The sequence below is a fragment of the Candidatus Krumholzibacteriia bacterium genome (assembly GCA_035649275.1).
In the GTDB taxonomy this organism is placed as follows: Bacteria; Krumholzibacteriota; Krumholzibacteriia.
Genome location: DASRJW010000036.1, coordinates 1 through 57,671 on the forward strand (window position 1 = coordinate 1; position 57,671 = coordinate 57,671).

45 protein-coding genes and 1 pseudogene (1 of these 46 running past the window's edge) are annotated in these 57,671 nt (G+C 67.8%); 14 read left to right on the forward strand and 32 right to left on the reverse strand.

The genetic code is table 11. The annotated features are described in order from the left end of the window. Positions 1-27: 27 nt before the first annotated feature. The 4 genes from VFE28_03555 to VFE28_03570 form a co-directional block, all read right to left on the reverse strand. Positions 28-717 carry a hypothetical protein gene (locus tag VFE28_03555; GenBank protein ID HZM15055.1) on the reverse strand — a complete coding sequence of 230 codons (690 nt, stop codon included), beginning with the start codon at positions 715-717 and terminating at the stop codon, positions 28-30. Between the two features lie 25 nt (positions 718-742). After that, the gene (locus VFE28_03560) at positions 743-3,175 is read right to left on the reverse strand and encodes a hypothetical protein (GenBank protein ID HZM15056.1); all 2,433 of its coding nucleotides are present in this window, start codon (positions 3,173-3,175) and stop codon (positions 743-745) included. Position 3,176: 1 nt separating this feature from the next. Continuing rightward, on the reverse strand, positions 3,177-4,040 hold the full coding sequence (gene rsmA, locus VFE28_03565; protein ID HZM15057.1) for a 16S rRNA (adenine(1518)-N(6)/adenine(1519)-N(6))-dimethyltransferase RsmA: 864 nt from the start codon (positions 4,038-4,040) through the stop codon (positions 3,177-3,179). Positions 4,041-4,175: 135 nt separating this feature from the next. Next, a complete protein-coding gene (locus VFE28_03570; protein ID HZM15058.1) occupies positions 4,176-4,955 on the reverse strand; it encodes a TatD family hydrolase in 780 nt (259 codons plus the stop codon). A gap of 252 nt (positions 4,956-5,207) precedes the next feature. Here VFE28_03570 and VFE28_03575 point away from each other — a divergent pair, with 252 nt between their 5' ends. Together VFE28_03575 and VFE28_03580 are read left to right on the forward strand one after the other, a co-directional pair. Further along, positions 5,208-6,818: a hypothetical protein gene (locus VFE28_03575; protein ID HZM15059.1), complete on the forward strand. Its 1,611-nt coding sequence runs from the start codon at positions 5,208-5,210 to the stop codon at positions 6,816-6,818. 52 nt (positions 6,819-6,870) lie between these two features. Then, positions 6,871-7,860: an NHL repeat-containing protein gene (locus VFE28_03580; GenBank protein ID HZM15060.1), complete on the forward strand. Its 990-nt coding sequence runs from the start codon at positions 6,871-6,873 to the stop codon at positions 7,858-7,860. 66 nt (positions 7,861-7,926) lie between these two features. Here VFE28_03580 and VFE28_03585 read toward each other — a convergent pair whose 3' ends face one another. The 4 genes from VFE28_03585 to VFE28_03600 form a co-directional block, all read right to left on the reverse strand. Next, the gene (locus VFE28_03585; GenBank protein HZM15061.1) at positions 7,927-8,118 is read right to left on the reverse strand and encodes a hypothetical protein; all 192 of its coding nucleotides are present in this window, start codon (positions 8,116-8,118) and stop codon (positions 7,927-7,929) included. A gap of 786 nt (positions 8,119-8,904) precedes the next feature. Continuing rightward, positions 8,905-9,108 carry a hypothetical protein gene (locus VFE28_03590; protein ID HZM15062.1) on the reverse strand — a complete coding sequence of 68 codons (204 nt, stop codon included), beginning with the start codon at positions 9,106-9,108 and terminating at the stop codon, positions 8,905-8,907. 215 nt (positions 9,109-9,323) lie between these two features. Next, positions 9,324-10,868, reverse strand: coding sequence for a methionine--tRNA ligase (gene metG / locus VFE28_03595; protein HZM15063.1), 1,545 nt, complete (start codon positions 10,866-10,868; stop codon positions 9,324-9,326). Positions 10,869-10,876: 8 nt separating this feature from the next. Then, positions 10,877-12,220 (reverse strand): hypothetical protein, encoded by a 1,344-nt coding sequence (locus tag VFE28_03600; protein ID HZM15064.1) that lies wholly within the window; start codon positions 12,218-12,220, stop codon positions 10,877-10,879. Positions 12,221-12,463: 243 nt separating this feature from the next. Here VFE28_03600 and VFE28_03605 point away from each other — a divergent pair, with 243 nt between their 5' ends. Continuing rightward, positions 12,464-14,251: a hypothetical protein gene (locus VFE28_03605; GenBank protein ID HZM15065.1), complete on the forward strand. Its 1,788-nt coding sequence runs from the start codon at positions 12,464-12,466 to the stop codon at positions 14,249-14,251. A 21-nt stretch (positions 14,252-14,272) separates the two neighbouring features. On the opposite strand, the gene VFE28_03610 is transcribed toward VFE28_03605, so the two are convergent. The 4 genes and pseudogenes from VFE28_03610 to ftsE all read right to left on the reverse strand — a co-directional run bounded on the left by VFE28_03610 (position 14,273) and on the right by ftsE (position 18,227). Beyond that, a complete protein-coding gene (locus VFE28_03610; GenBank protein HZM15066.1) occupies positions 14,273-15,175 on the reverse strand; it encodes a phosphotransferase in 903 nt (300 codons plus the stop codon). 34 nt (positions 15,176-15,209) lie between these two features. Continuing rightward, positions 15,210-16,496: a peptidoglycan DD-metalloendopeptidase family protein gene (locus tag VFE28_03615; protein ID HZM15067.1), complete on the reverse strand. Its 1,287-nt coding sequence runs from the start codon at positions 16,494-16,496 to the stop codon at positions 15,210-15,212. A 2-nt stretch (positions 16,497-16,498) separates the two neighbouring features. Continuing rightward, on the reverse strand, positions 16,499-17,371 hold the full coding sequence (locus VFE28_03620) for a permease-like cell division protein FtsX (protein ID HZM15068.1): 873 nt from the start codon (positions 17,369-17,371) through the stop codon (positions 16,499-16,501). A 148-nt stretch (positions 17,372-17,519) separates the two neighbouring features. Next, a pseudogene (ftsE, locus tag VFE28_03625) lies at positions 17,520-18,227 on the reverse strand (cell division ATP-binding protein FtsE). Positions 18,228-18,347: 120 nt separating this feature from the next. Here ftsE and VFE28_03630 point away from each other — a divergent pair. After that, complete coding sequence (locus VFE28_03630; GenBank protein HZM15069.1) at positions 18,348-18,992, forward strand: phenylalanine--tRNA ligase beta subunit-related protein; 645 nt, start codon at positions 18,348-18,350, stop codon at positions 18,990-18,992. A 67-nt stretch (positions 18,993-19,059) separates the two neighbouring features. Here the strand turns inward: VFE28_03630 and VFE28_03635 are convergent, their stop codons facing one another. The 4 genes from VFE28_03635 to VFE28_03650 all read right to left on the reverse strand — a co-directional run bounded on the left by VFE28_03635 (position 19,060) and on the right by VFE28_03650 (position 22,506). Then, positions 19,060-19,368, reverse strand: a complete 309-nt coding sequence (locus VFE28_03635; protein HZM15070.1) for a S4 domain-containing protein — start codon at positions 19,366-19,368, stop codon at positions 19,060-19,062. A gap of 40 nt (positions 19,369-19,408) precedes the next feature. Then, positions 19,409-20,569, reverse strand: coding sequence for a hypothetical protein (locus VFE28_03640; GenBank protein ID HZM15071.1), 1,161 nt, complete (start codon positions 20,567-20,569; stop codon positions 19,409-19,411). Positions 20,570-20,906: 337 nt separating this feature from the next. Then, positions 20,907-21,602 carry a haloacid dehalogenase type II gene (locus tag VFE28_03645; GenBank protein HZM15072.1) on the reverse strand — a complete coding sequence of 232 codons (696 nt, stop codon included), beginning with the start codon at positions 21,600-21,602 and terminating at the stop codon, positions 20,907-20,909. 4 nt (positions 21,603-21,606) lie between these two features. Beyond that, a complete protein-coding gene (locus VFE28_03650) occupies positions 21,607-22,506 on the reverse strand; it encodes a PhzF family phenazine biosynthesis protein (protein ID HZM15073.1) in 900 nt (299 codons plus the stop codon). A 145-nt stretch (positions 22,507-22,651) separates the two neighbouring features. Between VFE28_03650 and VFE28_03655 the strand changes: the two genes are divergently transcribed. Further along, positions 22,652-23,803, forward strand: coding sequence for an alanine racemase (locus tag VFE28_03655; GenBank protein ID HZM15074.1), 1,152 nt, complete (start codon positions 22,652-22,654; stop codon positions 23,801-23,803). A 281-nt stretch (positions 23,804-24,084) separates the two neighbouring features. Further along, entirely contained in the window at positions 24,085-24,285 is a 201-nt protein-coding gene (locus tag VFE28_03660; GenBank protein ID HZM15075.1) for a hypothetical protein, read from the forward strand. A gap of 235 nt (positions 24,286-24,520) precedes the next feature. Here VFE28_03660 and VFE28_03665 read toward each other — a convergent pair whose 3' ends face one another. Next, entirely contained in the window at positions 24,521-24,886 is a 366-nt protein-coding gene (locus VFE28_03665) for a hypothetical protein (GenBank protein HZM15076.1), read from the reverse strand. A gap of 84 nt (positions 24,887-24,970) precedes the next feature. On the opposite strand from VFE28_03665, the gene VFE28_03670 reads away from it, so the two are divergent. Then, complete coding sequence (locus tag VFE28_03670; GenBank protein ID HZM15077.1) at positions 24,971-27,388, forward strand: S8 family serine peptidase; 2,418 nt, start codon at positions 24,971-24,973, stop codon at positions 27,386-27,388. A 108-nt stretch (positions 27,389-27,496) separates the two neighbouring features. Here the strand turns inward: VFE28_03670 and VFE28_03675 are convergent, their stop codons facing one another. The 14 genes from VFE28_03675 to VFE28_03740 all read right to left on the reverse strand — a co-directional run bounded on the left by VFE28_03675 (position 27,497) and on the right by VFE28_03740 (position 46,522). Next, complete coding sequence (locus VFE28_03675; GenBank protein HZM15078.1) at positions 27,497-28,273, reverse strand: hypothetical protein; 777 nt, start codon at positions 28,271-28,273, stop codon at positions 27,497-27,499. Between the two features lie 132 nt (positions 28,274-28,405). Further along, positions 28,406-29,299, reverse strand: a complete 894-nt coding sequence (locus VFE28_03680) for a hypothetical protein (protein HZM15079.1) — start codon at positions 29,297-29,299, stop codon at positions 28,406-28,408. A gap of 273 nt (positions 29,300-29,572) precedes the next feature. Then, positions 29,573-32,269 carry a protein kinase gene (locus VFE28_03685; protein HZM15080.1) on the reverse strand — a complete coding sequence of 899 codons (2,697 nt, stop codon included), beginning with the start codon at positions 32,267-32,269 and terminating at the stop codon, positions 29,573-29,575. Next, on the reverse strand, positions 32,247-32,918 hold the full coding sequence (locus VFE28_03690; protein ID HZM15081.1) for a sigma-70 family RNA polymerase sigma factor: 672 nt from the start codon (positions 32,916-32,918) through the stop codon (positions 32,247-32,249). The genes VFE28_03685 and VFE28_03690 overlap by 23 nt, the downstream gene beginning before the upstream one ends. Before the next feature lie 218 nt (positions 32,919-33,136). Next, positions 33,137-34,009 (reverse strand): lysophospholipid acyltransferase family protein, encoded by an 873-nt coding sequence (locus VFE28_03695; GenBank protein HZM15082.1) that lies wholly within the window; start codon positions 34,007-34,009, stop codon positions 33,137-33,139. A gap of 97 nt (positions 34,010-34,106) precedes the next feature. Beyond that, the gene (locus VFE28_03700) at positions 34,107-35,024 is read right to left on the reverse strand and encodes a diacylglycerol kinase family protein (GenBank protein ID HZM15083.1); all 918 of its coding nucleotides are present in this window, start codon (positions 35,022-35,024) and stop codon (positions 34,107-34,109) included. Between the two features lie 59 nt (positions 35,025-35,083). Next, positions 35,084-36,835: an AMP-binding protein gene (locus VFE28_03705; protein HZM15084.1), complete on the reverse strand. Its 1,752-nt coding sequence runs from the start codon at positions 36,833-36,835 to the stop codon at positions 35,084-35,086. Between the two features lie 22 nt (positions 36,836-36,857). Next, a complete protein-coding gene (locus tag VFE28_03710; GenBank protein ID HZM15085.1) occupies positions 36,858-37,100 on the reverse strand; it encodes an acyl carrier protein in 243 nt (80 codons plus the stop codon). A 23-nt stretch (positions 37,101-37,123) separates the two neighbouring features. Next, positions 37,124-37,930, reverse strand: a complete 807-nt coding sequence (locus VFE28_03715; GenBank protein ID HZM15086.1) for an enoyl-CoA hydratase/isomerase family protein — start codon at positions 37,928-37,930, stop codon at positions 37,124-37,126. Beyond that, positions 37,927-39,675 carry an AMP-binding protein gene (locus VFE28_03720; protein ID HZM15087.1) on the reverse strand — a complete coding sequence of 583 codons (1,749 nt, stop codon included), beginning with the start codon at positions 39,673-39,675 and terminating at the stop codon, positions 37,927-37,929. The genes VFE28_03715 and VFE28_03720 overlap by 4 nt, the downstream gene beginning before the upstream one ends. A 6-nt stretch (positions 39,676-39,681) precedes the next feature. Beyond that, positions 39,682-41,088 (reverse strand): polysaccharide pyruvyl transferase family protein, encoded by a 1,407-nt coding sequence (locus VFE28_03725; protein ID HZM15088.1) that lies wholly within the window; start codon positions 41,086-41,088, stop codon positions 39,682-39,684. Continuing rightward, positions 41,085-42,296 (reverse strand): SDR family oxidoreductase, encoded by a 1,212-nt coding sequence (locus tag VFE28_03730; GenBank protein ID HZM15089.1) that lies wholly within the window; start codon positions 42,294-42,296, stop codon positions 41,085-41,087. Before VFE28_03730 ends, VFE28_03725 begins: the two co-directional genes overlap by 4 nt. Beyond that, positions 42,296-44,593, reverse strand: coding sequence for an SDR family oxidoreductase (locus VFE28_03735; protein HZM15090.1), 2,298 nt, complete (start codon positions 44,591-44,593; stop codon positions 42,296-42,298). Before VFE28_03735 ends, VFE28_03730 begins: the two co-directional genes overlap by 1 nt. 144 nt (positions 44,594-44,737) lie before the next feature. Next, a complete protein-coding gene (locus VFE28_03740) occupies positions 44,738-46,522 on the reverse strand; it encodes a right-handed parallel beta-helix repeat-containing protein (protein HZM15091.1) in 1,785 nt (594 codons plus the stop codon). Positions 46,523-46,824: 302 nt separating this feature from the next. Here VFE28_03740 and VFE28_03745 point away from each other — a divergent pair, with 302 nt between their 5' ends. Next, positions 46,825-48,054 carry a DUF362 domain-containing protein gene (locus VFE28_03745; GenBank protein HZM15092.1) on the forward strand — a complete coding sequence of 410 codons (1,230 nt, stop codon included), beginning with the start codon at positions 46,825-46,827 and terminating at the stop codon, positions 48,052-48,054. A 151-nt stretch (positions 48,055-48,205) separates the two neighbouring features. On the opposite strand, the gene VFE28_03750 is transcribed toward VFE28_03745, so the two are convergent. Then, positions 48,206-50,092 carry an ATP-binding protein gene (locus VFE28_03750; protein HZM15093.1) on the reverse strand — a complete coding sequence of 629 codons (1,887 nt, stop codon included), beginning with the start codon at positions 50,090-50,092 and terminating at the stop codon, positions 48,206-48,208. 487 nt (positions 50,093-50,579) lie between these two features. Here VFE28_03750 and VFE28_03755 point away from each other — a divergent pair, with 487 nt between their 5' ends. The 6 genes from VFE28_03755 to VFE28_03780 form a co-directional block, all read left to right on the forward strand. Further along, positions 50,580-51,179 carry a LuxR C-terminal-related transcriptional regulator gene (locus VFE28_03755; GenBank protein ID HZM15094.1) on the forward strand — a complete coding sequence of 200 codons (600 nt, stop codon included), beginning with the start codon at positions 50,580-50,582 and terminating at the stop codon, positions 51,177-51,179. A gap of 168 nt (positions 51,180-51,347) precedes the next feature. Continuing rightward, positions 51,348-51,689: a hypothetical protein gene (locus VFE28_03760; protein HZM15095.1), complete on the forward strand. Its 342-nt coding sequence runs from the start codon at positions 51,348-51,350 to the stop codon at positions 51,687-51,689. 101 nt (positions 51,690-51,790) lie between these two features. Beyond that, the gene (locus VFE28_03765; protein HZM15096.1) at positions 51,791-52,735 is read left to right on the forward strand and encodes a radical SAM protein; all 945 of its coding nucleotides are present in this window, start codon (positions 51,791-51,793) and stop codon (positions 52,733-52,735) included. Between the two features lie 162 nt (positions 52,736-52,897). Then, a complete protein-coding gene (locus tag VFE28_03770; protein ID HZM15097.1) occupies positions 52,898-53,512 on the forward strand; it encodes a sigma-70 family RNA polymerase sigma factor in 615 nt (204 codons plus the stop codon). Beyond that, on the forward strand, positions 53,499-55,217 hold the full coding sequence (locus VFE28_03775; GenBank protein ID HZM15098.1) for a serine/threonine-protein kinase: 1,719 nt from the start codon (positions 53,499-53,501) through the stop codon (positions 55,215-55,217). Before VFE28_03770 ends, VFE28_03775 begins: the two co-directional genes overlap by 14 nt. 217 nt (positions 55,218-55,434) lie before the next feature. Next, positions 55,435-57,671 carry the 5' portion of a CHAT domain-containing tetratricopeptide repeat protein gene (locus VFE28_03780; protein ID HZM15099.1) on the forward strand. 703 nt of this gene lie beyond the right edge of the window, so 2,237 of the gene's 2,940 nt are visible here — the first part of the coding sequence; it begins with the start codon at positions 55,435-55,437; its stop codon lies off the right edge, out of view.

A 57,671-nucleotide genomic window follows, 5' to 3' on the forward strand; every position in this document is an offset into this window, starting at 1 on the left:
CGCTCCCCAGGGCTGTAGCTGTTCGCTTCAGGGCCCCACGAATGCCCGGAGAGTTCCCATCGTGCCGATGATGGTGACTCCCGGCACCGCGAGGGGGCTTCGGTCTTCCCACCTCAAGAGTGTCCAAAAGTTCCTGGCACCGCCGGTGAGGTCCCATTTGGCCGTCCCGGCGTAGTGGTCGATCCGCTGCACCGGTGGATCTCCCCGCTCGTACGTGAGCGCGAGCTGGTAGTTCACGTCGTACCTCGTCAGGTCGGGCGTGGACGGAAAGCTGGGGTCCACCGTGAAGCGCGGGAAGTCCAGCTCCACCTTTTGGAGGCTGTCCCCCGACGCTTCCAGAAGGGTGAGCATAAACTGGACCTCCCGGCCTTTGTTCCAGCCCACGAAGAAACCAGGAGGCGCCTGGGCTTCCGCGCCTGGATCGGGAATATAGGTAAAGAGGCCCGGTTGGTCGGCGGGCTCCGGCGTCAGGCTCCTCTCGTAGTTCGGCTGCACCGTCCGCCCTTCCACGGCGGCCTCGATGTTGATCCGCACGACCTCCGGCGTCAGGGGCTCGAGGAACTCCGGCGGCGGCTTGCAGTTCGGATCGGTGTTCGGATTGCAGGGTGGCGGCGCCGTCCGCGGCGAGAAGCTGTCGCAGGCGCCGAGGCAAAGCAACACCACGGCAGCAAGGACCAAGAGCAGGAGCGATCCGCCGCGCTGCGCCACGTCTGGCAACCGGAGAAGCTCCTTTCGAAGCGTCTCAGAAGGTGTAGGAGAGGGTGGAGTTAACATTGTAATACACGGCTCGGTTCAGGCTGACGTTGAAGCTCTGGTTCCGCGTCAGCTCGGCATCGAGCTTGAGATCCCCCAGCTGGATGTTGGAGTTGAGACCCAGCGCCAGGTTGCCCCGGTCGGTGACCGAGGCGCCGATGGGCCGCCCGGCGAAGAAGTTGGTGCGGTGTTCCCGCGTGGAGACCTGCCTGGAAACGAAAGCGAGCTTGCCTCCCAGGATGAGATCGTAGTGCATGCCCAGCTCGATTTCATCCGTCTTGGTACGCGCCGAGGGGGCGAAGAAGCGCTCCGGCGAACGCGGCTGCTTGAGCAGGTAGTTGCCGTTGTCCTGCAGCCGGTAGTCGAAGCGGCCGTCGAGGGTGAGACGAGAGGTCATCTCGTACCGGAGCGACGTCTGCAGGAAGTGGTTGCGGTTCAAGGTGTCGCCAACCCGCGTGATTTCGTCGAAGACTTGGTCCACCACCTTGGAGGCGAGGCCGTAGAACTGCCGCACCGCGACGCGCGGCGTGATCTGGTAGTCGAAGGTCTGGCGGACGATGTACTCGGTCTCGTCCCGGCTGTCCCGTGAGCGCCGGGGGTCGATGAAGGCTTGGTCGAAGGTGCGCACATAGGCCTCCACCCACGCCTTGGCCTTGCTGCTGATCTGTCCGTCCAGTCGTGCCCCCAGCTGGGAGCGGAAGTCGTCGCGATCGCCGAGCCCCGCCGGGCCCGGGTGGGAGTAGAAGCCCTGTTGCAGCTCGATGTTGCCGTAGAGCCGCACTTTCATCGTGCCGGTGAGGCTCTGCAGGATCTCGGCGGTGAGCGTGCGCCCCTCGTCCTCCCGCGTCTGCGGGTTGAGGGGCTGCGTCGTGTTCTTGGGATCGTCCTTGTCGACATCGGCGCGCGTTCCCTCCAAGGTCAGACGCAGCTGGCCGTTCTTCCGGTAGCGCAAGGTCGTCCCCAGGTTCCAGCGCAGGCGCTGGGCGTCCTCGAACACGGTGGTGCGTAACAAGGCACTCACGGAATCGCGGGAGAGCTCGATACCATAGGTCGCCGACAGGAAGCGCCAGGGCTCGGCGCTACCATTCAGGCGGAGGGCGCGGGAAAAGCGCGTTTCCGTTTCGACGGCGAACTTGGTGGGGTCCTGGATGCTGCCCCCAGAGTTCCGCGACACGTCGGTGTAGGAGAACTCGGTGCGGCGCACCTGGAACTCCACGTTGAGCTGCGGGAAGCGCTTGCCGAGGGGCATGTCGACGCGGATGGCGAGAGTGTCGCCGGAGCTGGGCTGCGACGACTCCCCGCTCGAGCCCTGCGCCACGCTGAACACCTGGTCGTTCACCGCCCGCCCGTAACGGCCGCGCAGCTTGAGCCACGGTAGGCGGTCGAAGCCCATGCCGGCGCCCCAGGTGTTGCCCGTCGTCTGGGTGGAGCGGGCGCCCTGACCGGTGCTCTGGGTGTTCTGGATGGTCTGCTCGTCGCCGCTGTGGCTGCGGCCGTAGGAGGCGTTGACGCTGAGGCCGCGGAGGAGCGAGCGCGACAGGCCGGCGGAAAGCGCGGCGGTGCGGTTCTCGGTCAAGTCGGTGGCGCGTCCCGTGGTGGTGCGGGTCCCGAGGGAGGAACGGACCGTGCTGCCGGCGGAGAGGCCGAATTGGAGCCCCTGCCGCGGCAGCGGCACGGTGAGCGAGGTGCCGATGCTGTTCGTTTCGTTTTCCGAGTCCTGCGAGAGACGGAGCTCCTGGTCGCGCCCCAGGCTCGCCGACATGCTGATCCCGGAGCGATCGGCGAGCCCGGCCCCGAGGGAGGTGGTGAGACGCATGCGGTCGTTGGTGCTGTTCAGGCTCGATTGCAGCGTCGGCGAGAAGCCACGGTCCACGGCGACGACGGGCGTGCTCCCCGGTGCTCCCAGATTGCCGAACGGCGACGGAGTGGCGGTGGCGGTGGTGGAGTCCTGGGAAGTGCCGGCGGCCAGGCTGTCTTGACTCCCGGAACCGAAGCCCCCCAGGCCTGCACCAGCGCCGAGGGAATCGGCGGCAGCCGAGTCGGTCGCGGCCTGGGCGGGCGCCGGAGCCGACGGGGAAGCGGGAGCGGTACCCGGAGCTCCAGGCGCCGCCGTCCCGGGAGGAGACCCGGGCAAGCTTCCCGAGCGTGCCTGCTTGGCGAGGCGCGCCAGCAGCGACGGGTCGAAGACTCCGGACTCCGTGGCTTTTTTCAGCGCTTCCATGTCGGACGCGGCCTGAAGGCTGTCGCCGCTGGCGGGGCGCGTCTTCCAGGTGCTGAAGCGCTGCTCCCAGCGCTCGCCGCTCAAGCTGTCGCCACGGGTGCGGGCATAGCGATCGAGGGGCCACATGGCGACGGCGTGTCGCGGAACGCTGCAGAGGGCCAGCACCAGGAGGATTCCTGCTGTGCGGAAGGCAGCAGACACGTCAGACCTCCGCTCCAGAAGCCGCGCTCGCGGGCAACGCATGCAAGAGACGGACGAACTCGCCCACCTGCAGCGATTCCGGACGCCGCCCGAGGTCGAGAGCGGCGGCGTTGCCGCAGGCGGCCAGCGCGGCAGCATCGAGGCCGTAGAACTTTTTCAGCGTGTTGCGCAGCACCTTGCGGCGTTCGTTGAAGACGTGGCGCACGAGACGGACGTAGGCGGCGCGCTCGCCCCACGGCAAGGCGGGGCCGGCAGCGCGGGGCGTGAGGCGAAGAATGGCGGAATCCACGCGCGGCGGCGGCAAGAAGGCGCCCGGCTTCACCCGCGCCGCCAGGCGAACATCGTAGTACGCCTGCAGGATCGCGCTCGTGACCCCGTAGTCCTTCGTTCCTGGCGCGCTGCGAATCCGCTCCGCCACCTCGCGCTGCACCATGAGGACGGCTTGCTGCAAGCGGTCTTCCAACTCGAGGAGGCCGAACAGCACCGTGCTGGTCAGCTGATAGGGCAGGTTCCCGGCGACCGCGAGGCGTGGCGCGCCGAGACGCCGACGCAGCAACTCCAGATCGAGAGCGGCGAGATCCATGTGCAGGAGCTCGAAGCGCGGCCGCCCGCCCAGCTCGGCGCGGAGCAGTGCCGCCAGGCCGTCGTCCAGCTCCACCGCCACCACCTGCGCGCCGCCTTCGAGAAGCTGCTCGGTGAGCACTCCCGGGCCGGCGCCCAGATCGACGATCGCAGTCCCCGGCGCCGGAGCGATGGTCTGCACCAGCCGCTGCAGGACGCGCCGATCGACCAGGAAGTGCTGCCCCAGCTCCTTGCGGGGGCGCAAGCCATGGCGCTGCAAACGCTCCACGACCGGATGGGTCATGCGACCTCCGTCAGGCGCGAGAGCCGTGATGGCAGGGAGGCAGGCGCACCGGCCGGCCACTGCAACGGAGCTGGTCGGGGCGAGGGAAACCTCCGCAAGGCGGGCAATCGAGGCTAGCACCGGTTCCTCAGCGGGTCAAGACGACGGCCCGGCGGCGGGCCCGTCGAGGAAGCGGGCGAAGTTGCCGCTGGTGAGCGCCGCCACTTCGTCCAGGCCGAGCCCGAGCAGTTCTCCCAAGCGGCGGGCGATGATCTCGAGGTGCGCCGGCTCGTTGCGCTGGCCGCGGCGCGGGTGCGGGCTCAGATAGGGGGAGTCGGTTTCGAGCAGGAGCGACTGCCGCGGCAGCTCGAGGATGCGAGCTGCCAGCGGATGATTCTTGAAGGTGAGGAAACCGCCGATGCCGAAGAAGAATCCCTGTTGCTTCCCCAACGCCAGCAGCTCGGCGGAGCCGCCGAAGGCGTGCAGCACCAGGCGCAACCCCCCGGCCTCGGCGGCGAGGAGGCGAGCCATGTCGGCGTCGGATTCGCGGTTGTGCACCACCACCGGCAGGCCGTGACGCCGCGCCAGCTGCAAGTGCCGGCTCAAGGCCTGACGTTGCGTATCCCGCGGCGAGTGGTCGTAGTGATAGTCCAAGCCGGTTTCGCCCACCGCACCTGCCGCCTTGCTGGCGAGGAATGTCTCCAGCTCGGTTTCGACGCTGGGCTCGTAGGTGCTGGCGTCGTGCGGATGTACACCCACCGCGGCGACGACGTCGGGCTCCCTCAGCGCCAGGGCGACGGCGGCGCGGCTCGAGGCGAGATCGTAGCCGGGGCAAAGGAAGCGGCCTACGCCGACGGCCCGTGCGCGCATGAGGACCTGCTGCACGTCGGCGGTGAACTCGCTGCTGTTCAGATGGACGTGGCTGTCGACGAGCATCTTGGGAGCGGGGCTTGCGTGCCAGCGTGGCTTTCTGTCACGCTTTGAGCGATGCAGCACGGAGCCGCACGCTGGCGCGGAGGACACGCGCTTCCCTCGCTGGAGCCGCAGTATAGCCCACGGGGGCGCGCTGCGGCCCGGAGGCGTTCTCTTCCCGCCCCTCTCCGCCCCCGGGCGCTCCCTGCGGGCCTTCTTCTCTTCCTTCTTCTCTTCGCGGCCGGGGCGGGACACGCCGCCAACGGACCCGGCCAGGTGCTGCGCGATTACCTGCGCGCCCGCTTGCAGGGGGATCTCGCCGCCGCGGAGAAGCTCTGGGACCCCCGTGACTTGCGCCGCACCGGCGCCCTCGGCATCACCTTCCCGGATGTGGAAGCCAGCTACGACGACTCCTGGATGCTGAGCGCCGCGGCACGCAAGAGTCTGGCGGAGCGCGTGAAGCCGGTGCTGCGCGACAGCGTCGTCAGTGCGGTCGGGACGCGTTTCAGCGTGGTCCTGGAACCGCGCGGCAGCGGCGCCCGGGACACCTTGAGCTATCTGGTGCAGCAAGTGGATGGGGAGTGGCGGGTGACGCCTCCCTATCTGGAAGCGAGCCGCGAGTGGACGCGCCGGGAGAGCCGCTTCCTGCGCTTGCGCGCCAAGAAACTGGTGCAGGTGAGCCAGCATGCCCTGACCGCGGTGGACGACGACATCGCCGGGCTCTTGGCGCAGCTGGGGGCGCCGCCAGCTGCAGTGCTGCGCCTGGAGCGCATCAAGCTCGAGTACTACCTGGGGGAGAACGATGACGACCTGCGCGCTCTGGTGGGCGCCGTGGGTCACGCCGGTTATCGGCCTTCGGGCGGCCGCGTGGTGGCGCGAGAGATGCCGGACATGGCGGCGATCGCGCGCCTGGTCGTGCACCTGACCCTGCGCAACGCGCCGCTGCAGAACGAGCCGATGTTCGTCGACGGCCTGGCGGCGGCGCTCGGGGGCAACTCGGAGCTGAACGCCGCCGTGTACCTGCAGCGCGCCCGCGACCTGTGCCGCCGCGAGCCGGCGCGGCTCGAGACGCCTTTCGGCGCCGCGGTCACGCCGGCCGAGGCGCTGCCCACCGAAGCCGTGTGGGATCGCGTCTTGCTCGACGAGCTCGGTGGGGCCAAGTTCCAGGAGCTCCTGCGCGCCACCGCGGGGAAGGCCCCCGAGGCGGGGCCGCGCAACGCCGCAGCGCGCCGCGCCATCGAGAAAGCCTTGGGACAGAGTGGCCCAGCCCTGTTGCAGCGCCTGCAGCAGCGTCTGGCGACGTATCCGCCCACCATCCGGCCGGGGTGCGAAAAGTGGCCGACCGAGATCCCCGGCCTGCAACCGATCCTGCGCTGGCGTGGCAGCGGCGAAGACTGGGGGCTCCTGGCCTACGAGGTCGGCGCCGATTACATCTTCACCATGGCGCCCTACGATGCGGCGCTGCCGAAGTGGATGCGCCACATGGTGGATTCCCTCTCTACGGCCTACGCCGGCGAGAAGGCCACGGTGGAGGTCGCCGAGGTGAAGCGCCCCAGTGGCGACCCGGTACCCATCGCCATGCTCGTGCGGGCCAAGCTGGAGGAGGACCTGGAGCCGTACGAGAGCACGCTGTTCACGAAGCATTTCCTGAACCGGGACTACAAGAACGATCTCTTCGGCCTCTTCATCACCCCGGACGACGTGCGCCTCTACGACTACACGCGCAACAAGCTCATCGCGGAGTATGTGGTGAAAATGGCAGCGCCAGGGGGACCGGTCTACTACGATGAGAAACCGGGTCACATCTGTTTCAACCTGGACAAGAAGTTCGCGCCGCGCTCGCTCACGTCGTATTACGTCTTCATCAACCAGCACACGGGCGAGTAGCGAAGCGCCGCTCCTTTCTCCCGCCGTCCATGCCTGCAGCCGCTGCCACACCGTGCTGGCGCGCGGCCGGCGGCAGCGACGTCTCCGTCACGGCGGCGCCACCACCGCGCCCGTCGCTCTCGCCACCGTGCTCACCTTGTGGCTCGTCGCTCCCCTCGCGGCGCAACCCCACTTCGTCGCCATCTGGGGCGCACGCGGCACCGGTCTCGGGCAGTTCGTCGCTCCCACGGGTGTGGCCGTCAATGCCGGCGACACACTCTATGTCGCCGACGCCTTCCTCGACCGCATCACCCTCTTCGACGGCGACGGCACGGCGCTCGTGGCCTGGAACCTGAGAGGCAGCGCCCCCGGCCAGCTGCGCGGACCCAGGGGTCTGGCCGTGGACGCCGGCGGCGACGTGTACGTCGCCGACAGCGGCAACCAACGCATCCAGCGTTTTCGTCGCGACGGCACCTTCATCGAGGTGTTCGGCGACAGCGGTTCCGCACCGGGACGGTTCCGGGGGCCCTACGGTCTGACCCTGACGCGGGACCGCCAGCTCTACGTCGCCGATCAAGGCAATGCCCGGGTGCAGCACTTCGACTGGAGCGAGTCGCCGCCGCGATTCGTGGGCGTGATCGGCGGCGGGACTGCGTTTTTCGTCTCTCCCACCAGCGTGGCGGTGGACTCCCTGGGATTCTTGTACGTCGCGGACCTGGATGGCCGCGAAATCGTGCAGTTCGATCCTGCCGGTCAGGAAGTGCGCCGGTTCCACGGCGAGGGTTCTTTCCCGGAGCTGCCGACGCCGCTCGGCGTCATTGTGGATGGCGAAGTGCTGCAGGTGACCGACGTTCTCAACGGCATCGTCGAAGCCTTCGACCGCTCCGGGACGCGCCTGTACGGCTGGCCTCCCGAGGGCTTGCCCGGACCCGGCCTCATGGCGATCGGCCCGCGCCGGCGCTTGTTCGTGAGCAGCGGTCAGGATGCGGTGATCTACGTCTACCAGCTGGCGGTGCCGGTGCAGTCCCACAGCTTCGGGGCGGTCAAGAGCCTGTTCCGATGAGAAGGAAAGCAGCGGTACCCGTCTACCGGGCTGGTCGACGGCACGGCGCGCCCGCTGAGCGCTCCTTTACGAGGAACCCACCTGGTACCACCAGCGCCGGATCTCGTCGCGCAGCGTGGTGAGATCCGTGGAAACGATGGTCTCGCCTCGACCATGCGCCCAGTCGAGCGGCACGGCGATGTAGATCCCGTCGCGTTCACGGATGTGATAACCGAGATAGATCTCCTCGAACCGTCTCTCTCTTTCGGAAAGCGTCACGCTCTGATCCCCGGGGCGGGGATGCTTGGAGCCCGGAGGCGTGGGCAACATCGTCCCGCAAAGCACGGCTCGTACCAGTCCCGGTTCTTTCGTGCCCTTGTTGTAATGCCGTATCGGGTCGAAGGTTGGCGTGGTCGGCGAGAGTGCGTCGCGGCCGTCTTCGCTGGTGGGCAGCCTACGAGTGTCAGAGTGGGACTCGACACTGCCGAGACCGAGACAACTTGACGCTCGACCGAGGCTCGATCCGGACCTTGGTTCGACGGAGTGATGGAGAGGATGTTGGGGAGGGGAGAAAGAAAAAAGATGTGGCGTGGCGAACCGGAGCCCGAACTGCGCCCCCAGGGTCAGGCCTTGATAACCCGGTTCATTCCACGCCACATTTTCGCATCGCTCGGCGTCGGCCACAGCCTTGTGAGCCGTGCTGCGTCCAAGGGTCGGTAGGTCCGCGCCGCACTTCCGTGTCGCGCTCTCGGTTTCCCCTAAGGCAGGCCTCGTACCAAGCCGGATAGATTTCGGCTCGGGGCCCGATTTCGTTGCAGGTCAACGGGTTGCTTTTGTGCAGCGGAACAGGCGCGGGGGGCGCTGGGACTCGAGCTGACAGGATGGAGCGGCGCAGGGCTGCGTCGCTGACGATTTGTCCGAGATGGGCCCGCACCCGGGGGATGACCGCGACAGGTGGGCACGTCCAAGGCCTCGCCACCGTCGCCAGCGCTTCGCCGACAGTCCGCGCCTCGTCTCGACCGCCGGTGGGTGGGCGCACCCCGTCGTTTGGGCGGGCGCACCCTCTCAGGTCGTGATCTGGTACCACCAGCGCCAGATCTTCCTTCGCATCACGGGCAAGGTTTCGGCTTCGAGGATATCTCCACGCCAGCCCCGGGGCACCGCGAGGTACCAACCGGCGATCTCCTGGATCGTGTAACCTAGATACACTTCTACGGCTTTCGCCTCGTGCATCTTCTTGAGCAACTCGGTGGCCAACATCGCGATCACCTCCTCCTTGCTCGCCTCGACCGTCGAGGCCCACAACCCTGCCATCGCACAAGGCGTACCAGCGCGGCCGCTGCCGTTCCGCCGCCTGCAATCCTTTCAATGCACGCTGGTTAGCCAGGGTTCCTGCATCGACCCGGTGGTAGCCGACACGGTGCCAGCGTCTTATGCCGACACAGTCGGAGGTGCCGATTTGACATAGGACGGGAGGGGGCGGCTCAGCTCTCGAGGCGGGGGAAAAGGCTGGAGCCTGGCGCCACACGCAGCCAGGTGCGCGGCGGGCCCCGGAATTCCTCGGCATAGAGCAGTCGCCCCACATCGTCCGGCAGACCGAGCTGGCGCCGCATCTCCGCGGCCTTCGTCGGCATCGCCGGGACGATCATGACGCTGACATGGCGCAGCACTTCCAGGAGGTTGCGCAGCACCGCTCCCAAGCGTGTCGTCGCCTCGGGTTTTTTCGCCAGCTCCCAGGGCTTGGTTTCCTCGATGTAACGGTTGGCGGACTGGATGGTGCTCCAGGCGGAGCCGAGGGCGGCGTGGATGGTGAAGCTCTCCACGTGCGTCAGGTACTCCGTCGTGGCGCGCGCCAGGACGCCGAGGAGCGTGGCATCCCGCGGCTCCGCCGCCTCGGCCCCCTCGAAGGGCGGCACCTCACCGCCGCAGTAGCGCTGCACCATGGCGAGGGTGCGCGCCAGGAGGTTCCCCAGATCGTTGGCGAGATCGGCGTTGTAACGCTCGGTGTAGGTGGTCCAGGAGAAATCACCGTCGCGGTCGAACGGCACCTCGCGGAGGAAGAGGTAACGGCAGCCGTCGGCGCCGAAGCGCTGCACCACGTCTTGCGGCGCGATGACGTTGCCGAGCGTCTTGGACATGCGTTCGCCGTCCACCGAGACGAAGCCGTGACCCCAGACGGAGCGCGGCAAGGCGACGCCGGCGCTCATGAGCATGGCCGGCCAGATGATGCAGTGGAAGCGGGTGATGTCCTTGCCGATGACATGCAGGTCGCAGGGCCAGTAACGGTGCACCAGACCCTGGGCGTCGTCGGGAAAGCCCAGGGCCGAGATGTAGTTGATCAGGGCGTCGAACCAGACGTAGACCACGTGGCTCGGGTCGATGGGAAGCGGGATCCCCCACTCCACGCCGCTGCGGGAGACGGAGATGTCTTCCAGCCCACCGTCGATGACGGCGAGCACCTCGTTGCGCCGGATCTCGGGCAGCACGAACTCGGGATGCTCGCTGATGTGGCGGCGCAAGCGGTCACCGAAGCGCGAGAGGGCGAAGAAGTAGTTCTCCTCCACCAGCCAGCGCGGGATGCTCTTGTGCAGCGGACACCGGCCCTCCACCAGGTCCTTCTCCTGCTTGAAGCTCTCGCAGGAGTCGCAATAGTAGCCCTCGTACTTGCCCTTGTAGATGTCGCCGGCGGCATGGATGGCGGCGAAAAGGGCCCGCACCGCCTGGTGATGGCGCTCCTCGGTGGTGCGGATGAAATCGTCGAAGGAAAGGCCCAGCAGGGTCCAGACCTCGCGGAAGCGCGTCTCCATGCGCTCGCAGTAAGCCAGCGGCGTCAAGCCTTCAGCGGCGGCCGCGCGGGCGACGTTGACGCTGTGCTCGTCGTTGCCCATGAGAAAACGGGTGTCGTAGCCGAGCATCCGGCGCGAGCGGGCGATGAAGTCGGCGGCGATCTTCTCGTAGGCCGTGCCGATGTGCGGGCTGGCGTTGACGTAGTCGATGGCGGTGGTGAGGTAGAACTTGGGACTCGCCATGGCTTTCCCTAGGCTCGCGCCGTCTGCTGGCGCGCGGCGCGGCTCTCCCGCGCCAGGCCGAGGAAGAGGGCGCTCAGGGTGAGCTCGCCGTGGGCGTAGCCGGCGATCTGCCGCTCCGCGAGCTGCGTTTGCTGCACCATGCGCCGCAACGCCAGGGCGTCGAAGCTCTGCGCCAATTGCTGCAACTCGGCGCGGCGGTCCTCGTGGACGAGCCGCGGCCGGCCGCTGGATGCCGCCCCAGCAGGCGCTTCGGCCGCGGCGCTCTTCGCCTTGCCCGCTGCCGCCGGCGTTGCCGCCGCGTTCGCCGCCGCCCTGTTGCCGCGCACGCTCCGAGCCGCCGCCGGCGCGGGCTCCACCTGGACGGCGCCTTCGGCCAGGAGCATTGCATCCCGCGCCAGGGAAGCCAGGATCTGCAGCAACACCGGAAACAGATGGCGATGTCCGGCGGCGTAGCCCCGTGCCGTGGCATGGGCGACTTGCAGGAGCTCCAGGGCGTCGCCCTGTGCCGCCGCCTGCAGGATGGCGAGGGCACGGTCGCGCACCTCGCGCAGCACGCCGGTGAGCGAGCGCTCGGCGACGAGCATGCTTCCCTGCGATAAGTAGGCTGCGGCGCGCGCCTCCATCGCTTCCACGCCATGAAGGATCTGCAAACGCGGCACCATCCACTCCGGCGAGAGAGGCGCGAAGGAAAGGCGCTGGCAACGTGAACGGATGGTGGGCAGCAAGCGTTCGGGGACGCTGCTCGTCAGCACCAAGAGACAATCGGCGGGCGGTTCCTCCAGCGTCTTGAGCAGCACGTTGCCGATGCCGAAGGCCATCTGCTCGGCGTCGGAGAGAATCACCACCTTCATGCGCGCCTCCACCGGCCGGCGCTGCACGGCAGGGAGCACGACATCGCGGAGCACTTCCGCCTGAATCCCCACCGGACGCTCGAACACCGGCTTGAAGTACGGATCCCGCGCTTTGGCGGCAAGCACCTCGACGATGGCGCCGAACTCGTGCCCCCCACGCCAGTCCTGCGGCAGCTCGAACCCGGGCTTCGCTGTTAGTTCCCAGAAGCCCGTGGGCACCGGGAAGACGAGGTGGAGATCGGGATGCTGCAGGTTGCGGAAGCGCCGGCAGGACGAGCAAGCCGCGCCGTCTGCCTCGACCGGAGGCGAGTGGAAGAGGCCGCGCGGCGCGCAGGCACCTTCGCGCTCGCAGTTGAGCAGCCGGCCAATCTCGACCGCCAGCGCCTCCTTGCCGACGCCGGCTGGACCGTCGAAGAGGAAGGACCCTGCGAGCTTGTACTTCAGGAACACTTCCTGGAGGATTTTCTGCGCGCGGGGCTGACCGAAGTCTCCGAGCTGCATGGGCGCATCCCTGGTCCAGAGTGAAGGTCGCCGCGCCGAGCGACGACGAGCGTCCTAGGATACGGGCGCCCGCCCTGGCCCACAAGCGGCATGGTGTGCGAGTACGCGTCGCAGTCGAAGGGGCGGCACCGCGTTGTCGTCGATGGGCGCGCACCGCGGTGCCGTCGCTCCGCGCGCGCCGGCGTGGGTATAATCCCGTCGCCCATTGCCCGCATCCGGACGCAGCGATGACGAGAGAGGCTCATGGCAGAGACGCGCCCTGGTTCGAAGAAACGCCGCCATGAGGTGACCCCCGCAGCTGGCGCCACGCCGCCGTCAGCCGTCGCCTCGCCGCCGGCGGACGCGTCGCATCAGGCCCAGGATTCCGCCCTGGTCTGGGTGCCGGCGGTCGCCGTCCTGCTCGGGGCCGGAGTCTGGCTCCTGGTACGGGCGCACGGGTACACCGCCTGGACCGACGACGACGCCTTCATTTCCTTCCGTTATGCGCGCAACTTGGCCACTGGGAACGGTCTCGTCTACAACGTCGGCGAGCGTGTCGAAGGCTACACGAACTTCTTGTGGACCGTGCTCCTGGCGTCTCTCCGCCACCTCGACACCGACCTGCCCCGGGTGGCGAGCTGGTTGGGGCGCGCCTTCGCCCTCGCGACTCCGGCACTCCTCTTCCTGGGGACGACACGTCTCGGCGTCTTGCAAGCACCGGCCAGCCTTCCCGTCTCGGCGCGCTGGTTTCTCGCCGCGCTCGCGCCACTTCTCCTCTGCCTCTCCGAACCCTGGGCAGCCTGGGCGGTGGGCGGCCTCGAGAACGTGTTCAGCGCTTTCCTGGTCACGGCGGCATACCTGAGTTATCTCTGGGTGCTGGAAGAGCAGACCGTGCAGGCCGCGATGAGCGCCACAGGCTCCGATGCCTCGGCGAGCGCTCCGGCGCCGACGGCGGCGTGGCCACGAGGCACACTACTCCACCTCTGCGCACTCTCTCTCGCTCTCGCCGTTCTCAATCATCCTTCCAACCTGCTCTTCGCCATGCCGATCGCCGTGGACGCACTGCTCCGGAGCGGCGGGCGCCAGGAGCGTCGCGCTCTGCTGCCGCCGCTGCTCCTCTTCCTCGCTCTCGTCGGCACTTGGGTGCTCTGGAGGTGGGTCTACTACGGCGACTGGTTGCCCAACACCTTTCACGCCAAGGTGGGCTTCACGCGCTTCGTCCTCGCCCGCGGCCTGCGTTTCCTCCTGTTGGCGCTGAAGGCGTTGCCGGTGGCGGCGGCGGCCGTCGCTGTTCTCGCGCTGCTCCTCGCCAGGGCCCGGCGGCCGCTTCACCCAGCGTGGCTCTTCGTCGCGGCGGTGCTCTTGCACGCGCTCTACGTTCTCGCCGTCGGCGGCGAGGAGTTCCCGGCGCTCCGAATGTTCGTGGTGGAATTGCCCTTGCTCGTGCTGGTCCTGCAGCTGCTGGCGAACCGGCTCTGCAGCTTCCTCGCTGGTCGCCCTGCGGCGTTGCAAGGTGTGGTGGTCGTGCTCGTCGTGGCGGTGCTCACGGGCGCCCACGCTGCTTTCCTCCATGCGAGCCCGCGTGTCCGCGTGCTGGACCAGCCAGTACGCCAGTACCGTACCGCCCTGTCCCGCGCGGCAGCAGAGCGCCTGCGGGCACTGTTGCCCGCCGAAACGCTTTTCGCCCACAGCGGCGCCGGGCTCCTGGCCTATTACACCAACTTCCGCTGGATCGACACCCTGGGCCTCACGGATAGGACCATCGCGCGCCGGAAGCTGGACAGCATGGGCAAGGGGGCCGCGGGGCACGAGAAGGGCGACGGCGCCTACGTATGGTCACGCCAGCCGGACTACGTGATGTTTCCTGGTTATCCGATCTCGGATGCGAAGCCGAGCACCCGGGGCGACCTCGAGCTCTTCGCCATCCCCGAGTTCCGCAGCACCTACCGTTCGGTGCGCCTACTCTTCGAGTTCCAGGGACCCCACGACGATGTGCCGCGCCAGCACTATCTCTTCCTCTGGGAGCGCCTGCCGTCCAAGCCGCAGCCCTGAGCGTCGGCGCGCGGTGGAAGCTTATCGTGAGTACCTCTCTCCGTGAACGGCGCCGGCGCAGAGGCCGAGGGCACGAATGCCGGCACGGACGTACTCCTGCCGGCCTGTTTCGCGGCCAAAAGTCACGTCCGCCACACCTCTGCAAGCGCCGAGGAAACGGGCGCGAGACATGACCCCAGCGTCGATCGGAGGAACATACGTTGCCAGCACGGCCTGCACGAGGGCCTCGCCGCCCCAGTGAAAGACGCCGGCGAGGTCGGCGGCAGGATCGCCGATGGCGATATCGCTCCAGTCGACGATGCCCGTGATCGACTGGGTCGCCGGATCCAACAAGATGTGTTCGGCGGCTAGATCATTGTGCACGAGAGTCGCCAGGGCACGAGGTGCTGTAGCGATGTCGCACCCGGACTGCAGAGTATGGTGCCACGCTTCGAGGGGCGCCTCGGGCGCCACCTTGCGGACCGACTCGAAATCGGCAATGGCCTCGGCCCGGATCTCGTCGAGCCGCGCCGCGATCGGCTGCTGCGGCACGCCGCAGCGAATCGCCTCGTCGACAGAGAAGGCGTGGAGCCAGGAGAGAAACCGCGCCAGCTTCGGGGCCAAGAGGTGGAAGGGAACGTTTGCGGGTTCCCACTGGATTCCCGGTACGCCGGGAAGCCGGGCGTAGCCGGCGAAGGGGCGGCGAAACGTGGCCGAAGGCAGGCCGTGGAAGCAGAAGACGGGAATCGGCAGGGGAGCCGTCGTGGCGAGGACAGGCAGGATCCGCGCTTCGACAGCGAGCTGGCGTTCCACCTCGGCCCGCTTGGGAAAGCGGAAGACCCAGGTATCGTTGACGAGGAAGGCGATGCTGTCGCAGCCCTCGCCCAAGGGAAGCACGGAGAGGGTGCCGAGGTGAGGAAACTGTGTCTCGATGATGCCGGCCACACGCCGAACATCCAGGGCGTCGCCGGTACCCACCTCAGGAGCCGAGCCACATCATGGGATCGAGAGCGGTGGCCTTGTCGCGGATCTCGAAATGCAGCTTGGGCCCCTCCAGCGAGCCGGTGTCGCCGACGCGAGCAATGGTCTGCCCCGGCTCGACCTCCTGCTTCTCGGCGACGAGTGCCTCCGACAGATGAGCGTACACGGTGTAGAAACCGGAACCGTGGTTGATGATGATGGTGCGCCCGTAGCCCTTCAACCACTGCACGTACTCGACCCGGCCGCGGGCGACGCTGCGCACAGGTTCGCCTTCGGCGGCGACGATATCGATGCCGCTGTTGAAGGTCTCCGTCTGGTGCCGGGGGTTGAGGTGCCGGCCGAAGCGGGTCGTCACCCGTCCGGCGACGGGCCAGGGCATCCGCCCGCGCAGGTCACGGAACCCGAGGTCCGGGAACTCCACGGTCTGACCGGAAGCCCGCAACTCCTCGCGGCGTCTCTCCAGGGTCGCGATCAGCCCTTGCAGCTGTTGCTCGGAGGCGGCGAGATCGCGGATCGACTTCTGGTGCTCGCCGCGTTGCCGGCGCACGCGCTGCAGCGTGCTCTGCCGCGCCTTTCTCCCGTCATCGAGGCGCTTTTTTTCTTCCTGGGTTTCCGTCGCCGTCGCCGACACGGCCGCGAGTTTCTCGGTGAGCTGGGCGCTCGTGCGTTTCAGATAGACTTCCTGCTGCCGAATCTCGAGGTACAGGCGCTCGTTGTTCCGCGCCAACATCTCCAGGTACTTGTAGTGCGTGAGCGCATCGCGCAGGTTGCTGGTGCGGAGCAAGACCTCGGCGGTGTTGGTGGTGCCGCGCATATGCATGGCGCGCAGCGTGCGGGCGAGGCGGCCCTTGCGTTCCGCCAAGATTTCCTCGGCGCGGGAGTGTTCGGCGCGAATGCCCTCGAGCTGTGCCTCCAGTCGCTGCCTCTTGGTTCCCAGCTGGCGCAGGAGGTCCGCGGTCAGGGCGACTTCTTTGTCGAGGATCTCCAGCTGCTCCAGCGTCCCCACTTCTTCTTTCTTCAGTTTCTGATCGCGCCGGCGCAGGTCCTTGATCTGGGAGCGCAGCTCTTGCAGATGCCCTTCCTGTGTCTGGATCTGCTTCTCGTAGGCTGCAAGCGAGTCGCGGACGGTGGCGGAGTCGGTGCTCTCGCTCTGGGCGCCGGCGCCGTGCAGTCCACCGCCAACGAAAGCGAGCCCGAAGGCGAGAGCCGAGGCAAGCGCGCGGAGGGAAGCGGGCGCGGAACGTCCCCTCGAATCCCTCCCTTTTCTGGCGCGTGTCGTCGACATGTTCAGATCCGCAGGAAGCGCCGCAGCGAGGTGAGGCTGCCGAAGGCGCTGACGATGGCGCAGAGGGCGACGAAGCCGGCGATCTGGCCGACATCGTAAAAAACCAGAGGGCCAACGAAGCGGGTGGCGTATCGTTGCACGGCCCAGAGCACCGCCATCGCCAGCCCAGCCGCCACGGCGCCTTGCAGCGCGCCCTCGACGACGAAGGGGACGCGGATGAACCAATCGGTGGCGCCGACCAGACGCATCACCTCGATGCTGCGTTCCCGTGTCATCACCGTGAGGCGCACGGTGTTGCCGACGACGAAAAGCGCCGAGGCCACCACCAGTGCTCCCAGCACCACGTCCAGCACCAGGAAGGCTTTGACATAGCGCTCCAGCCGCTCCACCCACTGGTCGCCGTAGCGCACTTCCTCGACGCCGGGGATCTCGCGCAGCCAGGCCGCCAGGAGCGCCAGTCGCTCCGAGGTCTGCGCTTCCTCCAGCAGGCGGATGCGCAGCGAAGCCGGCAGGGGGTTCTCGTCGAGGACGTCCAAGAGATCGCTGTCCTCGCCGAGCTGGGCGGTGAATTCCTTCAAGGCATCGTCTTTGGACACGAAGGACACGCTCGCCACGCCGTGGTGCTGGAGCAGCCGTTGCTCGATCTCCTGAATGCTGGCGGTGCCGAGATCCTCCTCCAGGAAAGCGACGATCTCGATCTCGTTCTGGAACGTCCGCGCCACGGCGTGCAGATTGATCGTGATCAAGGTGAAGAGGGCGAGCATGGTGAGGGCCACGCTCATGATCAGGGTCGAGACCAGGCTCACCCCTTTGAGGCGCTGGAAGGAGCGCAGCAGCTCGCGAAACAGGTAACGGACCTGGCTGTCGGTGAACATGGACTCGAGTCTCCGCGTTTGCCTGCCAGCGCGCTGCTTCGCTCCGGCCGGTCGCTGCGCTTCACTCCCCTTCGGGGGGCTGCGTCTGCAGTGGTTCCTCGCGCCAGGCATCGAGGTCCTTCTCCGGGACCCAGTGCGTCATGGCGCTCTCGTCCTGCACGATCTCTCCGTGTTCGAGGTGCACGATGCGCTGCCGGTACTGGCGCACGAGATCGTGGTCGTGGGTGGCCATGATCACGGCGGTGCCGGCGACGTTGATCCGAAAGAGCAGCTTCAGGATCTCCCGGGCCACCACGGGATCGAGGTTGCCGGTGGGCTCGTCCGCCAGGAGTACGTAGGGCGAGTTGGCCAGTGCCCGAGCGATGGCGACACGCTGCTGCTCGCCGCCGGAAAGCTCGTGCGGAAAGCTGTTGCGCTTCTGGTACAGCCCGACGCGGCCGAGGATGTCCAGCACGGTTTTGCGAATGTAATTACGGTTGGAGCCGATGACGTAGAGCGGGAAGGCGACGTTCTCGAACACGTTGCGGTCCTCGAGGAGCTTGAAGTTCTGGAAGATGAGCCCCACCTTGCGCCGCAGGTGGGGGATGCGATTCCGGCGCATCCGCGTGCTCACGAAGCCGGCCACGGTGACCTGGCCTTCGCTGGGGAACTCCTCCATGTAGACGAGCCGCAGCAGGGTGGACTTGCCGGCACCACTGGGACCGACGACGAAGACGAAGCCACCGTGCTCGACCTGCAAAGTGATGTCGCGCAGCGCCTCGCGCTTGCCGTATCGTTTGGTGACGTGGGAGAGGCTGACGATGGGGTGGCGTTCCGGCCCCGCGCGCTCTACCACGGGCTGCGTCGCGTTCGTCATGACCTCGTCACCTCGTCCACACCGCGCGCACCGGCACCCGCAGGGTCAACCACAGAGTTGACCACAGGCGCCCGGCACTGTCCAGCGGAAGGGCAGTGCGCCTGGAAGGCAGGAGGTCGCATGCATTTCCGGCTCGAGCCACACCCGCAGCTGGCGCTGGTGGCGTTCACTACCACGCTGCCCGGAAACCTGGCAACGTTGGTCTCGCCGCCTTGGCTGCGCACGCTGTTGCGTCTCGAGGCGGCGGCTCCCGTGCAGCGCAGCGAAACCGTGCGCGCCGCCGTCCGCGACCTCTTGCGCCAGGGCGGTTACAAACCCACGGGTCGTGGCAAGCCGGCAGCGGAGTTCTTGCTCCGCGAGGCGTCTACGTCCGGACTTCGTAGCATCAATCCCGCCGTGGACGCCGGCAACGCCGTCTCGCTGCACAGCGGCTTGCCGATCAGCGTCGTCGATCAGGAGCAACTAGTATTACCGCTGCACGTCGGACTCGCCACAGCCGGCGCGCGATTCGTCTTCAACGAGGCAGGCCAGGAGATCGACGTCGAGGGACTGCTCTGTCTCCACGATGCCAGCGGGCCGTGCGCCAACGCGGTGAAGGATGCGCAGCGAACCAAGACCCACGGTGCCACGCGCTGCACCCTGAACCTCGTCTGGGGCGCCCAGGCCGTCCGCACCGAACTCGAGCGCGCCGCCGCCTGGTACCGGGAGCTGCTGGCGCGTCTGGATGCTACCACCGCGCCGGTGCGCTTCGAGCCGTCGGATTGATCACCGCCTCGGCCGCGCCGCAACGTGCCCTGCGTCGCTGCCGACCTCGCCGACCGTGCGGATCCCATCATTCCCCCACCTCCTCTGCCTCACCACCGCCGAAGACACGGCCGATCCGGTCTGCCGGCTGGTCCCGGAGGACCTCGATCAGCGTCGCCGCGACGGCGCGAGAAACGTTGCCGTGGGGCAACTCGCGGATGCGAACCTCGAGATCCTGGTGCAAGAGCTGCAGCTGAAGGCGATCGCCGGGACGCACGTCCTGGCTGGGTTTGGCGGGCTTGCCATTCAGCAGCACGCCGCCGGCGTCGCAGAGCTCCTTGGCGGCGCGTCGCTGGTGCACGAGGCGTGCTTTCTTGAGGAAGAGGTCGAGGCGCATGGAAGCTGCGTCCTCCGCGGGGAAGACCGGCGCCGGCATCTCAAGGGGCGATGACCTGCACCTGGGCTTCGCCACGCAGGCGTTCGCTGCCGAAGGTACTGCCCTCCAGGACCAGGGTCGCCGGGCCAGGAGCGATGTGCATCTCCGCAGGCCGGAAGGTGACGACGAGATCCACGGCTCCATCGGCGTTGCAATCGGTATAGGTGCCGAGCCCACCTTTGCGTGACGGCACGACCGCAGCCCCGGCGAAGGTCACGGTGCTCGCGTCGATCAGCGCCGCCGACAGGTAACTCGACGACAGCAGCGCCACCGGCACCAGTTCCGCCGAACCGCAGGCAATGTCGTCGGCGCCTCCAGGCCGCACGTCGAGAGCGAGGCGGGTGAGCGCCGGGCGCTGCACGAAAGCAGCGGCGACCTCGGCGCCGAGGAAGCGGCTCCACGACTCCACCGCCACCCGGCCGGATTCGAGACGCGCCAAACCGTCGCCGGAGGCATGGAGACTGGTGAGGAGCAAGGCACCGTTGTGGGGCGCGATGTCCGCCGCCGTACAATAATAGACCTGGCTCGTCGTGCCCGAGCGCACCGCGAAGAAGAACGCGCCGTCGGTGCCATCGAGAACCCGCGGGACCTCGGGAAAGGCTAGCGCCGCGGTGACCCCCGACCAACCGGTGAGGCGGCTCGTTTTCCCCACGGGAGAAAGAGCGATCACGTCCCCCGTGGACTGGAAGGCCACGAGCAAGTGGCCCGCGTACGGGCCGAAGTATGGCGAGGCGATGCTCGGTCCGGAACCGCCGGCGCCGACGTTCCCTACCCGCCACAGCTGCCCATTCGCCTCCAACCGGTAGACGCCGCCATTCTGGGCGAGAACGAGCGGGTCGTAGGCGAAGCTGCCTTGGGAATCGAAGCAGAGCCCGACCACGTCGCCTTCTTCCGCCGGAAGCGAGGCGAGGAGCTCGGTGTCGCCCAGGGCGAGATGGACCCGCTGGATGTTCGGACCGCTGCCGACGAGAAGGTCGCCCTCCGGAAAGGCGGGGTGGTGGCCAGGGGAGAGCGCCAAGGGGCAGACGGCCTCGGGCGCCGCCTCGAAACGCACACCCAGGGGCTGCACGCGACCTTCGGCGTCGATGGCCACCAGCTTTTCCTGCCCAGGCCCGACGGTGGTTGCGAGCAGCCGATCCGGGAGGGCGGCGAGGGCTCCCACCTGCAGACTCGGGACGAACAGCCGTGGGTGGGATTGGTAACGAACCGTGGGACTCGCCTTGAAAGGAGACCGAGACGGTGGGGCGCTGATGGACAGGGGATCGATGCAGCCGGAACCAGCCAGGAGGAGCCCTAGGGCCACGCTCGCGCCCTGGCGGCGCAGGTGGGTCCTTGGACCGCTGGCCCCGGACAATGCCGTTTCCCTCTCCGGCGCGACCTTGGATCGAGGTGGCAACAGAAGCGTTCCCGTCGGCGTGGATCCATTCTTCGGGAGCGGCATCGATTCTAGCAGAGGGCCTTTGCCACGGTCAAAGCGACCGACCTCTCGAGGTGCCCCTTCATGCCCCGAGCCGCGCCACGAGCTCCTGGAGATCGGCCACGACGAGATCGGGGTGGACCTCGGTGGCGAGAGTGGCTCCGTCGCGGCCCCGGCGGCGGTGGACCCAAACCGTCGCCATCCCGAGACGCTTCGCTGGCTCGACGTCGTGATACAGGCTGTTGGCGACGTGCAGCACCCGATCCGCCGGTAGAGCGAGGGTCCGGAGGGCGGTGCGGAAATGCGCCTCGGCCGGTTTGTAGGCCCGCACCTGCTGTGCCGTGATCACGGTAGTGAACGAGACGGACAGCTTCGCCGCAGTGCTGGCGAAGAGATCGTCGTCGACGTTGGAAAGCACGACGAGAGCGTGTCGGCTAGCGAGGGCCTGCAGCGCTGTCACCGTATCCGGGAAGGGCTCCCAGGACGGCAGCGATTCCTCGAGCACCCGACTTTCCGCCGCGGTCGGAGCGAAACCGTGCGTCCGCCCGAAGCCTTCCACCACCGAACGGAGCACCTTGCGGTAGGGCTTGTACGTGCCCGCTTCCGCCTCCGCTTCCAGCCGCGCGTAGGATTCCAGGACCTCACTTTCCGGGAGAGAAATGGCGTGGGCCCGCAGCAGGGTGCGCAGCGCGGCGAGGATTCCCGTCTCCCAGTCGATCAAGGTGCCGTAGCAGTCGAAGGTGAGCGCCGCGAAACCTCGCCTCTCGAGATCGAGCATGGTCTCACCCCTCGGGCAGCTCCATGGTGCCGCGAATCACGGTGACCGCCGGACCGCCGACCTTGACCGTGGTGATGTCGTGGCGCGGGCCGACGACTTCCACCATGGCTTGTCCGGGGCGCTGCAGCCAGTGACCCTGCTCGGCGATGAAGGTCGGTGTTTCGATGCACCCGTGGTGCCAGAGATAGGCGGCCATGCCGCCCGTGGCCGAGCCCGTGAACGGGTCCTCGATCAGGTCAGGAGGGACGACGAAATGCCGGGCGAAGGTTCGACCGGCGGCGGTCGCGCCTTGCAGGCAGAAGAGATGGGTGCTGAAGAAATCGGAACGGCGGCGGAGCTCGACGTACGCCGGCAGGTCGAGAGCGATCCGTCGCAGCACCTCGAGATCGCGGACGGGCACCATGAGCTGCTGCAAGCCCGTGCTCACGGTCTGGATGGGGAAACCCGGGAGCAGATCCTCGGAGCGCAGGCCGAAAATGGGCATGACCTCCGCCGCCTCGTATGGGGCGAGGAATACTGGCTTCTTCTGCGACATGACCACGTGCTCCGGACCGCTCGGGCCGCTCACCACCTCGACTTCAATGGGGCCGACCTGCAGCTCGAACGTCGTGCGCGTGCGCGGGCCCTGCAGCTGCAGACGACCGCTGTCGACCAGCGCCCAAGCGGTGGCGATGGTGGGATGCCCGGCGAGCGGTATTTCCTCGGCGGGTGTGAAGTAGCGCACACCGAAGTCGCAGGAGCGCGAGCGACGCACGAAGGCGGTCTCGGAGAGATTCTGTTCCCTGGCGATGGCCTGCATGGTCGCCGCCTCGAGGTCGTCGGCGTCGAGGACGACGGCGCAGGCGTTGCCGGCCAGGGGTTGCGTGGTGAAGGCGTCCACCTGCAGGAACGGGAAGGTGCGCATGCAAAGAACCTCCTTGTAGAGCTCGGTTGCCGCGCGGGTTGCCGCGCGGGCCGCCGCGCGAGGCGCAGCCTCGGCGCCACCCGGGCGCTGGCACCGCCTGGTCGCCGTACGGGCGGGAGTGTACGCTCCGCCGACGGAGGGTGGAATGGCGGCAGGAATCCGGGCCAACGAACTGGCGGCGTTCGGCATCTGCAGGCCGACGCTGCTCCTCGACGAGCGCAGAGCGCGGCGCAACATCGAGCGCATGGCGCGCAAGGCGGCCGCGGCGGGTCTTCGCTTCCGCCCGCATTTCAAGACGCACCAGTCCGCCGCCGTCGGCGACTGGTTCCGCGCCGCAGGCGTCAGCGCCATCACCGTCTCGTCTGTGGACATGGGGCTCTATTTCGCCGCCCACGGCTGGCGCGATCTCACCGTGGCCTTCTCGGCCAATGTCCTGGAGAGCGACAAGATCGACTCCCTAGCGGGGGCTTGCACGGTGCATCTCGTCGTCGATACACCGGAGACGGTGGCGGCGCTGGCACAGCGCCTGCGCCAGCCAGTGCAAGCGTGGGTGGAGATCGACGTGGGCGGGCGACGCGCCGGCGTGCCCTGGGACCAGCCGGATGCCGTGCTGGCGTTGGTCAGGGCGCTGCGTGGCACGGCGTCGTTGCGTTTCGAAGGGCTCCTCACCCATGCCGGACACAGCTATGAGGCCGAAGGTGTCGCCGGCGTGCTCGAGGTGCATGGGACGAGCATCACCCGCATGACGCGTTTGCAAGAGCTCGTGCGCGGGGCAGGCCTCGGGCCCTGCGCTGTCTCCATCGGCGACACGCCGTGCTGCAGCCTGGCGCAAGCCTTCCCCGGCGTGGACGAGATCCGCCCGGGAAACCTCGTCTTCTATGATCTCACCCAAGCGCGTCTCGGCGCCTGCACGGAGGACGACATCGCCGTCGCCGTGGCGTGTCCGGTGGTGGGCAAGTCGAGAGAACGCCAGCAGCTCGTCCTCTACGGCGGCGCCGTGCATCTCTCCAAGGAATCACTGCGCGACGCTGCAGGTCGAATGACCTATGGTCGGTTGGCGACTTGGCGTGGCGACAGCTGGGGGCCGGCAGCGGCAGGGGCGGCGCTCGTGTCGCTCTCGCAGGAGCACGGCCTCGTCGCCGTGGACGAGGCTTTGCTCGCTGCTGTCGAACCGGGCGATCTCGTCGTCGTGTTGCCGGTGCACTCGTGCCTCTGCACCGATCTCTACGGCGAGTACCGCACCCTGCAGGGCGCAAGTCTGCCGCGCCGGCAATCCAACCTCGTGCCTCGGGATTGAGCGTTGACACCCCGAGACCATTTCCTGCAGCCGAACATCCGCGCCGATTCCCGCCGAGCGACTGCCTTGAAGCCCCGGCCGTCCCAGGCTATCTTATGTTTCGATCCGGGGTTCGCGCCGAACACAGGGTGCCGCCAAGGCGTCCTCCGGCGCGAGCCTCGGCATGACGCGGCGGGTGACCGCGGGCCGCGCGATCTGCTATGGTCTGGCGCCCGTCGAGCGCGGCTGCCCCGCGGCGGTACAGCGGCAGCGCGCCCGATGACATTCAACGGAGGGTTGCGATGAGCGAGATCGAAGTGTTGGTTGTCGTCTCGAAGCTGAAGAACTACATCCGGGAGAAATCCGAGTTCAATACCTCGGGCAATGTCGCCCCGAGGCTCTCCGACATCGTTCGGAGGTTGTGCGATCAGGCCGTCGACAATGCGCGCAAGGACGGTCGCAAGACAGTGATGGACCGCGACTTCAATTTCCCCGGCGCCTGAAGCCGCAGGTCCTTCGCGCCGCTGATCCAAGACCCCGCCGTCGGATCGGCAGGTTGCCAGGAGCGGAGAACTCCATCCCCGCGGACACCCCCTAGTAATGGGGTCGGAGAGGACGGAATCCTCTCCGACCCGAGGCTTTCGAGCGGCACGACCTGGGGTCTTCGCCGCACCGGTCAGCAGGCCTCGTGCACGGGTGCGGCGATTTCGCCGCCACGGGCCCGAGCCGCTTCGCGCCTCACTTGTAGAACCGCTTCACCAGTCCCCACGTCGATGCTTCCACCGCGCCCGGGGCGCCGGCGATGGAGCCACGTCTCCGGCCACCGGGCTGCACGGTCAGGTTGTAGGTGACGTCCACCATGAAGCCGCCGAAGTCCGGCAGCTCGCTATGGAAGTGGAGGGTGTGCACCCCGGGAGGGAGCGGAGCGAGCATGATCCAGAAGCCATCCACGACGGCAGGCTGCGGCGCGCCGGTGACGCAGGGGTCGGCGACTCCCCAGCTCGAGTCGATGTCGAGCAGGATGAGGTCCGACGTGCCACGGAAAGAGCGGTGGAACTCTGGTCTGGGAATCGCTGCATGAACGAGTCGTAATCCTGGATTCACGGACTTTTCACCTTCGGGCGCATAGACTGGCTCCGTTTCCAACTCCGAACAGTTCGCGACTCGAACACCGAGGGAGTGATCCTCGTGAAACGCAGCCTGCGCATTCTCACGCTCCTCGTCGCCTGGGTCTTCGTGGCGGCGAATGTCCTGGCCGCTGGCACCATGGATCCCCGGTTGCAAGAGCGCCTGAGATCCGGTCCGGGTCCGTACAGCGTGGTCGTGACCTTTGCAGCGCAGGCCGACGTGACCAGCCTCTCGGCCCTGCGTGTCGACTTCGAAGCGCTGACGGCGCTCCCGATGGCCGGCACCACCCTCACGGCCGAGCAGATCCAAACCGTTCTCGGATGGGACCATGTCGAGAGCGTTTACGACAACGCTCCGCTCGAATACTTCAACTTCACCGCCGGAGAGATCACCGGCGGCCATTTCGTGCACGACACGTATGGCGTCAAGGGGCGCGGCGTGACCGTCTTCGTCCTCGATTCCGGCGTCAACTCCACCCACTCTGACCTGCCCTTCGGGACCAAGGTGAAGCAGAACGTACGGGCCATCACGACCGAAGGCCTGCTCGGCGGCTTCGCCGTCTATGCCGAGGGCGTGCCGAATTCAGACAACTACAGCGGCCACGGCACGCACGTGGCCGGGACGGTGGCCGGGACCGGCGAGGCCTCCAAGGACGATGCACGCCGGCCGCGCTACTACGCCGGTATCGCTCCCGAGGCGGACCTGGTGGCCTACGGCATGCTGGGCGCTGACGCAGCGGCGACCACGGCTCTCCTCGATGCACTCAAGGGGCTCAACTACGCCCTCGCCAACCGGGAGCGCTTCGACCTGCGGGTCATCACCAACAGCTGGGGCAGCTCGAGCCCGGGATTCGATCCCATGAACCCGATCAACCGGGCGTCGTACGAGGCCTATCGCCGCGGCATCGTGGTCACCTTCGCCGCCGGCAACGGAGGTCCGGGCGACAACACGATGAACCCTTACGCCTCCGTACCTTGGGTCATCGGCGTCGCGGCGGGAGATGCCAGCAAGCAGCTGGCCAGCTTTTCCAGCCGCGGCGTGCCGGGGGACGCCTTCCTGCACCCGGACGTCACGGCACCGGGTGTCGGCGTTCGCTCCACCCGCTCGCCGGGGACGGTGACCGGCTCGCTCGGCAGTTTCGTCGACACCGCTCACCCCACGTACACGGCGTATTACCACGCCCTCAGTGGCACCAGCATGGCGACGCCGTTCGTTGCCGGCGCCGCGGCGCTGTTGCTCAGCGCCAACCCCGAGCTCTCGCCCGACCAGATCGAGTCGATCCTGACGGCGACGGCCGATCCGATGCCCGGGTATGCAACCCACCAGGTCGGGCCGGGCTACATCAACGTGCGCAAGGCAGTGGAGCTTGCCCGCACCACCCCGGGGACGCGCGCCGAGTTCCTGGCGGGTGACGTGAAGTGGGCCGCGCAGGGGACGTTCGCACTGGCCGAGCAGAACGACCCGCGCCTCGCCTACAGCGCCCGCTGGGAAACGGTCACCGACGCCAGCGCCTCGGGGGGTTCGTACATCCAGGCGCAAGCTCGGAACAAGAACAAGAAACCCTTCGCCTATTTCACCTTCCATGGCACAGGGGTCAAGCTCGAATACTTGCAGAACCGCAACGGCGGCATCGCCGAGGTCGTCATCGACGGCGAGAGCCACGGACTCGTCAGCTTCTTCAGCGAGGCGCCACGCTGGGGGGTGCGCAGTGCGTACATCGGCCTGGGGCGGGGAGGCCACGTGGTGCAGCTGCGAGGCCTCGACGGCAACGTCTACCTCGACAAGGTGCACGTGGACGGCGCGCTCTTCGACAACGGCACCCAGTTCACCGACGAGACGTCTACCTTCACCGGAATGCTGGGCCCCTCGGTGCAAGGCATTCCCGAGACCCGGCTCATCCCATTCGAGATCACCGCGAACACGCTCCTCGTCGCGGCGACGCTCGCTTACGAACCCGGCGGGGATGTCGATTTCTATCTGCTCGATCCCCAGGGAAGGACCCTGGCGCAGGGAGCGTCGCTGTCCAACCCCGAAGAGCTCACGGGCTTCCCCACGGTTCCAGGAACCTACAACTACCAAGTCGTGGGCTTCGCCACCGCGATCGCCAACTTCAGCATCACGAGCACGCTGACGAAGGTCTCCGCTCCGGTCGCGAAGATGGCGGCAGCACCCACGCCGCTTTCGAGCGCCGCCACTTTCCTGCTGGAGCCGAACGTCCCGAACCCGTTCAATCCGCGTACCCGCATCCGTTACGCGCTGCCTGCCGAAAGTCGGGTGACCCTCACGGTGTACAACATTCGCGGGCAGGAAGTCCGCCGCTTGCTCGATGGCGAACGCCAGGACGCCGGTCCTCGGGAGGTCGTCTTCGACGCTGCAACGCTGCCGAGCGGCATCTATTTCTACAGCCTGCGCGCCTTGGCTCTCGAGACCGGAAGAGAGGAGATCGCGGGCGCGCGCCGCATGGTCTTGCTCAAATAGCTCAACCCGCTCTCGGCTCAATTTCCGGCCAACATCCACGATCGAGGCGCCGATTTGCATCGGAGGGGAGGAAATCCTCCCCTCCGACTTTGGGCGAGGTGCAGAGGGCTATCGGTAGAGGCTCTTCACCAGTCCCCAGGTCGATGTCTCCGCACCAGGGCCAGCATCGATCGCTCCCCGTCCCCGGCCACCGGGCTGCACGGTGAGGTTGTAGGTGACATCGAGGGGAAAACCGGGGAAGGAGCCGCCGAAGTGGATGGTGTGCTCTCCCGGGGCGAGGGGCTGCAGGAACAACCATACGCCGTCGGAGACCGAATTTCCCGCCGTGGCACCGCCGAAGAGCCCGCCGTCGGGAGCGCTGAAGCTGTACAGCGGCGACGAGACTCGGTACAGAGCGAGGTCGTCTACAGCCCTGCCGTCGATGCTCGCGAACAGGTCCGTGCCTGTGTCCATGAAGGCGCGGGCACAGGCGAGCATCTCCGCCTCGTCGGCGCCGAAGAATGGCGGCGGCTCCACGTCCGAGCACTCGCTGTTCAGGACCGGGATGAGGAGCGCCGTCCCGGCCGGAACGGTGCAGTCGCGAATGGTCGCCGTCCCGGTGAAGGCACCTCCAAGAAACCAGACAGGGCCGGCCTGCCCGGTGTCGCAGGACCCGGTATCGAAGAGCGGATGGTTGGCGACGGGCAGGGAGAAAGCCCAGCGCCACCAAGCCGCGGTCCATTCACCGAAGCTCGCCCCGAATGGGCTCGTTCCCGGAAGATAGAGCCGCGGGTTGGGGTTCTGGCTCGTGGCGGCATGCATGGCGGGGCTGGTGACGGACACAATGGCAGCGGCGACCGCCAGCGCGAACGGCATGGACCATACGCCATGCTTCGTGGATCTCATGACATTTCTCCTCGTAGTCTCGCGTGATTCGAACACAGCGACCGTGTTTCGGCTGCTTCGTATCCGGTGCTGGGTCGGAAGGGGCGGGATCCCCTCCGACCCGGCTTCGAGCGTGACACACCGGCTTGCGGGTCATTTGTACAGGCGCTTCACCAGTCCCCAGGTCGATGTCTCCGCACCAGGGCGATCATCGATCGCTCCCCGTCCGCGGCCGCCCGGCTGGACGGTAAGGTTGTAGGTGACATCGACGGCGAAATCGAACGCCGGTATCTCGGCGTGGAAATGGAGCGTGTGCGCCCCCGGCGGCAGCGGGGCGAGCATCATCCAGAAACCGTCCACGACGGCAGGCTGGGGGTCGCCAGTCACGCATGGATCGGCCGCTTGCCAGCTCGGGTCGATGTCGAGCAGGAAGAGATCCGAGGTACCGCGAAAAGAGCTCACGTCACCCAATGAGAGTCCGTCTACCTCCACCGCCATATTCGCTGCGCCGTCGATGAATCCGGCGGCGAAACTGCGCAGGAAATCCTCCAGGCTCTGCCCCGGGGCAGGCTCGAACCCGAACTCGGGCGGGCACGGATAGTTGGCGTAGTAGTTGACGAGTGGGAAGAAGAGAGCCGCGCCGGCCGGGACGGTGCAGCTCCGCACCACGGTGCTGCCGGAGCTTCCGGCCAGGAACCACACCGGCCCCGACTGTCCGTAGTCGCAGTGCGAGCCGTCGGGATCGGTGATGGGGTCGGCGCCGAAGGGTGCGGAGAGCGCCCACTGCCACCAGCGGGCACCCCAAGTCCCGTAAGAGGCACCGTAGGGACGCGAGTCGGGCGGTAGGGGGCGCACCTCGATCGGCGCGAGCCGCGTCCCCGGGCTCGTGGCCTGCACGTGGCTCGAGGGCGATGCCCCGCTCTTGCCGAGGGCTTGAGCCTGAAGCTGGAACGAACCCGCGGTGACCGTCAGAGGCGCCAGCAGCACCATGACGATGCACCACGAGAGCAGGGCGAGAGATTTCATGCCGTAGCGTGACAAGGACATGAGCGCATACCTCCTGCGAGCATCTACGGACCGTACTTCTACAGAGTCGAGCTGGGCTCGGAACCACACTGAAGAACGTCAGAGTCTCGAAGCGCTGTCCTGCGACGCTCTGCACGGAAGGGTCTCGTGCTCTGCCGTTCATGGGCTAGATCGTGGGGGGGGCGAGAAAGCGCACCAAAAAAAGTCACGGGACCGTTCCGGGACCCCGTCAGAATACGAGACCGTCGATGCAAGTGATTGAAGTGCCGGTGGGTTCACAGAGAACAGGGTTCATTACGGCGGGGTGGGGGCGGCCGCCACGCCCATCGAGGTGACGTGGTTCATGTAGACGTTGCTCTCGCCGTCACGTCCGTCTTCCCACACGATGTAAGTGCCGCCGACACCATCGGAAAGCAGCAGATGCGCCAGTTGATTGCCGTGCGCCGTGCAGACCGCCACTCCATTTTCGGTCCATAGGGTTTTCCCGGAGGAATCCACACGCTGGACGTAGAGATCCACGGATCCCGGTGTGTTCGAGAGCGGCGGAGTCGCGTTGCGACAGTCCAACCAGGCGATGATCGCACCCCCGGCGCCATCCCCGGTGAGGCTCGGGAGCGCTTCGTCTCCCGGGATGTTCGTGATCGGCGCGCCGTTCTGGGCCCATTGTACGATGCCCTCGCCGTTCACACGCTGGGCGAAGATATCGGAGCAGGTGCGGCCCTGCCGGCAGAAATGCCGCCAGTCGAACCAGGTGATGATCGCACCGCCCGCACCATCGGAAACAATCGTCGGATTGCACTGATTGTGAATCGCGAAGACACAGATCCCGAGCCCGGCAGGGTCCCAGGAACGCCTTCCCGATGCCGTGACGTGCTGGGCATAGATGTCACGATTACCGCTGCGCCGATCTTCCCAGGTGACGAAGATGCCCCCCGCTCCGTCGGCCACCGCCATCGGGGCAAACTGCTCGCCTGTTGCGGTACAGAGAGCCACTCCATCGTCAGGCCAGCCCGCGGCGATGTGTCCCGCGCCGGTGACGCGTTGGGCATAGACCGAGGCCACTCCGCTGCGGTAGTCGACCCAGGTGAGAAGAGCGCCGCCGTAACCATCGGCGCACATCATGAGTCCCTGATGATCGCCTGGACCACCGCAGATCAAAAGGCCGTCCGGCGGCCAGCCCGGCGCCACGTGTCCGGCCGCTGTCACGCGTTGCATGAAGAGATCGTAGCCCAAACCCGTGGAGTCGGACGTTCCGAAGCGCCAGCCGATGATGGCACCCCCAGCATCGTCCGCAACGATCACAGGGTCGACCTGGTAGCCAAACGCCGTGCAAATGCCGAGCCCATCGATGGGCCATCCGGAGGCGACGGTGCCGGCTGCGGAGACATGCTGGGCGTAGATGTCCAAGGCGTCCCCGCGATGATCTTGCCAAGTGATGATCGCCCCTCCCGCGCCGTCGGATACCAGCGCTGGCACGAGCGGTAGTTGGAGGTCGAGGTCGTTGCGCATCAGCTGCCCCTCCGAGGCGATGGAAACTGGCACGCCGTGGGCCTGCCATAGCGCACGCCCGGCGGCGTCGATTCGCTGCGCGTAAATGTCGGCGTTGCCGTTGCGCGAATCCTGCCAGACGGCGATCGTGCCGCTCTCGCCGTCGGCGATCATGCTGGGCCGCCGCTGCTCGTCATCGAGGTCGCAAAGCGGTACGCCATCGGCGCGCCACTGATGCGGATTCGAGGTTACCCCCGAGAGCAGGCGGCGCAACGTGCCGTCGCGCGCGAGCGGGCTGATGGCGAGGCTTGCGATCACGATGAGGGCTGCGATCGCGACCGCAAGACGTTGTCGTTGCAGCCGTTGCACGATGCGGTGCGGCCAGGACGGGTTTTTGCTGAGGGTCGCGACGTTCAGCGCTTCTTCCAGGGCCCGCTCCATTTCCCCGGCGCTCCCGAAGCGCTGGCGTGGGTCATGGTGCAGACATCTTTCCACGACGCGCACGAAGGCTTCGGACACGTCGGGCCTGATGTCACGCAGCAACCTCGCTTCACCGCGTTCGTGCGCCTGGAGCAGCCCGGTCACGGTTTGCGCTTCGAGCGGATAGCGTTTGGTGACGAGACGGAAGAGCAAGGTCCCGAGGCTGTAGAGGTCGGATTGGGCGCTCGGAGGCTCGCCACGCAGAACCTCAGGAGCCATGTAGAGCGGGGTTCCGACGATGGTGGAGACCAGGCTCGCTGTTTCGGCATGCATTTCGGTGCCGGCACCGAAATCCATGAGGACGATGCGGCCACCCTCCTCGCGCATGACGTTGCGCGCCTTGATGTCTCGGTGCACAACACCGGTGCTGTGCACGGCGCGCAACGCCCGACAGAGAGCTAGACCGATGAGCGTGGTTTCTTCCGCTCCAAAACGTCCGCGCGTCTCCAGGAGTTCTTCGAGCGTACATCCCTCGATGAGCTCCATCCACAGTCCGATCTGATCGCCTTGTGCACTCGCCCCATACACGGCGACGACGTTGGGGTGTCGGATCCGGGCGAGCTGTTGCCCTTCCTTGAGAACTGTGGAGCCGGCTTCTGCTTTCTGCCCCCCGGAAGTCGTCCCGATCAGCTTCAGAGCGACCTCGCGATCCAGGTCACGGTCCCAGGCGCGATACACCGATCCGAAGGAGCCGCGGCCGACGAGCCCGCGGATCAACAGATGAGCCCACTGCGCCGGCCGCTCCGGCTCCCCCTCGGCGGGCGCCACGGGTGCGAGCGCCACCGGAGAATCGGATTCGATCCTCCCGCTGTCCTGGTGCATCGAGGCGATCTCGTAGACGGCTCTCAGGAAGCGAATCCGGTCCAAGCTCTCTTCGCCTTCCACGGCGCGACGAGCATCTTCCCAATCGATGGGCCGACCGTCCGAGATCAGGACGGCGAGACTCCAAACGTCGAGATCGTCGTGATTCATTCGGCGGTTCCCGCTCCTCGCTGATCCTTCAAAGATCGTAATCGTTCTCATTCTGGTGAGGCTTACGGCTCGTCGTTGAGGGCGAATGCCGCTGGGTTCGCGATCGCTGTCGTGCAGGTCGGTTCTTGTCTAAGTACTGTTTGCGCATGCTGTCGGCCACCCGGTACAAGGCACGCGTCGATCGCATGCGTGCGGCATTCGCCGACGGACTGTCGATCGCCCGGGCCACCTCGTCATACGTGAACCCTAGTTCGAATCTCGAGACGAAAGCCTCCCGATCCAGATCGTCCAGCTGTTCGAGGGCGGCTTCGTAAATCTCCAGCGTTTCGCGCCAGATGAGCCCATCGAGTGGAGAAGGAGCCTCGTAGGGGAGATCCTCTTGCAGTCGCTCCATCGCGGGCCGTCCGGCGAGATGTCGGAGCTGATCGTTGATCTTGTTCCTCAGGATGACGCGCAGATAGGACCCGAAGGCGCCGGCGTATCGAGATTCAAAGCGGTCCAAGGAACCCAAGGCACCGGTCAGCGTCAACTGGACCAGGTCGTCCGTATCCACGAGACTGCGGATCGGCGCTGGCGTGCGGCCGCGAGCCCAGCGGAGGAGTGCGGGGCGATAGCGTGCCAAGAGTCGATCGCGGGCATGCTCGTCTCCCTCGCGCGCTTTTCTCAGGAGTGTCGTGGTCGATTCAAGGAGCGTACTCACGCGCGCGACCCCCGGAGGGTAACCCGCGGCCGAGACCGTGACCATGCCGACTGCTGACAAGCAGAATCCACAATGCTGGCATTTGCCGAACGGCTCTGTCAACAGGCGCTCGAGGACATGCGATGACTGGTGGAGGCTTGTCACCGATTCGAAGTGACGGCCTGCACGGCGTCCGCGGTGTGAAGTGGGAGAGCGAACGCCGGCTGCTGGAGATTCGCTCAGCCGCAGACGCCGTCCATCTGTGATACCGGGGACGACTGGGTCCCCAGGTCGGCATGGATCTCGTCGCGGCCGTGAGCGTGGCGGTAGGTCTGGAGTTCCGCCGCCGGAGGGGCGAGGCCCAGAACTTCGTCCACCGGGCGGGCGACGATGGCGTGGACGCGCTGGCGCAAGCTCTCGGCGTCGGCTGGCCCGAGGGACCTGGTCTCGATCATCTCGTGCAGGAAGACGGTGATCGTCGACGGGCGCAGTAGCCAGGATCCCTTGCGGCTGAACTCGTAAGAGCCGGTGATCGTCATCGGGGCGATGGGCACGCCCCACTGGCAGGCCCAGCGGAAGATCCCCCTCTGGAACTCGTGCACCCGGCCGTCCGGCGTGCGGTGGCCCTCGGCGAAAACGATGACGCTCGTACCGTCGTCCAGGGCTGACTGGATGCGCCGCGACAGCTGGCGCATCTCCTCCTTGCCATGCTTCTTCGGCACCGGGATGTTGCCGAACTTTCCCACCATCCAGCCGTAGGCGGGGATCTTGAAGTGAGACTCCAGCTCCATGCCACGCACGAACTGAGGGATGGCGGAGTAGATCACCATCGGGTCGAAAAGGTTCACGTGGTTGCAGATGAACAGCGCCGTGCGCCGTGGGTCGAAGCCTGGCGCGTAGCGTACGCGGAAGGGCACTCCCATCAGGCGCAGCACGTTGCGGAAGAGCCAGCGCTGCGGCTTGTCGTTGTGCCGTGGATCCTTGAAGAAGCTGAGAGCGATGAGGAGCATGCAGACGACGAAGAAGTGCACGCCGCCGATCGTCCAGAGCACGACGGAGCGGACGCCCCACCAGATCTTCTTCACCCCGAGCCTGTCTTGGGTGTCACCCACGATGCGCCTCCTCCTAGGGCTCTCGGTCTGAGCCGACCGAGCCTTGCCGACCCGCGGTTCCAGGTCGGACCCGGAGCGCGTGCCCAAGACACGGTACTCAGACCATGACGTCCAGTGCCGACGGCAGCACTTCCAAGGTCACGGGCTGCAACGTCATCACTTCGCCGTCCACCATGACGTCCACCGGACCGTCCAGGTGGAAATCGATGCGCCGGGCACCGCGCCGCCCTGCCAGCGGATGGTTCACGTGCGTGCCGTCGTAGAGCCGGTTCAGGTTGCGGAGGAGCCCGAGGCGGCCGATGGGTCCCCAGCGCACGTACTCTACCAGCCCATCCGACGTATCCGCTTGCGGCGCGATCATCATCGTCCCGCCGGTGAATTTACTGTTGTTGAAGGTGAGGAACAGGTGCCGCCGCCGGTCGATGTCGGCTTCCCCGTCCACCTGCAAGGGAAACGCCCGCCGCCGCAAGCGCGCCAGGCAAACGAGCACACCCAGCAAGTACCCCAGGTGACCGAAGCGCTTGAAGCGCCGGTTGGTGAGGGCTGCCACGTCGGCGGAGAAGCCGATGCTGAGCAGGTTGATGGAGTAGAGGACGCCGTCCCGATGGGTGAGGCGGAGCACGTCGCAGGGGCGCCGGCGACCCTCGAGGAGGGCCTGCGTCGCGTGGTGGAGGCCGTCGCTGCTGAAATCGCGCAGGAAAGAATTGCCGGTGCCGAGGGGCTGGAAAGCCAGCGTCGCCTTCTCGTGCTCGGCCGCGGGGAAGAGGCCGTTCACGATCTCGCAGGCCGTGCCGTCGCCGCCCATGGCCACGAAATGCCGCGTCCCTGCCGCATAGGCCGAGCGCGCGATGTCGACCGCATGCCCGGGTTGCCGGCTCTCGACGACTTCGAAGTCCAGGCCTCCTTGACGCAGCCGCGACAGCGCCCCCGGGGCCAGCTTGCCGCAGCGGCCGCCGCCGGCCGCAGGGTTGAGCACCACGAGACAGCGTACCCGTGTGGTCGCGGCGGGTGGCATGGCCGGGGTACCGAGTTCCCGGGTTCCGTCCGTCCTGCCGTCTCGCATGGAGATTCCGCTCATAGTTCGACCAGCGCCTCGTCCCGCGCCAGCCGGGCGCGGAGACTCGCGGCCAGTTCCTCGCGCTTCACCTTCATCGAGGCGGTGCGCGGGAAGTCCTGGCCCCACACGGTGAAGGCGTGGATGCGCTTGAAGTCCGGCAGGCGCCGGTTGCGCTCCTCCAGCTGTCGCTGCAGCTCCGGCGTCATCTCTTGCCCCGGCTCGAAGCGCAGCACCATGACCAGACGCTCGTTCGCGAGCGACCGCTGCGGCCACAGGTAGTTGGCCGCGAAGACGCAGTATTCCTTCGCCACGATGCCGACGAAGGCGTTCTCGATGTCTTCGGGGTAGATGTTCTTGCCGCCGGCGGTGACGATCATGTTCTTCTTGCGCCCGAAGAGTTGCAGGTGGCCGCTCGCGTCGATGCGACCCAGGTCGCCGGTCAGCAACCAGCCGTCCACGATGGTGGCGCTCGTCAGCTCCGGGTCGTCGAGATATCCCGACATCACCGTGCGGCCGCGGGCGGCGACCTCGCCGATGCCGTCGGCATCCGGAGAGAGGATGCGGAGCTCCGTGCCGGGAAGCGGCTTGCCGACGCTGTCGGCGCGGAACGGGCGCATGTCGTTCACCGCTAGCACCGTGCCCGCCTCGGTCAGGCCGTAGCCGTTGGCCACAGGGATGCCGAGGTCGAAGAAGAACTGCAGGGTTTCGGGCTCGGTGAAAGCGCCACCGACGAAGAACATCTCCAGGCTGCCACCGAAGCTGCGGTGGATGGGAGCGAGGAGTCGGCGCGACAGCCACACCTTGGGTCGGCCGCCGACGAGAGCCCGGTGCAGCCGCACGAGGGTGTGGAGGACCGCCCGCCGCGGCGGTGGCAGTGCCTCGAGGCGCTGGCGCAGTCCGCGCTCCAGGTTCTTGAGCACCAGCGGTACCAGCGCCATGTGGGTGATCCGGTAGCGCGGGAAGGCGTCGCGCACGAACTCGGGACGCATGATGCGCAAGTGCACGACGCTGGCGCCGCAGACGAAGGGGCCGAAGAAACCGACCATGAAGTCGATGGCGTGATTCGTGGGCAGGATGCTCAAGTACCGGTCGCCGGGGCCGAAGCGATACAGCTGCGTCAGGGCCTTGCATTGCTCGAGATAGTTGTCGTGGGTGAGCATGCAGCCCTTGGGCCTTCCCCCGGTGCCGGAGGAGTAGACGATGCAGGCGAGGTCCGTCCGTTGCCGCGGCACCGCGTCCGCCGGCACGTCGCGCTGGAACTCTTCCCAGCGGCGCGCTCCCTGGAGATCCGCGCCCGGCGGCGCTTCGGTCACCAGGACGAGAGCGGGAAAGGGAGCGGACGCAGCGAGGCTGGTGCGGTCCGGTGTTTTCGCCGCCGCGTCGCTGCGCGCCCGGACCAGAGTGCGCCAGAAGGCGAACTCCGTCACCAGCACTTGCGCGCGCGCATGGGCCAGGAGCTGCAGGTGTTCCGCGGCGCTCAGCTTGAAGTCGAGGGGCACGAGCACGCCGCCGCGCCGGAAGACGGCGTACGCCGACAGCAGCCATTTCGATTGGTTGGACATGACGATGGCGGCGCGACTCCCGGCGGCGAAGCCGTGCTCCGCGAGGGCCTGCGCCAGAGTTCTGCCGCGGGCGGCGAAGTCGGCGTAGGTGAGCCGTTCCTTCTCGCGCTCGCGGTCGGACTCGATGAGGCAGACGCGGGGGCCCCAGCGCTCCAGCGCCTCGTCGAGGGCGCTGCCCAGCGACGTGTGCCGGTCCAGTGCGATCAACGGCACTCCTTGCTCGAGCGGTTCAGAGACGTTGTTGGATCGTCGCAGCGAGGGTGCGGAAGTCGCTCACGCCCTGCAGCTCGTAGTCCGGGATCTCGACACCGAAGTGGTGCTCCAGGCGCGACAGGAGCTCGAGCGCCTGCAAGCTGTCGATTCTCAGCTTCTCGAAGAAGTCGTCGTCCGCCGTCAGGTTCGCCCGCGGCACCTTGAAGTGCTGGGAGGCGAGGTCGAGGATCTCCTCGAGCGTCTGCTGCGGTGTTCGCATCGAAACGACTCCCTTCGCCGCTCTCAGGGCAGATACGGCTGCACTTCCGTGCTCGAGACGAACTTGGCCAGGGCCGCCTCCACCGTCGGCCGGGCCAGGAGCTCGCAGAAGAGATCGATTTCCCGCTGCAGCTCCTCCCGCGGCAAGGTCTTGATGAAGGCTTTGGCGGCGGCGGTGGTGGTAGCGTCGAACTTGGCCATCTGTCGTGCGGTGGAGCGCGCCACCTGCAGCGCCGCGCCCTCGCCGGCCAGCTGGCTCACCAGACCGAGTGCATGGGCGCGGGTGGCGTTCAGGCTGCGTCCCGTGAGCAGGAGATCCCGCACCACGGCGTTGCCCACGTCCCGCTTCAGGCGCGGGATGCCGCCGAAACCGGGGACCAAGCCGAGGCGCAGCTCGGGGAAGCAGAAGCGCGCCAGCCGGTCGGCCACCACGAGATCGCAGGCGAGAGCCAGCTCCAGGCCACCACCGAAGCAGATGCCATGCACCGCAGCGAGCGTGGGGTGCGGCCAGGTATCGATGGCGTTCAGCACGGCGTGGATGCGCTCCAGGAAGCGGCGCACACCGGCCACGCGCGCCGCCGGCGCCGAGACCGCCTGCATGCCGGCGTACAGCTCGCGGAGATCGGCGCCGGCGCAGAACCCTGCCGGCAGCCCGCTATAGATGATGAGAGCGTGGGCGTGGTCGCGAAGCGCCTCCAGGGCGGTGACGCAGCGCTCCAGCTCGACCAGCGTGGTGGTGCCGATCTCGTTGCCCGGTGGCCGGTGCAGCTGCAGCTCGACGACACCGTCCACCAGCTTCCAGCTCAGGGCCTGGCCGGTGCATTCCCTCATGCCTGCCTCCCGCTCGAGCTTATGACGCCGGCGCCGCGCCCCGCCGTGGCGCCCGGCGCAACGGGAGCAGCGTAGAGAGCGTCGAGCGCCGCGGCGAAGCGGTCGAGAACGCGCTGGCGCTTGATCTTGCCGTTGGCGGTGAGGAGCCCGCTCTCCGCCGTGAAGGGCTCGCGCTCGATGTGAAAGGCGTGCACGCGCTGGTAGTGCGGCAGCGTCGAGTTGAGCTTTTCCAGGGCCGCTGTGACTTGAGCGGCCGTCACTTCACCGGTCAGGATCGCGGTCAGATGCTGGCGCTGGTGGCCCACGACGAGGACCTGCTGCGCCTGGGGCACCGCGAGACGCAGGCGTTCTTCCAGCGGATCGGGTGCCACCTTGTGCCCCGAGGTGAGGACGAGCAGGTTTTTGATCCGGCCGCTGATGCGCCAGAGCCCGCCCGCATCCACTTCGCCCTGATCGCCGGTGCGGAACCAGCCGTCCTGCATGCAGGCGGCGGTCTCCGCCGGCCGCTTCCAGTAGCCGGCGAAGAGGTGCGGCCCGCGCACCAGGATCTCGTCGTTCTCCCCCAGACGCATCTCGATCCCCGGCACGGCGCGTCCGACGCGACCGGGGCGGCGCCGGCCCCGCGGCTCGTCCATGGTGCAGATGGCCGTCGTCTCCGTGAGGCCGTACACCTGGAGTACCGGGATGCGGAGCATTTCGAAGAAACCTTGCGTCTCTTCGGCGAGCGGCGCCGAACCGCAGATGAGCGCCCGGAGATCGGGACTGATCTTCCGGCGCACACGCCGGAAGAGAACCGCGTCGGCGAGGGCGAGGAAGCCGTGGTCGAGGGCCCCGGCACGACCGTCCTGCTCGTGGGCCCAAGCAACCCGGGCGCGCCGGTAGAGGCCGCCGGCGGCGCTCGCTTGCAGCTTCTTGTCGATGCCCGCACGCAGGCGCTCGAGCAAGAGCGGGACATTCTGGAAGTAATGCGGCGAGGCGAGGCGGAGCTGCTCCTGCAGCTTGTCGATGTCCGTGGCCATCGTCAACAGGCTGCGGCGCGACAAGCTGCTGAGCAGGAGCAGCCAGGAGCCGGCGAAGCAGAACGGCAAATAGTGGAAGACCCGTTCCTGACCGGCGTGACCGTGCATCAGCTCGTCCAATCGCTGCAGCGTGCACGGCAGCATGTGGTCGACGTTGCCCGTGGTGAGCACCACGCCCTTCGAATCACCCGAGGTGCCGGACGTATAGATGATGACGAGGGGGTCCTGGGCCCGACGCGGCAGCGGCGGCGTGTCGGCGGCGACGGTGGCGGTCGATGCGGCGCCAGGCGCAGCGGTGGTGGTGGCGGCGCCCCCCGCGCTCTCGGCGCCGACCTCGCTCAGGAGGCAGACGGGAGCTTCGGGCCAGAGCTCTTGCACGGCGGCGCGCAGGAGATCGTCGCCGCAAACGATCAGAGCCGGCTCGCAATCGCGCATCATCCCCACCAGCTCCGCCGGGGACTGGCGGGTGTAGAGAGGCACGCGCACCAGGCCTTCCGCCATGATGGCCAGATCCGCCGCCACCCAGCGGATGCTGTTGGCGGCGAGGAGGACGCAGCGGTCGCCTGGGCGTAGACCGGCGCGGCGCAGGAAGCGGCGGGCCAGAGCGACGCGAGCGAGCAGCTCGCCGGCCGTGGCGCGTTCGACCCGGTCGCTCCAGGCTTCCTGCAGCAGCAGGCGCCCGGGCTCCCGGTGCAGACCGTCGAGAATGCGCTCGAGGAAGTTCATAACCTCTCAGGCGTACGCCGTCACCAGCTCTTGGAGGTCGCGGCCGAGGGGCGGCAAATACTCGTCCCAGGAGTAGCGGCCCTGGCGCACGGGGAACTCGGGGTAGCGCTCTTGCACCTGGGTCTCGAAGTACATCCCCATGCGCGCCATGGTCTGCAGGCTGCTCACCACGGTGCGGGCGATGCCCTCGCGCACGGCCTCGCGCTCCCGATCCAAGGCGCGCAGCACCGCGAACAGCTTGTCCCCGAGCTCGGCATCGTCCACGTGCAACAACAGGTGCTGGTGCCCGCGTTCGCTCATCAGATTGCGAATGCGTTCGTCCATGGTGACCCCCGCCGAGGCCACGAGCCCGGGCATGCTGGTGACGATGCCATGATAGCGCGAGGACACCATGAGGTGGCAGGCCCGCAGGATGCTCACGAGCTCGTACATGTCGTGATCCTGCGACGAGACCACCGGGGCGCCGAGCGCGGCTCCCATGCGGCGGCAGGCGTCGTTGTCGAGCATCTCCATGGCGACGAGCACCACGAACACGTCCTTCTCGCGGCGGAAGCGGTCGACGCCGCGGATCATGCCGTCCAGGTAACGTTGGTAAGCCGCGTCCACCGCCGGGCCCTCGTGATGGAAATACAGCGAGCGGTAATGGCTGCTCTTGTGCGCCCCAGCGATTCCCAAAGTGGCCGCCTTCAGCAGCGACGGCCGGACCGGCCACCAGAACGGATTGATGGGGCAGACGGCGAGCACCGCCGCCGCGCCGTCCCAGCCGAGGTCGCGCAGGGCCTTGCTGCCGTACTCCGGGGCCTTGGGCTCGAAGGTCCAGGCCGTGTCGGTGCCGACCTCGCAGGCGATGCCGAGGTGGCGCAGGATGGCGGCGGACTCGGTGTTGCGCGTGATCACGAAGGCTTGCCGGCCATAGCGCTTGAGCATGCGCTTCACCGCCGGATCCATGTGCCCGGCTTCGGCGCCATAGCCCACCGCCAGCTTGTTCTGCGCCGCCGCGATCCCCAGCGTTCCCACCATCATGGTGGTCAGGGCATTGGCGAACTTGCTCTTGAACATGGAACCTTCGCAGGTGACGACGCCGTGGTGCTTGGGCACCTCGCGGTAGAGAAAGGGCGGGAAGAGGTCGGGCAGCTTCACCTGCCGGGCGTCACCGAAGTAGCCCTGGGAAAGGGCGAAGTTCTGGCTCAGGACGGAGAGGGCGATCTTCTCCTCCCCGAGGACGCGGCGCACCTGGCGCAACATCTCCTCCACCCGCACGTCGGCGCCGGTGTTGCGCGTACCGTTGTAGCCGGCGAAGAGCAGCTCGAGCCGCGTCCCGGGAGTCCACGGCTTCCCGGCTCCCAGCATCCAGCCCAGCTTGGAGAGCTCGATGAGCCCGCTCATCCAGCCGATCAGCACCTCGTCCATCATGAACGCCCGCCTCCAGGGATGCCGCCGGCGACCGCCGGCGCGGCGACGCCGCGGGCGCTGTCACTACCGCCAGGGGGGACCTCGGGCGCCGTCTCCTGCGGCCAGTCCCGATAGGGGTACTGGTAGCGCGTGGTGGTGGCGAACTGCAGGAGCTCGAGGCTGTAGGCGGAGAAGCGCATCGGCTCGCGGCCGAGCTCGGCGACGATGCGGCGGTTGTCGAACACGGTGTTCCAGAAGAGGTAGGGCAGGAACACCTGGAGCAGCGAACCCACGTGCCCGATCTTCGTGCCGCGCTGCGCGGCCGCGGCACGCACCACGGAGCGGAAGGGCCGGCCGAGGAAGGGGGCGTACAGCGGCGGCTTCGTTCCCCGGGCCTGGGCCAGGGCCGCGGTCAACTCGCGGAAGGTCTGAGAACCGGTGCCGGCCGAGAGATGGTAGGTGTCGTGGGACGGTTTTTCCCGCAGGTGCAGCGTGGTGATGGCGTCGGCGACGTACTCCACCGGCACGATGTCGACGCGATGCTCCGGATGGAACGGCAGCACCGGAAGTCCGGCCAGGAAGACGAAAGCGCGCACCATGTCGAACTGCGTGGTCTCGCCGCGCCGGCTGTCGCCGAGGACGATGCTGGGCCGGAACACCAGGTGGCTCACGTCGTGCGGCAAGAGCTCGTGCAACATGTGCTCGCAGAACTTCTTCGTCCGCGCGTAGGGGTCGTAGTCGGACCGCCCCCAATCGATGGCGGCGTCCTCGCCGACCACCTCGTCCTGGCGCTGTCCGGCGACGGCGACGGTGCTGACGTGACTGAAACGCCGTAGACCGTGCCGCTCGTGGGCGCGCCGAGCGAGCTGCAGCACTTCCAGCGTGCCACGCAGGTTGACGTTGAGGCAGCTCTTCTCCGAGCGGCGGTTGAGCGAGGCGGCGCAGTGGATGATCGAGTCCGTCCCATCCAGCAGCCGGGTGTAGTCGCTCGCCGGGAGGCCCAGGTGGCTCTCGGTGAGGTCGCCCAGGAAGATCCGGGTGCGCGTGCGCAGGTGCTGGTGGAAAACCGGGAAGTCGAAGTGCAGCTGCAGCGCCCGCCACAGCCGGCCTTCGGCCTCCTCGACGCTGCGGGCGCGCACCAGGAGGTTGAGCGACTGCCCCTGCGCCAGGAGGTTCGCTGCGACGTGTGCCCCGATGTAACCCGTCCCGCCGCTCAGGAAGATCGCCATTACGCTCGGGTCCCGACGGCCTCGCCGCGGGGCCGCCCTCCCGACACGGGTTCGGGCAAGCGGAAGGTGAAACGGGGGATCGTTTCCAAGGAGCGGCCCTCGATGAGGGGATAGCACCAGCGGCGCATGGCGGGAATGTGCACGTCCACCCAGTAACGATGCCAGTCGTAACCATCGGCCTCGTAGGCGAAGGCGGCGCGCTCCTCGGCCGGCAACGCCGCCGAGAGGACGCGAATGTTCTCCGCCTCGAAGACGTGCTCGTTGTGCAGGATGAACGGCTCGTAGATCTCCACCAACTTGGCGATCCGGCCCACGGCGCGCTCGGCGCGCACCAGCTGGCTCTTGAGCGGCGTCGCCGCGAACAAGCGGCGCAAACCGCGGAGGATCGCCTTGTGGCTCGGAGCCGAGAGCGTTTGGTAGCGGCGCTTGGAGACCGGGATGGCATCCATGCGGGCCTTCCACCACGAGCGATAGCCACGCTGCTCCATGTAGTGCTTGCGGTGCGCCAGGCCGGTGAGTTCGACGGCGCGCAGGATGTGCAGAGGATTGGTGACGGACGAAGCGATCTGGTAGACCGGCTCGTGACAGCGGCCGAGGAGCGCAGCGGCCACCAGCGTCATGCCCCGGCAAACGAGATCCACGGGGACCACATCGAGGCATTTGCGCTCGTTGGCGGGCAATTGCCGGAAGGTCGTTCCCAAGAGCCACGAAAGCGGCGCCGAGGTGTTGATGCCCTCGTTCCAGCCGACGAAGGGCTGCTCCAGCGAGGTCTCGACGATAGCAGGCCGCACCACCGCCAGGGGCACTCGCTCGCCATGCCGCCGCAGCAACGATTCACCCAGACTCTTGGTGAAGGTGTAGGCGTTGGGCCAGCCCAGCTCGCGGGCGCGATGCCTGCCGGCTTCGGTGAGCACCTTGCGCAGCCAACCGAAACGGGAACCGTTGCGTCCTTTGGCGGCGTCTCCGGTGGGGTCGCCGTCCGGGTCGCTGTCCAGCTCGGCGGCGAGCCGCGCATTGGGCGGCCATTGCCGCGCCGCCTCGATGCGCTGGTGCAGCTCCTCTCGCTCCTGGGCGGCGTCGAAGCCCGCGCGCGGTCGCGGCACGTAGTCGGCCGCCAAGGTCTCGGCGATGCGACCCTCACGGTCACCGACGACGAAACAGGTGGACAGGTGCAGCAAGGCCGCGTGGTCGCTGCCGCGCACGAAATCGAGGACGTGGAGGGGCGCATCGACGTTGGCTGCGAGGGCGTTGCGCAGGTCGGGATTGAAGTCGGTGAGGCCCGAGCTGTTGACCACCACGTCCACCTGGAGGCGCAAGGCGGCCAGGACCTCCGGCGCCAGGCCCAGGCCGGGTTTGGCGACGTCGCCTTCGTGGACCTCGAGGCGCGAGCCGATGAAACGCGGCAGGTCGTCGCCGTGGCGCTCGTGCAGGCCGCGGAACACCGGACTCTCTTCCATCATCTTTTCGAAGCGCCGGCGTGCCGTGGTTCCCTGCTGCGGGCGGATCAAGAGATGGATCCTGCCGATCTCCGGGAGATGGGTGAGGACGTGGGTGAGCCACACCTTGCCGATGAAACCGGTGCCGCCGATGAGGAGCACCTGCTTCCCCGCCAAGGTCTCGCGCACGGACAATTGCTGCACCCGCTGCGCCCCAGGGAAGAAGACGACGGCGCGCTTCCTCGGCACCGGTGTCGCTTCCACCGGCAGGATGGCGCGCCGCAAGGTGTCCTTGTCCACGCCGAGATTCGCCGCCAGCTCTTCCATGCCGGCGCGGCCGTGCGGGTCGCGGCTGGCGAGCTTGGCGATGCCGCCGCGCGAGTGCACCACCGGTTCGAGCAAACGGCCGGTGGCGTGTCCATCGCGCCACTCCAAACGGTTGGCGATGAAGCGATCCACCCCGAGATGGCGGGCCAAGGGGCGCACCACGTGCTCCAACCCCTGGCTGACGAGGACGACGGAATCTTCCTGCGCCATCGCACGGCGCAAACTTTCGATCCCGGGCTTCTTCAAACGGGGCACGAGAAAGAGCTGGAAGTATTCCTCCCCGAGCACATCGAGTCGATCACGGCTCATGCCGCGCGTCATCAGATGCAGCACGCGGCTCGACAACGCCGGCGAGGTCGTGTACAGGAGCACGCGCCCGACCGAGACGGCGTAGAGCGCGGCGACGCGCTTCCAGCGTTCGGAATAGCGATAGGCGTTGCGCGCGAAGAACGCCAACGGTCCCACGGCGCCCAGATCGAGGAGGCAGTCCTCGACGCGCCAGACGGTCTCGTCCCGGGCAGGAGTGACCCTCAACACAGGCTGATGCTCTCCAGACGGGTTCATGGACGGTAGGCTGGCCCCCGGGCTGGACGTGCGTGAAAAACGTTCTACCGGGAACGGGTCACGCTAGCACGGCCTGGGAGGCGGCGCAAGAGGCGCCGGCGGGGAAGCCTGTTCCTAGTAGGCTTGCAGCTGCAGCACAATGCGGGTGTCTGCGGTCAAGGGAACCGTCGCCGCCGCCTGCGCGGCGCCAAAGCGCGCCGTGACTCGGTAAGGTGTTCGGAGGATCTTGTTGCCTCCCCCCGGCACGACGTCGAGGGTCACCATGTCCGGCAATGGATAGGTGGAGCGGCTGGTCAGGTCGTACTCGGCCAAGTCCGTGGCGATGGTTCCGGCGCTGCCCGTCGTGCCCCGATACACCAGCTCTCCGGCATTGTTCGTGATCTGTACCTCGGCGCCAGCGAGGGGCTGCGTGGCGCCGTGGGTCACCGTGAGCTCGAAGTGCCAGCCCTGAGCGATGTCCTTCTTCGCCCTGCCGTCGTACCAGCTGCCGGCGGCGTCGAATTCGACCTCCATGCTCTCGAAGGCGGCGCCGTTCTCGTAGGTCGTGTGCTCGAAGAGGGCGGTGGAAGGCACCGAGGGATTGTCGCTGCGGATCGTCCGATAGGTCGGGTCGGCATCCTCTTTGCGGAAGGTGTTGCCGATGAAGCGAGGATAGCCGTCGGCGATGCCATAGCTGTCGGCGAGGAGGACGTTCGCCCAGTTGCTGATGACGGTGTTGTGGCGGAACACGAGGGCGGGCGAACGGTTCCAGCACACCACCGCGATGCCCGCCGCCTTGGCCCCATCGCCATTCTTGTTCCTGGCGATGATCACATTGTCCTCGAAGACGACGGCCGCAGTGGAATCAGGGAGTCCCACCCACAGGGCCCGCCCCCAGCTGTCCAGCCCCGGACCCAGGAGGTTCTTCTCCGCCCGGAGCAGGATGTGGTTCCGCCGCACGCGGACGTCGTCGGTGCCCCAGGTCATGCGGATGCCGGCGGCTCCGGTGTCGCCGTATTCCGTCCCCACCGCGGTGCTCTGCACCTCGATGTCGTTGTCCAGGATGTCGCCGTGGTGGGCCTCGGCCACCGCACCGATGCCGATCGGGTGCACCCCTTCTCCGGTGATGGTGTTGTGGTGCACGGTGAAACCGTCCACGGCAAAACAGACGATGGCGTAGGAGTTCGTCACCACACTGCTCACGTGGATCCTGTTGTAGGCGACCTCGCAGTCGTTGCCGGAACTGATCCCGACTTGTCGCGTTCGCCGGATGTCGTTGCCCCGGACGAGTCCGCCCGTGCCGCGGCTGATGTCGATCGCCGCGATCAGGGAGTGGCGGTTGAGCACCACCGTGCCCTGGTCCTCGATGATGTTGTCGCGGAGGGTGATCTCCGAAACCCACATGGCGCGGATCCCGTAGGTCTCGGGGGTACGATAGAGGAGCTCCACACCGGCAATGACGACCTGCGTCGCCCCGAGTGGGAAGCTGATGGGGTTCCAGCCCGTGCGTTGGGGATCGGTGGCCAGGCCGCCCGCTCCCTGGCGGATCGTCCCGGGCCCGCACACCACGATGTCGGTCGCGTTGTCGCGCTGGTGCACCACGCCATGGCACTCCGCGACGTCGTTCCGCTCCCCATAAGTCACGATGTGGCCGTTCAGATTGAGGGTGATGTGAGAGGCGGCGAGCTGGAAGGCGGTCTTGTCGGCGGTCACGTCGGCGACGAGTCGGTACTCCGTGTCGGCGACATCCAGGAGTCCCGGGGAATCGATGTCCACGACGCGGGCACGCTGCGGGAAGGGAAACTGCTGCGGTGGTTCCGTGATGCGTTGCGCCGGCGTCCCCTCGGGGAGCACGAATTCACAGGCAGGAATGAAGGCGATGGCCGCCAGGATGCCCGCTCGCACCGCCTTCCACCACACGACCGCTTCCTCCACGCCAACACGACAACCCTGGGCACCCATCCACCGGCGGGTTGCATTCTAACCCACGCGGGAGTCGTCGTACCACGATAGACACGGTAGCGTGCGCGGCGGCTCTTCAGCTGATCTGCGTTGGTGCTTCGTGCACACCGAAGAACATTCGGTGTCGAGGCCGTCGCTAGCGCACAAGACTTGCTTGCATGGAGTGTCAGGAACAGTCAGACTCAACGCACTTCGAGACGCCTCTCGAGTGCATCGGGTTCTCCCGAGGTCCAGGCGTCCCTGGGGTGGAGTGGGGCGGAATGCGGGGAAACGAGAGAACGCTGGACGTCCTGAGGTTGGACCGCCGGAGCTTCCTCCAAACTCTGACCGCCGGTGTGGCCGGCCTCTTGGCAGGGGGAATCCCCTTCACCAGCAGGGCGGCGCGCAGCCTGGCTGCTGGCAATCCGCCTGCCCTCAGCGCGGTGCCCGCACATCGAGTCGTCCACGCCTACGACGCCGAGGCGACCTCGTGGAATTTCAGCACCGGTTTCTACTACGACTATGTCGTCCAGGCCCGAGTGGATGCGTTAGTGGACCGGGCCATGGTGGAGCTCACCGACGCCCCCTCGCCCACCGATGCTTGGCGGCAGGTGCTGGCGCTCTACCGCCCGGGTGAGATCGTGGCGTTGAAGATCAACACCAACGACGTGAACTGGGGCCAGAATCTGATCCTTTCCACCCCCGAGCTGGTGAGTTCCGTGGTCCGCGGGCTGAAGAGTGCGGGCATCCCCGAGCCCTCGATCCACGTCTACGACTCCACTCGGCCGGGCAGCGGCTCGATCCCGCAGCGGTACCGGGACAAGACGCACAACCGCTACCCCGGCGTCGTCTTCGTCGGCCCCGACGACAGCGGCTTCTCCGGCGGCTATCCCAACCAGGTCGTGAGCATGTCCAACATCGGCTGGTCCGGGCGTATCAGCGATGAGCTCTGCCGCGCCCAGCACCTGATCGCCCTGCCCGTTCTCAAGGCCATCCGGATCGATTGGGGCAACTCGGGAGCGCTCAAGCTGCATCACGGCACTATCGATACGCCGCAGGGCACGCACGTGCACCTGGTCAACGCCCGGGCCGCCACCAACCCGGTGGCCGCCATCTGCAACAACCCGCACGTCCGCGGCAAGCTGCGCCTCGTCGTCGCCGACGGTCTCTTCGGCATGTGGTCCGGGAAACACTTCGTGGGCCGGGGGGAGACGACCGATGTTCCGGCGCCCTGGCAGACCTTCGGCGGTGGCGCGGCCAACAGCGTGCTCGTCGGTGTCGACCCAGTCGCCATCGACTGCGTGCAGCTCGATCTCATCAACCGTGAACGGGCGCGGCGGGCGCTCACGCAGACGACGCACCCGCTCTTGGATGCCTGCGCCGAGGCCGGTCTCGGCATCCAGGAGCACTCCGCGACGCTCGACTACACGCAAATCGACTACCGTGGCCTCGGCGTGCCCACGCCGGTGGAGGCCCCGACCTGGGGCGAGATGAAGCGCCGCTTCCGCTGAGCACCACCAAGTTCCTCTTCTTCACCTTGTACCCCAACGAATTCGCCGGGCGACAACCACCGTCACCGGCGTGGACGCAGTGTCGGCGCTCCGGTTCTCGAGCCGGCACGGACAAGGCGGTCGCGTCCGGCACGGGTTTTTCTCTGTGGGGTCAGCGTGAGTCTCGGCCGCGCGGGGAGGGCCTCTTCCCGCGAGTGGCGGCTGCGTCCTGGTCCGCTGGGGGAGGTGCGGGGTGGACGTTGTCGGCGGGAGCGCTCGGGGCGGGAGGGGACTTGCTCGCCGTCGAACTGGGCGGGATGGCCGCGGGAGCCGGCTGGCCGCCGCTGGCGGGGGCAGCATCCGACTCGGACCAGGCGAGGAAGGCGCGCACGAAGTCGTCGCGGCGCTTCTCCACGTCGAAGCAACCGGCGATGCGCCAGCGCAACGCCGGGAGGTTCGACTCTGCTCCGCCCTCCACCTTCGACCAGCCGCGCGCGAGCCGTTGCAGCATCTGGTCGACTCCGGTTCTGTCCGTCATCGCCACCACCAGCCAGCGGCCGCGTCCGGCGGCGAAGACGAGATCGGTGCGCCGCGTCTGCCGGCCCAGGTAGTGCTCGATTTCCTTAAGCATCGTCTCGTCCGCCTCGGCTTCCGTGGCGGCGCGCAGCAGGGAGATGGTCCGGCCCGAGCGCGGTGTCGCGGTGACACGTTCCACGTACAGGGGCAGCAGGCGCTTCGGGTCGGCCACGAGAAGGCTGAAGGAGAAGACGCTGCCCTTGCCGACCTGGCTCTCGACGTCGACGCGGCCGAAGTTCAGCTGCACCAGCTCGCGGACGATGGTGAGCCCCAGTCCGAAACCCTTGGTGCTGGAGCGCGTGCTGGTCTCCAGCTGCTCGAAGCAGCGGAACACGCGCTCCAGGTGTTCCGGGGCGATCCCCGGGCCATGATCCGCCACGCCGATGAGCACCTCGGCGCCGTCGCTGCTCCGCCGGCACCAAAGCTCCACTTCCTTGCCGGCTTCGGAGAACTTGATGGCGTTCACGCCCAGATTGACGATCACGCGCACGGCTTTGGCCGCGTCGCAGTACACCTCAGGCAGGCCGGGGTCGAGACGGACGACAAGTCTCACCCCGGCGGCGGCGGCCTTGCGCTCCAGCACGTCCCGGGCGGTTTCCACGATGTCCTCCGCCCGGCAGGTGCTGCGCGCGGCGACCAGGATGTTCGCCTCGAGGCTGCTGATGTCGACGACATCGTTCACCATGACGATGAGATCGTCGACCCGGGCGATGATCGTCTCCAGGTACTTGTACTGCTCCGGCGTGACGTCACCGACGAGCTCCTCCTTCATCGTGGTGGAATACTCGCGAATGACGGTGAGGGGAGTGCGGAACTCATGCGAAACGTGGCTCACGAACTCGTGGGCCATCTTGTTCAGCTCGCGCAGACGGGCGTTCTGGATCTCGGCGCTGCGCTTCGCGGCGGCCAGGTGCTGTTCCTGCCGGCTCGCCTCCCGCTTCTCTTCCTCCAGCTGACGCTCCAGCGTCGCGGCCACGGCTTCGAGGGTGCGCTCCACCTCGCGCCGCGCCACGATCTCCTCCTCCAACTCCTGCATGCCCCGGGTCATGACCTCGGCCTGGCGGTCGAAGCTCTCCACCTGCGCCCGCAGACCCAGATCCAGGGTTTTCTGCTGGGCGGAGAGTCGGCGCAGGCGCAAAGAGAGCAGCAGCACCAGCGCCAGCAGGGCGACCGGCGCCGCGATGAGCAGCGCCCAGTGCGTCGGTGCCCAGGGCCAGAGAGTCTCGAAGTCCGCGCCGAGCAGCGGTGCCAAGGCCACCGCCAACCCGGTAGTGGAAAGGAGGCTCGCGACCACGAGGGAAATCCAGGTGTGCAGGAGCCGGCGGTGGAGGGCAGCGCGCTGGGTTCCAGGCGGGGCGTCCTCGACCACCGTGACCGAGTCGTGGCTCGTTTCACCGTGTGGAAGGACGTCCAGGGAGGCTGGAGCCTCGGCGGGCTCCGCCTCTTCTGCCCCGGGAGGCGGCGCATCCGGTGGCGCTGCCACCGCCTCCCCCCGGGTCCGAAGCTCTTTCTGCCAGGTGAGCATGGTGCCTTTCGTGCCCCAGGGGCAGCGGTGCGCGTGGAGAACTCCAGCGCGCGACGACCCCCCGCCTTCCCCGTGCAGGGGCAGCAACGCCCAGGCCAAAAACTCGATGGTGTGATTACCAGGAAACGAAAAAATCGATACCCTGGGTGGCCCTGGGGGAAGGCCGCGGGGCCTGACGAGAGGGAAGTGCCTCTCTCGGCAGGCGAGTGCTGGCGGGTCGGCGCAGGCCTGCTCCTCCCGCCGCTGGAAACGGCGCCGCCGCGAGCGAGCGTGTGCGAATCCGGCGCTGGAATCCGTTTCTCCCCAGGGGGAGGCTGGCACTCTCCTGGTCCGAGCGTCCAGAAGACGTGCTGTGCCCGGAGTTGCCGGACCGCTTCCTCCACCGGCGCCGCTCGGGCCGCGTCGCCGCGCTGCCAGGGTTCATGGTGCGGAGGCAGAGGCAAGCATGCGGATTCTGGTCGGCAAGAATCACCCGTGGGCCGTGAACGCGGCAGCGCCGCCCGAGCCCGGCGCCGTCGTGCGCAGCGAGCTCGAAGAGACGATCGCCTTGCTGCAGCAGGCCGCAGCGGAGAACGCCGACGCGGTGGTCCTCCAAGCCGCCATCCAGGAGCCCGGTGCAGGCCACGCCGGCGAAGCGGCGCCGCAGCCGCGCAGCCTCGTCCTCTGTCTCCATCCCCTGACGGAGCCACTGGAAGTGCAGTCGATCGTGTCGACCGCTTGCGCCTTTCTCCTCGCCGCGGCGAGCCCGGACGAAGTGGCGCGGATCGTGACCGAAGTGCACCCGCGTCGCTGCGTCGGCGCCAGCCTTCCGCCTGCCCCCGGACCAGCAGCAGCGACGGCCGGGCTGGAGGAGCTGAGCGCGCGGGAGAAGTTCGTCTTGACCTTGCTGGCGCAAGAGAAGACCTCGAAGGAGATCGCCGGCATTTTGGGTCTTTCCGCCCGCACCGTGGACGCGCAGCGCTCCGCTCTCATGAAGAAGCTCGGTCTGCAGAGCACGGTGGGCCTGGCCTGTTATGCTGTGAGGACCGGTCTCGTCGGCCCATGAAACGCGCACAGCGCGCCCCTCGGGCGTCGGTAGGGGGACGCCGGGCCGCACCCGTGTCGAACATCCGTCACTAGACAAGTGGACTGCATTGCGAAGTGCAGCGGATGGGCATTCAGTCTGTTCATTCCGTTCCCCGTTCCATCTCCCATAGCAAAGCGGAGGAGGGCCATGCACAAGCCACTCGGAGGATTGGTATCGAGTCTCGTCTTCGTCCTCGCCTGCGAGGATGCCTCCGGGCCGCAGCGAGCGGCCACGGCGAAGATCGACGCGCAGGGGGGAAGCGATGCCGCCGTCGCCTGCCCCCAAATCGTGCAGTTCGACCCCGAAACCGGACGGATCACCATTCTCGACCCGCAGCTCAGCAACCAGCTTCGCGACTTCTACGGGGTGAAACCTGGCGCTGCCGGCTCGGGCGAGGCGGTCATCGTTTTCTTCGGTGGCGCGGAGAAGGCCGGGCAGGACGGTGACTCGATCACCAATGCAGGGACGATCGTGAACCTGCGCTGCTAGGGCGTCGTCACCGCACCGTCTGCAGGAGGCAAGGGGCCCTGACGATTCCGGCCACGGAAATCCATGCGGCGCTGGCGAACAATGTCCTGCGTCTGATCTTGATGCCGACGGAGGCGTGCAACTTCCGTTGCACGTACTGCTACGAGGATTTCGCCCACGGGCGCATGGACCCGGGCGTCGTGCGGGGCCTGAAGCGCTACCTGGAGCGGCGCGCCGGCGAGCTCGACTGGCTGGCGTTGTCGTGGTTCGGCGGCGAGCCGCTCCTGGCGCGGGACGTGGTGGAAGAGATCATGCTCCATGCCCGCCATCTGGTGGCAGCCCACCCACGCCTGCGGCTGGTTTCGGACCTCACCACGAACGGTTTCCACCTCGGCCCCCGGGCGTTCTCGCGTTTGCTGGACGTCGGCGTCAGCTGCTTCCAGGTCTCCTTGGACGGCCTGCGGGAGGTGCACGACCGCACGCGGCGGCGCGCCGGGGGCGGCGGCACCTTCCAGCGCCTCTGGACGCACCTGCTGGCGATGCGGGCGGTAGAGCGCGCCTTCGAGGTGGTGGTGCGGCTGCACGTGCACGGAGCCAACAGCACCACGCTGCCGGTTTTTCTCCAGGAGTTCGCTCGGGCCTTCGGCGGGGACAGGCGCTTCCGCCTGCTCTTCAAGGAAGTGGCGCCGCTCGGAGGGCCTGCGGATGCTGCGTTTCCCTTCCTCTCGCCGGAGGCGCGCGGCGCGGTACTCCACGATCTGCGAGAACGGGCGCTGGCTCTTGGCGTGGAGTGCGTCGATGTCGACCCGGACGGTGTCTGCTACGCCGCCCGCGGCAATGCCTTCGTCGTCCGCGCCGATGGGCGGCTGAACAAGTGCACCGTCGCCCTGAATCATCCGGCGAACGACGTGGGCCGCCTCCACGAGGACGGCCGCCTGGAGTTGGTCGCCGCCTCCATGCACCGCTGGATGCGCGGGCTCTGGTCGGGGAACGCGGCCGAGTTGAGCTGTCCCCAGCGGGGCCTCGACGCTGCGGCTTCGCCGGTGTCGCTGCGGGCCCGTGCCTGAGCTCGGTTGGTGACGACCTCGCCGAGGCTCGGGCACCGGCACCAGGGAATGTCTCCTCTTCTTCCGGGTCGCCTCGTCTATAATCCTCACCTCCGCCTGCATGACTCCCTAGTCTCCACAGCGTGGAGCTCGTCCGAGGTGCGTATGGAGGAGACCCCCAGGGTGACATCGTCCGCCGCCGCCACCGCGCCGGTCGCGTCCGGTGCTGCCACGAAGTCGCTGGAGAGCACCGCCCAGCTCCTCGCCCGGGTGCGCCTGGGCGACCCGGCGGCCCGCGACCACCTGGTGGCTCGTTTCCTGCCGGCCTTCCGGCGCTGGGCCCACGGCCGACTCCCCACCGGCGTCCGGGATCTCGCCGAAACCGACGACATCGTGCAGTCCACCCTGCTGCGTGCGTTGGATCACGTAGAGGGGTTCGAGCCCCGGGGGCAGGGGGCTTTTTTGGCCTACCTGCGGCGCATCCTCATGAACCAGGTGCGCGACGAGATCCGGCGCTCCAACCACCGGCCCCGGCACGAGGAGCTCTCCGAGGAGATCCCGAGCGCGGCACCAGGTCCGCTGGACAACGTGCTCTGGAGCGAGAGTCTCGCTGCGTACGAGGAGGCTTTGCAGGCGCTCCCCGAACGCACCCGGGAGGCGGTGGTGCTGCGGCTCGAGTTCGGTCTGGGGTACCAGGAGGTGGCGGAGGCCGTGGGCAGTCCCTCCGCCAATGCGGTGCGCATGCTCATCGCCCGGGCCCTGGTGCAGATGGCGGAGGCCATGCATGGAACACGCTGAGAGCGGGGAGGATGGGGCGCTGCAGCGGCTCGCCGAAGCGGTCGCCGACGGTGCGCTCTTGGACTGGGCCGCCGCAGGGACGGAGGCGCCGGAGCTGGCCGGGGAGCTCGACAACCTGCGCGCCATCGAATCGATCGCGCGACTGTGCCGACAGGTCGGTGAAGGGGATCCGGCTCCTGCCGGGGACGAGATCGCCACGGCGGCGGCGCCGACCCACTGGGGCCCACTCGTGGTGCACGAACGTCTCGGCGCCGGAGCTTTCGCGGAAGTGTTCCGAGCCACCGAGACGCAGCTCCGCCGCGAGGTGGCGCTCAAGCTCTTCCGCGCCGAGCGCGTGCCGCCGGGCCGCGGGCGGGAAGACTTCCTCGACGAGGCCCGGCGTTTGGCGCAGATCCGCCACTCGAATGTGATCGTCGTCCATGGGGCCGACGTGCACGGGGGCCGCGCGGGCTTGTGGACCGAGCTGCTGCGTGGGGAAACGCTCGAGCAAGGACTGGAGCGCCGCGGCCCTTGCAGCGCGGAGGAGGCGGCGCTGGTCGGCGGCGAGCTCTGCGCTGCCCTCGCGGCACTCCACGCCGCCGGACTCGTGCACGGGGACGTCACCGCGCGCAACGTGATGCGCGTCGACGGCGGCCGCATCGTGCTCATGGACTTCGGCAGCGTGCGCGAGGATCTCCCCGAGGTGGATGCTGCGACCTACCGCACCGGCACACCCCTCACCATGGCACCGGAAGTTCTGCACGGCGATCGTCCGACCCGGGCCGCCGACATCTACCAACTCGGCGTTTTCCTCTACCGTCTCGTGAGCCGGAGCTATCCGGTGCTGGCCGAGGCCGTGGAAGAGTTGAAGGCGAAGCACGAGCGCGGCGAGAGCGTGCCCCTGCGGGACCGCCGTGCCGATCTGCCCGCGGCCTTCGTGCAGGTGGTGGAGCGCGCCCTCGAAACGGATCCGGCACGGCGCTTCGGCAGCATGGGTGAGATGGAGCGGGCCTTGCGCGCCACTCTGGGAGGGGCGGCCGGCAGGCGCTGGAGCTCACGGCGGTGGCAGGCGGCAACGGCGCTCTTCCTCCTCGCCGGGCTCGCTGTCTTCGCTCTCCATCCCTGGAGCCGCACCGGTCTCCTGGCCACGCCGCTCCGCGTGCAGACGTCGCTGTACGCCGTGCAAGGTGGAACGCAGCAGGCGCTTTCCCCTGGCTCTCGACTGCGCCCCGGCGAAGCCCTGTTCATGACCGTGGAGAGCCGAGAAGATCTGCACGTCTACGTGCTCAACGAGGCGGCGAGCGAACCGGGGGTCTTGAACGCGCTCTTCCCCGACCCTGGTCTGCAGCTGCACAATCCCTTGCCCGGTGGCGTGCTGCACCGCCTGCCGGCAGCTTCGGCGCAGGAAGCCTTCTGGCAGGCCTCACCCACCGGCGGGACGGAGAAGCTCTTGGTGGTGGCGTCGCGCCACGAGATCGAAAGGCTGGAGGAGCTCATCGCCTTGCAGCAGCAGCAGGCGGCGCTCGTGCCGCCGGTGGACGCCGCGGTGCTGGACGATTTGCAATTGCGCGCGATTCGACTGCAGAAAGCGCCGCAGGCCGGGGCGAGCGCCATGGATGGCCTGGTGCGACAGCTCGAGGCCCGGCGCGAGCGGAGCAAGGATCTGTGGTTCCAGCTCATCGAACTCGAAGCGGAAAGCGCGAAGGCAGCGAGCGCAGCACCTTGAAAGAGAAAGGGTGCGGCCGGCAATGAGCGAGCGCCCGTCGCCACACGAGCACGGCCGCCGGCGCCGACGGGCGGTCACGTGGGCGCTTTGGTGCGGCGTCGGTCTCGGCCTTGCCGCCGTGCAACCGGCTCCCGAGTCCGAAGAGCGGCAGCCGGCGTCAGCCCTCACGTCGCCTCGAACCTCGCCCCGCCTCGAGCTGGCGGAGGTGAGGCAGCGCGTGCAGGCCCTGCGCCAGGCGCTCGCCGCCGGACAGCCGGTGTCCACGGCGGCCCGCCAACTCCTCGGCGCCGTCGAAGCCGTGCAGGGTCCTTTCAGCTTGGAAGCCGCCGCAGTTCTCGACCTGCTGGTGGAGTGCGGTTGGCGTTCCGGTGCCGCCACCGCTCCGGAAACGCAGGCGCTGGCGGAGCGTGCCCTGCGCATCCATCTCGTCCTCGCTGACGATGCCGATCTCGCCGAGAGCTTGCGCAGCACCGGGATCCTCTTCGAATTCTGCAACCGCCTGACTGAGGCAGCCGAGCTCTACAACGTGGCGCGGGACCTCCTGGCGCGCTGCCTCGGGCCGCAAGCGCCGGAGGTGGCGATGCTGGGCAACGACATCGCCATCGTCAGCACCCGGATGGGCAAGTTCGCCGCGGCCATCGACGAGTATCGTCGCGCCCTGGCGACCTTGGAGGCGGCGCCGGCAGCAGAGCCTCTGGACATCGCCTTCGTCCTCAACGGACTGGCCATCGCCCTCGGCGAGGAAGGAGAATACACCGGCGCGCGGGAGGCGCACGAGCGGGCCTTGACGCTGCGCACCCGCCACTTGCCCCCGGATCATCCCAAGATCGCCGAGAGCCTCAACAATCTTGGAGCGGTGCTCTCGAGCATGGGGGACGGGGAGCAGGCGCTGGAGCTCTTCGAGCGCGTTCTCGCCATGCGACGTCAGGCCTATGGGGATCGCCATCCGTTGACGGCAGCGGCGATGGTCAACGTGGCGCGACAGCGGCTCGAATCCGGTGACTTCGCCGGAGCCGAGCGCTTCTACGGCGAGGCCCGGGCCATCGTCGCACCCACCGATCCGTCTCTGGTGTCGTGCTACGTCGGGCTCGGTCTCCTGCATCAGAAGACCGGCGATCCGGTGGCGGCGGCGGCGGACTACGAACAGGTGCGGCGGCTCGCGGCGGACCTCCTCGACCCGGAGCATCCTTATATCGGCGAAGCCCTGCACCAGCTGGCGACGTTGCGTTACGAAGCGGGCGACCTGGCGGCGGCGCGGGCGCTGGTGACGGAAGCCCTCGCCCGGCGCGAGCGCAGTCTCGGCGCCGAGCATCCCGAGGTGGCGCAAAGCTTGGTGCTGCTGGCGGCGGTGCTCGCCGAGAGCGGCGACACCGCGGGCGCTTTCCGCGCCAGTGCCGAGGCCGAGGCGCGCGGCAGGGCGCACTTGGAATCGGCCTCGCGAGCGCTCGCCGAACGGGAGGCCTTGCTCCTGGCCGGCATCCGGGCGCGGGGGCTCGACCTCATGCAAGGGCTCGCGGTGCGAGCCTCGGCGTCTCCCGCTCTCGTGCCCACGGTCTGGGACGCGGTCCTTCGGGCCCGCGCTCTGGTGTTCGAAGAGATGTTGCAGCGGAACGCGACGCGGGCTCTGCACGCGGATGCGGAGCTCGCCCGTCTCGCCCAGGAGTACCAGGATGCGAGCACGCACTTCGCCAACCTCGCCTTCCGCAGCACCGGGAATGGTGGAGCCTCCCTCCAGGAGAGAATCCGCCAGGCGGCGCGAGCGCGGGAGGTGGCGGAGCGCGCCTTGGCCACGCGGAGCCAGGACTTCCGTGCCTGGCAGGCGCGGCGCGATCTGGGCCTGGACGCGGTCGCGCGCAGCTTGCCTGCAGGCGAGGCGCTGGTGGCGTACTCCGTCTACCGGCGGCAGGAGCGCGTGGCCACGGGGTTGCAGCCGGTACGCGAGCTCGTCGCCTTCGTGCTCGCCGGCGCGCAGCCCCCTCGCCTGCTGGCGCTGGGGCCGATGCAGCACGTCGATTCCCTGGTGGCGCGCTGGGGTTTCGAAGCGGCAGTAGGCGTCGGCGTCCGTGGCCGCACCGCGGCGCAGAGCGAAACGGCGTATCGGCGGGCCGGCGAGGCGCTGCGGCGCGCCGTGTGGGACCCGCTCGAGCCTTACGTCGCCGGTGCGTCGCACGTCCTCGTGGTTCCGGACGGCGCCCTGCACCTGCTCAACATCGCCGCCTTGCCTCGGGGCGAAGCGGAGCGCGCCGCCGATGGTTACCTCGCCGATGCCGGGGTGCGGGTGCACACGCTCGCCTCGGAGCGTGATCTGTTGCCGCTACGCCAGGCGCCGGCGGGGCACGGGCTCTTGGCGCTGGGTGGGGCGGACTTCGACGGCCAGAGCGATAGGACCGAGAGCGAGGTCTCGCTGCTTTTGGCGAGCGACGCCAGCGACCTCGCCCTGCGCGACTCTCCTTG

Bases quoted from the DNA above. Each gene is read 5' to 3' on its own strand.
- VFE28_03570 (HZM15058.1), bottom strand. From the start codon at position 4,955: ATGCTCGTCGACAGCCACGTCCATCTGAACAGCAGCGAGTTCACCGCC.
- VFE28_03615 (HZM15067.1), bottom strand. From the start codon at position 16,496: ATGTCGACGACACGCGCCAGAAAAGGGAGGGATTCGAGGGGACGTTCC.
- VFE28_03635 (HZM15070.1), bottom strand. From the start codon at position 19,368: ATGCGCCTCGACCTCTTCCTCAAGAAAGCACGCCTCGTGCACCAGCGA.
- VFE28_03725 (HZM15088.1), bottom strand. From the start codon at position 41,088: ATGATGGACGAGGTGCTGATCGGCTGGATGAGCGGGCTCATCGAGCTC.
- VFE28_03655 (HZM15074.1), top strand. From the start codon at position 22,652: ATGGCGGCAGGAATCCGGGCCAACGAACTGGCGGCGTTCGGCATCTGC.
- VFE28_03720 (HZM15087.1), bottom strand. From the start codon at position 39,675: ATGAACTTCCTCGAGCGCATTCTCGACGGTCTGCACCGGGAGCCCGGG.
- VFE28_03680 (HZM15079.1), bottom strand. From the start codon at position 29,299: ATGTCCTTGTCACGCTACGGCATGAAATCTCTCGCCCTGCTCTCGTGG.
- VFE28_03700 (HZM15083.1), bottom strand. From the start codon at position 35,024: ATGCCACCCGCCGCGACCACACGGGTACGCTGTCTCGTGGTGCTCAAC.
- VFE28_03645 (HZM15072.1), bottom strand. From the start codon at position 21,602: ATGCTCGATCTCGAGAGGCGAGGTTTCGCGGCGCTCACCTTCGACTGC.
- VFE28_03600 (HZM15064.1), bottom strand. From the start codon at position 12,220: ATGCAGCTCGGAGACTTCGGTCAGCCCCGCGCGCAGAAAATCCTCCAG.
- VFE28_03710 (HZM15085.1), bottom strand. From the start codon at position 37,100: ATGCGAACACCGCAGCAGACGCTCGAGGAGATCCTCGACCTCGCCTCC.
- VFE28_03765 (HZM15096.1), top strand. From the start codon at position 51,791: ATGCCGACGGAGGCGTGCAACTTCCGTTGCACGTACTGCTACGAGGAT.
- rsmA (HZM15057.1), bottom strand. From the start codon at position 4,040: ATGACCCATCCGGTCGTGGAGCGTTTGCAGCGCCATGGCTTGCGCCCC.
- VFE28_03675 (HZM15078.1), bottom strand. From the start codon at position 28,273: ATGAGATCCACGAAGCATGGCGTATGGTCCATGCCGTTCGCGCTGGCG.
- VFE28_03760 (HZM15095.1), top strand. From the start codon at position 51,348: ATGCACAAGCCACTCGGAGGATTGGTATCGAGTCTCGTCTTCGTCCTC.
- VFE28_03745 (HZM15092.1), top strand. From the start codon at position 46,825: ATGCGGGGAAACGAGAGAACGCTGGACGTCCTGAGGTTGGACCGCCGG.
- metG (HZM15063.1), bottom strand. From the start codon at position 10,868: ATGGCGAGTCCCAAGTTCTACCTCACCACCGCCATCGACTACGTCAAC.
- VFE28_03630 (HZM15069.1), top strand. From the start codon at position 18,348: ATGCATTTCCGGCTCGAGCCACACCCGCAGCTGGCGCTGGTGGCGTTC.
- VFE28_03685 (HZM15080.1), bottom strand. From the start codon at position 32,269: ATGAGAACGATTACGATCTTTGAAGGATCAGCGAGGAGCGGGAACCGC.
- VFE28_03715 (HZM15086.1), bottom strand. From the start codon at position 37,930: ATGAGGGAATGCACCGGCCAGGCCCTGAGCTGGAAGCTGGTGGACGGT.
- VFE28_03755 (HZM15094.1), top strand. From the start codon at position 50,580: ATGCGGATTCTGGTCGGCAAGAATCACCCGTGGGCCGTGAACGCGGCA.
- VFE28_03660 (HZM15075.1), top strand. From the start codon at position 24,085: ATGAGCGAGATCGAAGTGTTGGTTGTCGTCTCGAAGCTGAAGAACTAC.
- VFE28_03730 (HZM15089.1), bottom strand. From the start codon at position 42,296: ATGGCGATCTTCCTGAGCGGCGGGACGGGTTACATCGGGGCACACGTC.
- VFE28_03620 (HZM15068.1), bottom strand. From the start codon at position 17,371: ATGTTCACCGACAGCCAGGTCCGTTACCTGTTTCGCGAGCTGCTGCGC.
- VFE28_03650 (HZM15073.1), bottom strand. From the start codon at position 22,506: ATGCGCACCTTCCCGTTCCTGCAGGTGGACGCCTTCACCACGCAACCC.
- VFE28_03775 (HZM15098.1), top strand. From the start codon at position 53,499: ATGGAACACGCTGAGAGCGGGGAGGATGGGGCGCTGCAGCGGCTCGCC.
- VFE28_03605 (HZM15065.1), top strand. From the start codon at position 12,464: ATGGCAGAGACGCGCCCTGGTTCGAAGAAACGCCGCCATGAGGTGACC.